Below are 57671 nucleotides of genomic sequence, written 5' to 3' on the forward strand. Positions count from 1 at the left end.
GTCGCTATATCAAAAGAAGGGGGGGGGTTTTTCCCCCGCCGCTTTTTATATGATCAACGTCCGCGCACGACAATTTTTACCTTCTGTCCTGCCTGAATCTGATCGCTCGAGCCGAGCGCGTTCAGCACGCGGAAGCGCTCTTCTTGCATATCGGTATAGGCCATCTTCGCCGCGAGCGAGCGAATCGTATCGCCACGCTGCACAGTCACCACGTCCACCACGCGCGGAATGACATTGGCCGCTTCCTGCTGCGACAGCCGCCGCATCGATCCGAACATTTGATTGAACACACCAGCGCGACCCTGCGGCGTAATAGCAAGGAAGTGATAGGCTTGGTTGTTTGCGAACTCATACGCAAATACCGTCACATCGACGGCACCACTGTTCGAATTGACAGTGGCACTTCCATAGGCCGCCGGAATGCCATTCACCGTCGTCGTCTGAACAGCTTGCGGTGTAATCCGCTGCTGCTGGCTTAACCCAGCAAACACATTGCCAACATAGGTCCGCAGATCGCCATTATACTGGCCGACAGTCAGCTGCGCCTGCCCGCCCTGCCCCTGAACCGTTACGGCACGTGTGCCATTCACCATGTAAAAGCCCTGCGGCGCCGTGAAGGACAAGCGAAGGTTCGGATGGATGAACTGCCGCCCTTCGATCACACCTTGTGCCGGATCGTCGCCATAGAGCAGGCCGTCGATCCGGGTCAGGAAGGTATCGCGGTTTATCGTTCCCGTCATACCCTGCGCCAATTGCAGGGCATTCTGCACGCGGCTTGCCGGATCCGGATGGGTTGATGCCCATTCGGGCAAGCGCGCATCATCGCGTCCCATCAACCGTGCATCGAGCGAGTTCTGCGCCGCGAGGCTTGCAAGAACGGTACCCATTGCACGCGGATCGTAGCCGGCGCGCTGGAGGTATTCGACACCAAGTCGATCAGCTTCGAGTTCCTGACTACGTGAGTACGACAGGGTCAAAAGCTGCGAACCTTGCAAGGCAGCCTGGCCAAGCTGCTGTCCGAGCCCGGAATTGCCCAGTAAGACGCCTGAGAGGATCGCACCCGCCGCACCAAGCAGCGAATTGCGCTGCGCCGCCTGCTGCCGCCGTTGCGAATGCCGCGCCGCCACGTGTCCGACCTCATGTCCGAGTACAGCCGCGAGTTCCGCTTCATTGTTCATGAGGGAAACCAGCTGGCGCGTCGTGTACACGTAGCCACCGGGGATCGCGAAGGCGTTATTCACCGAACTGTTGAGCAAGGCGACGGTAAAACTGTCGCGCGCGCCGCCGAGGCCCGATTGTACGGCAATATTCTGCCCCACTTGCTGGACATACTGCGCCTGCGAACCGCTCATCGCACCGCCGAATTCCGCGAGAATTTGCGGATTCGCCTCGGCGCCCTGCTGCGCTTCCGTTTGCGTAATCGGGGCCGATGCATCGGGAATCGGTCCGCCAAGGCTGGCGCACCCGCCGAGGGACAAGGCAAGCGCCGCAGTCGTCGATACGGCAAGGGTTTTGAAATCGGCGAAAGTCTTACGCGGCATTTGGAAGCTCCCCATCAGGCATGATGCGCTCGCGCGGTTTCCACCGACCGCACGCACGCTTATCGTTACGCCTTGCTAACCGGAAACCCGCTTCCTTGGTTCCCGACGTCCCAAGCGAGACTAGCTCGCCATTTGGAGGAAGCGCTCCTCGCGCATCCGCCGAAGATCGCCGGAACCCTTGCCTGCCAGCATCGCCAGTTCTTCGGCCAGCGCATCGCCGAGCGCCTTCGCTGCGCCGGCAGGATCGCGATGCGCGCCGCCCGTCGGTTCGGGAACGATACGGTCGATTACGCCGAGTTGTTTCAAATCCTGCGCGGTCACCTTCATCGCTTCCGCCGCGTCGGGCGCCTTTTCCGCCGTGCGCCAGAGAATCGAGGCACAGCCTTCCGGCGAGATCACCGAGTAGACGGCATGTTCCAGCATCAGCACGCGCTCCGCGCTCGCCAAGGCAACCGCGCCGCCCGAACCGCCCTCACCCACGATGGCCGACACCATGGGGACGGGCAGCGCGAGGCAGGCTTCGGTCGAGCGGGCGATAGCTTCCGCCTGTCCGCGTTCTTCCGCCTCGACACCGGGAAAAGCGCCCGACGTATCGACTAGCGTGACGACCGGCAGTCCGAACCGTCCCGCCATTTCCATCAGGCGGATGGCCTTGCGGTATCCCTCCGGTTTTCCCATCCCGAAATTGTGGCGCAGCCTGCTCGCCGTATCGTTGCCCTTCTCGTGCCCGATCAGCATAATCTTGCGGCCCTGCAATGTCGCAAAGCCACCCAGGATCGCTTCGTCGTCTCCGTAATTGCGGTCTCCGCCGAGCGGCATGAAATCTTCGAACGCATGCTCGACGTAGTCGCGAAAATGGGGGCGCGAAGGATGCCGTGCCACCTGCGTTTTCTGCCACGGCGTCAGCGACTGGTAAGCGGAAGCAAGTAACTGCGCACTTTTGAGCTCAAGCCGTTGTAGCTCGTTCGAGATGTCGACATCGTCGCCCTCGCTGGCTTGCCGCAATTCGGCGATCTGCTTTTCGAGTTGCGCGACCGGTTTTTCGAAATCGAGATAGGAAATCATGCGAGCGCGCTAGTCCGACGATGCCTGCCCGGCAAGAGGATGCCGCTCATTGACCAGTGCAACCAGCCGCTTCGCATCGACATGCGTGTAGATTTGCGTAGTCGAAATATCGGCATGGCCAAGGAAGGTCTGGAGTACGCGCAAATCCGCCCCGCCCTCCAGAAGATGGGTGGCGAAGGCATGGCGAAGAACGTGCGGACTGAGCTTTTCGGGCGGCAAATCCGCCCGCACCGCCAGTGCCTTGAGCATTTGATATAGCCGGATGCGGGTAATATGGCTTTTGCGCGAGGGGAACAGCCATGCGGACTTGCCCTCCCGCGCGTCCAGCCAATTTTGCAGCGCACCCTTCGCTCGCCGACTAATTGGCACCATGCGCGTAACGCCGCCCTTCCCCTTTAGCGTGATGAAAGGCGCATCACGCGGCATGGCGGAGATGGGGAGCGATACGAGCTCGCTTGCGCGCAGGCCCGAGCCATAGAGCAATTCCAGCATGCACAGCAGCCGCAAAGCCGCAGCCTCGCCCGTGCGGGCCTCCATTTCCGCACGTTCGAACAGCCGTGCGACCTGTTCGTGATCGAGGATCTTGGGCAGAGGGCGGCGGGGCACCGGGCGGGCCAATGCCGCCGTCGGATCGTCCCCTCGCTCACCCTCGTCGATCAGGAAGCCGAAGAACTGGCGAAGCGACGATATTTTCCGCGCTTGTGTCGACGGAGCAAGCTTACCCCAGACCGCGTTCAGTTTCGCGATCTGCACCCGGTCAGCGTCTTCAAGGGCAATCGGCAACAGTTCTTCGGCTTGAGCGAGATCGCGCCCGTAGGCGAGGATCGTGTTGCGCGCAGCGCCGCGCTCGACGGCGAGCATGTCGAGAAACCGGGCGACGGAATTCATCGGAACTCAGGCGCGAAAGACCGCTTCGGCGGCGATCATGCGTGCTTCGGCATTAAGGCCGACCCGGTTCAGCGCGGCGACGATATGATAGAGCTGGCGCGCGGTCATGCGGTCCCAGCTTTCGCCCTGCATTCCGAGACCCGCCAGTAGCGCGACCAGCGCCTTGTTGTTTACCGCCGCAGCCCGGTCGATGACGTTGGTGAAGCGGGTTTGCGAAGTCAGGTTCAGCCCCAGCCGGTCGGAATATTCCGCAATATTGCCGTCGTCGATCCGGCCCAATCCAGCCAGGCCCGCGACAAGCATTTTCGCCTTGCGCTGTCCGCTCGACATATCGGCATCAGCGAAGCTGTCGAGCTCGCCATCGGATACCGCATTGGCCGGGTTCGGGACGGCGACGGAAAGCAGGGCCCAGCCGATCGTGCCTTCCGCCACGACGTTCTGCCACCGCAGCGCATTGCGATCGAGTCCGGCGGTCAGCATCGAGCCTATCAGCGTGCCGGCGTCGTCGGCAAAGGCTTCGGACGGTGTGACCCGCGCCGCTGCATAGGCCGTCAGCACCTGCTCTCCATAGCTCTCGCTGCCATCCCAGATCGCGCGGATGGCTGCCACACGTTCGGACGGGGCGGCTGCGACGTAGGCGTCGCGCAGGCGGAGGCTGGTCGCATTTCGATCCTCCTCGCCCGTTTGCTGCGCGTAAAGCTGTGAATACAGGTCCACGAATGCCTGGGACGACAGAATGCCGCGCGATGCCGCAAGGTTCGCACCCCTGACGCGCTGTAGTGGCGTAAGCATCGGAAGCGTCGCCGAAGATTGCAGATAATAATCGCCCATGTTCTCGGACAAACCATCCGGGATCGGCTCTCCCACCGCATGCGCCAAGGCGAACCGCCACGGCGTCAGCGCATCGACGCCATCCCATTCGATCGTGACAGCACGCCTTCCGCGGCCTGCGGCTCCGGCAAATCGTTGCGCCAGAAACACGTCGATCCGGTCCTCGCTGGTGCGGGACAGCAAGCGGCGAAGATCGTTCTGCGCCCGCGTTTCCTCGCCGGCATACGCGTTGCAGATTGCGCGGAGCGCGTTCCATTGCGTATCGTCCCGGTCCATCCCATCGCGCCGCACGACCGGGCAAGCACCGACGATATCCGCCGTTCCCATATACGACGCCAGCGCGGCATCGACCAAAGCGGGCGTGTAATCGGCATTATCTACGCTTTGCACGAGCGCGCGGGCGGCATCGTGCTCGCCCAAGCGGTTGAGTAAGTTCGCGCGCATTGCTGCAAAGGCTGCAGGATCCAAACCCTGCGGTGCGGCGAGCCGGCTGGCCAGCGTCCGGCGCAGCAGGATGTGCCCCCATCGCGAAACGAGCGGACCTTCGATGCCAACGATCGCCGCCTGAACCAATGCTGCGGGCTGTCGAGCCAGCCCGCCGCCGGGTAGCCCGCCTTCCGCCGTACCGATAATGCCCACCCGATCGAGCGTTCGCTGGGCGGCGGGGGGAATATCGACCTTCGGCTTAAGTCCGAGAAGCTCGTCGAGCTCATCGGTATTCATCAGTTCCAGTTCGCGGGCCGAGGGCAGGCTAGCGAGGTCTTCCTCTACCTGCGAACGAGGCGGCGGCGTCGGCGCGCTGGACGAAGGTGTGCTCGGCAAAGGCTGCACCACTTCGCCGCCAGATGGCGAAGGGGATGGCGCAGGCGCACTGGCGGGCGATGGTGCGGGCGTCGGCGACGGTGTGGGCGCAGGCTGCTCGAAGCCGGGCGGCAGAATGCTTTCGGGCGCCCGCTGGGCCAGAACCACGCTGGACGTCAGCACGAGGCCGGCGCCGGCAAGCAGCCAACCGCGCGTCATGCTCCGACACCCGGCAGGGTCACGGGCTGGCTGATCCGGCGCAGCGGCTCTTCGCCGCCATCGATCCATGCCACGACCAGCACGGCGATGACCGCCACGGCCGCGATCCAGACTACACGCGAGGATTTCAGTCGCAAGTTTTTCACGTCCCGTCCAAACCATCCGATAGCTTGCCCGCGCTCTAGCCCATCTATAGGCGAGGCGGCAATGTCGGAGACGTTTTCCCCAGACCTTGCCCGCCAGGCCGGATCGATAGCACCCCGGATCAACCGACCGGTCGTGCTGGTAGGGCTGATGGGGGTAGGCAAATCGACCATCGGGCGCAGGCTTGCCAATCTCCTGCGCCGCGATTTCGTCGACGTGGACGAAGAGATCGAGCATGCGGCGGCCCGGACGATCTCGGAAATCTTCGAAGAACATGGCGAACCCTATTTTCGTGACGGCGAACGGCGCGTCATCAAGCGCCTGATGGACGAAGATCACGGCGTGATCGCGACCGGCGGCGGCGCCTTCGTCGATCCTCAGACGCGCGCGCTGATCCTCGAACAGGGCATAGCGGTATGGCTGGATTGCGAGATCGAGACCTTGGTGAAACGCACGGCCCGCCGCGACAGCCGCCCGCTGCTGCGCAATGGCGATCCGAAGCAAATTCTTAGCGATCTGAAAGCCAAGCGCGCGCCCGCCTATGCCGAAGCGCCGCTGCACATTCTTACCGACGATACCCCGCACGAGGCGACAGTCGCCCGAATAATCGAAAGGCTCGAAGCATGGCTGTAATTCCAGTCGATCTGGCGGGGCGCAGCTACGAAGTCCGAGTGGGGCACGGTTTGCTGGACGATACAATCGTTCAGGCTCGCGAATTCATCGAGCCTTACCATTCGGGCGGCCCCAGCAACCGGCGGAAGGTTCCGGTGGTCGCCGATCGCAATGCGCGGCGATTGCATGGCGACCGGCTGTCGCAGTCGTTGACGAGCGGCGGCTATGAAATCGCATGGTACGACGTCGAACCGGGCGAAGGTTCGAAAAGCTGGGAAAGCCTCGCGCGGTTGACGGACTGGCTACTCGCGCACGGCATAGAGAGAGGCGACCATGTCTTTGCTCTTGGCGGCGGGGTAGTGGGCGATCTTACCGGTTTTGCATGCGCGATTCTGAAACGCGGCTGCGGCTTCGTGCAATTGCCGACCACTTTTCTTGCGCAAGTCGATAGCTCGGTCGGCGGTAAGACGGCAATCAATACGTCGGCAGGCAAGAACCTCGTCGGCGCGTTCCATCAACCATCGCTGGTGCTGGCCGATCTCGACGCCCTTGCGACCTTGCCGGAACGCGAGTTGCGCGCTGGCTATGCCGAAGTGCTCAAATACGGCGTGCTCGGCGACAGTGCGTTTTTCGAATGGCTGGAACAGCAGGGCGGGCAGATTATCTTGCTCGAACCGAAGGCGCTGGAATATGCGGTGGCGACCAGCGTGGCGGCAAAGGCGCGCATCGTCGCTGAAGACGAGCGCGAGATGAGCGGACAGCGCGCGCTCCTCAACCTCGGCCATACCTTCGGCCACGCCCTCGAAGCGGAAACAGGTTTTTCTGAGCGCTTGCTGCATGGCGAGGCGGTTGCGCTCGGCATGGTGCTGGCGGCCCGCTACTCCGAACGTCGCGGACATCTTAGCATCGACGAAGCCGAGCGCGTGACCCGCTGCGTCGATGCCGCAGGCATGATGTCCGATATCTCCGCGCTTGGCCTTTCCTGCGATGGCCGAACTTTGGTGGACCATATGCGCCACGACAAGAAGATGGCGGGCGGCACCCTGCCCTTCGTTTTGCTGCGCAGCATCGGCGCAGCATTTCTTGCAAAGGACGTCATACTGGACGACGTTGCCGCGTTCCTCGACGAACAGCTTCAGGCCCATTAATTGGCGGGGACGCGTGTATCGAGCAGCGGCGTCATGACGCTGCCGTTGCCGAGCAATTCCTCCGATACGACCGACAGGGAGCCATCGGCTTCCAGCACGACATAGGCGATCATCGAACGGTCGCCGAAGCCGCGCATCCGGATCGCGATATCGACTTCGCTTTCGGTTACGCGCTCCGACAGCATGGCCTCGGCGTCGATCTCGCCATGGCGCAGAAGTACTTTCGGGTCGGAGCGAATGAACTTTCGCCACGGTTCGGACGATACCGCCAGCTTGGCCACGAACCACTGCATCCCGATCAGCATGACGACCGCTACCAGTCCCTCGGCCAGCGCCACATTCTCGGTCAGCAGGATGCTCGCCAAGGTCGAGCCCAAGGCGACCGTTACGACGTAATCGAACACATGCAGCTTCGACAAGGCGTGCTTGCCGGCGACTCGCAGCACCATAATCATGCTGGCGTAGGCGAAGACGGCAGCGACCATCGTGCGCAGGAGGCCGGGTGCCCCGTTAAAGAACACCTGCATCCAATTCATCGCGCATCTCCGGATCGCCTCAGCCCGCCATCAACGGACGATCGCCAGCTCCGGTTTCCGCGCTATTCTAGTTCGAGGATGACCTCGTCCACCGCCAGGCTGTCGCCCTCCCCCGCGTTGATCTTGGCAATCGTGCTTTCCTTTTCGGCGCGCAGGATGTTCTCCATCTTCATTGCCTCGACCGTCGCCAGAGGCTGGCCCGGCTGAACCGCCTCGCCTTCGCCGACATGCAACTTCACCAGGAGGCCAGGCATGGGGCACAGCAGCATCTTGGAAAGGTCCGGCGGCTCCTTCTCGATCATGTGATCGGCAACATGCGCAATCCGGGTCTGGAGAATGCGAAGATGATGCTTCGCGCCTCGCGTAGTGATCGCATAGCCGGTGCGAGTAGGTTCGAGCTGGAGGGTGTAGGTCTCGCCTTCGCCCTCGTCCGCGCCGCGCCATACCGTCAGCGCACGGTCGCCGGGCGTGTATTCCAGCTCGAGCGAGATCGTTTCGCCATTTACGAGGATGGCATCCTCGGTCAGTTCGACCTGATAACTGTGCGAGTCCCCCTCGCGTGTTCCGATGCGGATGGTCCAGTCGCCCGGCGCATAGAATTCGTTGTGCAGCTTCTGATCGATCCGCCGCGCCCGATCGGCATCGGCGGTAGCGATCACGCCGCCGACCGCCGCGAGCATTTCCAGCACGTCGTCGCCCGTAGCGGCGCCTTCAAATCCTTCCGGGTACTCTTCAGCGATAAAGCCGGTGGTGAGGTCGCCGCTGCGAAAGCGGGGGTGCTGCATGATGGCGCTGAGGAAATCGACATTGTGCCCCAACCCCTCGATCTCGAACGCATCAAGCGCCTCTATCTGCAGATCGGCCGCGGCATCGCGGGTCGGCCCCCAGGTCACGAGCTTGGCGATCATCGGGTCGTAGAACATCGACACTTCGCCGCCTTCGAACACGCCATCGTCGATCCGTACGCCGTCAACGCCGCGCCGCCCATTGGCTTCGCCGTCGTCCACCCACGGCTCTTCCGGCGGACGATAGCGCACCAATCGCCCGGTGCTGGGCAGGAAGCCGCGATAAGGGTCTTCGGCATAGACTCGGTTTTCGATCGCCCAGCCGTCGATCCTGATATCGTCCTGCGCGAACGGCAGTTTCTCGCCATAGGCCACGCGGATCATGTGCTCGACGATGTCGATCCCGGTGATGGCCTCGGTCACCGGATGTTCGACCTGCAGGCGGGTGTTCATTTCGAGGAAGTAAAAACTCTCCCCCGTCTTGTCCGCGCCGGAAACGATCAGTTCGACCGTCCCCGCGCTATGGTAGCCGACCGCCTGCGACAAGGCGACGCACTGCTCGCCCATCGCCTTGCGCATCTGCGGGGTCACGAAGGGCGACGGCGCTTCCTCGACCACCTTCTGATGACGCCGCTGGATCGAGCATTCGCGCTCGTTCAAATAGACGATGTTGCCGTGCTTATCGCCAAGGATCTGGATCTCGATGTGGCGCGGATCCTCGATGAACTTCTCAATGAACACCCGGTCGTCGCCGAAGGAATTGAGGCCCTCGCGCTTGGTCGCTTCGAACCCTTCCTCCACGTCCGTGTCGTTCCAGGCGAGGCGCATACCCTTGCCGCCGCCGCCCGCGCTGGCTTTCATCATCACCGGATAACCGATCTCGTTCGAGACCTTCAGCGCCTCTTCGGTCGTGTCGATTGCGTCCTCGGACCCCGGCACCGTGTTCACGCCAGCGTCCCTGGCGATCTTCTTCGATTCGATCTTGTCGCCCATCGCAGCGATGGCCTTGGCGGGCGGGCCGATGAAGGCGATCCCGGCTTCGTCCAGCGCCTCGACGAAGCTCGCGCGTTCGGACAGGAAACCGTAACCCGGATGCACCGCTTCGGCGCCCGTCTGCTTGCAAGCATCGATGATCTTGTCCGCGACGAGGTAGCTCTCGGACGCCTGCGCCGGACCGATATGCACCGCCTCGTCCGCCATCTTCACGAACGGCGCGCGAGCATCGGCATCGGAATAGACCGCCACGGTGGCGATGCCCATGCGGCGCGCCGTCTTGATGACCCGGCACGCGATTTCGCCGCGATTGGCGATGAGGATTTTCTTGAACATACCGTGTTATACTCTCAATCCGTTCGGGCTGAGTTCGTCGAAGCCCTGCACATCATTTACTTGGGCGGTCATAAGGAAAAGCGGCCTTTCGACAAGCTCAGGGCGAAGGGCTGGGCCGTTATCGCTCATTCCGCCGGCTCCGCTACCTTGCACGCCCGCATCGGTTCTTCGCCCTGGAGCGCGGTCATGCCGAGCTTGGCCAGCAGCGCGCCGTCGCTGTCATCGCCGGCATTAGGCGCGGTCAGCAGCTTGTCGCCGGTGAAGATCGAGTTCGCGCCCGCGAGGAAGCACATCGCCTGTGTCGCCTCGCTCATGCTTTCGCGGCCGGCGGACAGGCGCACCATGCTCATCGGCATGGTAATGCGTGCGACCGCAACGGTGCGGACGAATTCGATATCGTCGATTTTGGCGAGCGGCGTATCGGCTAGCATGTCGCCCAGCACCGTGCCCTTGACCGGCACCAGCGCGTTGACCGGCACGCTTTCGGGGTGGCGTTCGAGGGTGGCTAGCGTGTGGACGAAGCCCACTCGGTCCTCACGCGTCTCACCCATGCCGACGATGCCGCCGCTGCACACGTTGATGCCCGCATCGCGCACGTTCTGCAGCGTGTCGAGCCGGTCCTGGTAATTGCGGGTCGAGATCACACGCTCGTAATATTCCGGCCCGGTGTCGATATTGTGGTTGTAGTAATCCAGGCCCGCGTCCTTCAGCATATCCGCCTGTTTCGGGGTCAGCATGCCGAGCGTCATGCAGGTCTCCAGCCCCATGGCGCGCACGCCCTTCACGATCTCGATAATCGCGGGCATGTCGCGGTCCTTGGGGTTGCGCCACGCTGCGCCCATGCAGAACCGCTGGCTGCCCGCATCCTTGGCCTGCGCCGCGCGCTGGAGGACCGATTGCACCTCCATCAGCTTGGTCGCCTCGACCCCGCTGTCGGCTTTCACCGACTGCGAGCAATAGCCGCAATCCTCCGGACACCCGCCGGTCTTGATGCTGAGCAGCGTGCAGAGCTGCACCTGTTCGGGCGGGTGGTTATCGCGGTGAACACTGGCCGCGCGGAAGAGCAACTCGGTGAAGGGAAGGTCGAAGAGCTCCGAGATTTGCTCTCGAGTCCAGTCGGTGCGGATTTGGGTCAATTCTCGTCTTCCTGCGAAATTTCTCGGATTCTTTTGGCCGTAGCGAGCAGAAGAATGAGCGGTACGACTATGTTTCCAGCCCAGTACCACCATGGTGCTGGACAATCTGGATTTGGCTTACTGAGTTCTGCGGCATTGTCACAGAAGCCGAGTTGGGAAAACATCAGCATCGGGAGGTTGAAGATTATCAGCCAGCAAATGCTACCAAGGACTGCCAGCAACAGCAGTAAACCAAGACGGACAAGCTTCACTCCGCCGCCTCGTCCAAATCCTCGCCCGCAGGCGGCATATTGTGGCCGAGCAGGCGCAGCACGTCCGCTGCGCATTCGACCACATTGCTGCCCGGGCCGTAGATGCCCTGCACGCCGGCATCGCGCAGGAAGTCATAGTCCTTCTGCGGGATCACGCCGCCGGCGATCACCTTGATGTCGCTGCGGCCCGAATCCTTTAGCAGGCCGATCAGTTCGGGGATGAGGGTTTTATGGCCCGCCGCCAAGCTGCTCGCGCCGATGGCATCCACCCCTTCGGCCAGTGCCATGTCGCGAGTCTCTTCGGGCGTCTGGAACAGCGGACCGGACAAGACCTCGAAACCCATATCGGCGAAGGCGCTGGCGATGACGTTGGCGCCGCGGTCGTGCCCGTCCTGCCCCATCTTGGCGACCATCAGCTTCGGCTTGTGGCCCAGCCGCCGCTCGACCGCCTTCACGCCTTCGACCACCTGCGCATAGCGATCGTCGTCGCCATAGGCTTCGGCGAATACGCCCCGAACCGGCGTCGGCAGGGTGTCGTAGCGGCCATAAGCATCTTCCATCGCCTGGCTGATTTCGCCCAGCGTCGCATCGTGGCGTGCCGCTTCGACCGCCAGAGCAAGGAGATTGCCCTCGCGCTGCGCCGCCCCGCGCGACAGGGCATCGAGCGCGGCGCGGCAGGCGAATTCGTCCCGCCCCGCCCGCACTTCCTGAAGCCGCGCGATCTGGCTGCGGCGCACGGCGTGGTTGTCGACATCGAGCGTGTCGATCTCGTCTTCCTTGTCGCGGCGATACTTGTTCACACCCACAATCACGGTTTCGCCCCGGTCGACGCTGGCCTGCTTGGCGGCAGCCGCCTTTTCAATCTGGGCCTTAGGTTTGCCGCTGGCGACATATTCGGTCATGCCGCCTGCCGCCTCGACCTCGGCGAGCATCGCCTTCGCCTCTTCAACCAGTGCGGCGGTAAGGCTTTCGACGTAGTAGCTGCCGCCCAGGGGATCGGCGACATTGGTCAGCCCCGCCTCTTCCTGAAGCACGAGCTGCGTGTTGCGCGCGATGCGGGCGGAGAAGTCGGTCGGCAGCGCGATCGCCTCGTCCAGCGCGTTGGTGTGAAGCGACTGCGTTCCGCCCAGCACCGCCGCCAGCGCCTCGATCGTGGTGCGGATGACGTTGTTGTACGGGTCCTGCTCCTGCAGCGAAACGCCGCTCGTCTGGCAATGCGTGCGCAGCATTTTCGACTTTTCGTTTTGCGCGCCGAGATCGGTCATCACGTCGTGCCACAGCTTGCGCGCGGCGCGCATCTTGGCGATCTCCATGAAGAAGTTCATGCCGATGCCCCAGAAGAAGGACAGCCGTGGCGCAAAAGCGTCGATGTCGAGACCCGCTTCCATCGCGCGCTTGGCGTATTCCTTGCCGTCGGCGATGGTGAAGGCGAGTTCCTGCACCGCCGTCGCCCCGGCCTCGTGCATGTGATAGCCGCTGATCGAGATCGAGTTGAAGCGCGGCATGTGCTCGCTGGTATAGGCGATGATGTCGCTCACGATCCGCATGCTCGGTTCGGGCGGGTAGATATAGGTGTTGCGGACCATGAACTCCTTGAGGATATCGTTCTGGATGGTCCCAGAAAGATTCTTCTGTTCGATCCCCTGCCGTTCGCCCGCAACGATGTAGAACGCCATCACCGGAATGACCGCGCCGTTCATCGTCATCGAGACGGACATTTCGTTGAGGGGGATCTGGTCGAACAGGATTTCCATGTCGCGCACGGTGTCGATCGCGACACCCGCCTTGCCGACATCGCCAACGACGCGCGGATGATCGCTGTCGTAACCGCGGTGAGTGGCGAGGTCGAAGGCGACGCTCAGCCCCTTCTGGCCCGCCGCGAGGTTGCGGCGGTAGAAGGCATTCGATTCCTCGGCAGTGGAAAAGCCCGCATATTGCCGGATCGTCCACGGGCGGCCGGTATACATCGAAGCATAGGGCCCGCGCGTAAAGGGCGCGATGCCGGGGACGCCGGGGTCGAGGCCTTCGGTATCTTCGCGGGTGTATAGCGGTTTGACGTCGATCCCTTCCGGCGTATGCCAGGTAAGATCACGGCCCTTCACCTCCTTGTCGGCGCGGGCTTTCCAGTCGTCGTAGGTGGGGGTCTTTTGGGTCATAAAAGAACTCAGGCTTGTGCGCTCGGACGGGCGGAAACGCTGCCGTGCCATGCGCGAAGGCTCTCGCAATCGGCGGGCATACCGCAGCCGACGAATTCCGCGAAGTCGGCTGTGGTTTGCAACAGGATGTCGGCCACACTGTAATCGGGTCCGGCCAGAAAGTCTCGGTCTGCAAAGGATTCGTCGAAGAATCGGAACGCCGCCTCGACCCGCGGGCGGTTGGCTTCACCCCACTCCTGGTTACGACCGGGAAGCGCGGCGGTGAATGCATGAGTGTGGACCCAGACCTGCGATAGCGGGATCATCAGGATCATTTCGACCCGGCGGTTCCACATCTCGACCTGCGCAATTTCGAGCGGCGCCTTGCCGAACAACGCCGGTTCGGGATGCAGCGCCTCGAGGTAGCGCATGATCGCGACGCTTTCGGCAATTACCGTGCCGTCATCCAGTTCGAGGATCGGCGTCTGCCCGCGCGGGTTCTTGGCGAGGTAGCCGGGCGCCTTCTGCTCGCGCTGCGGGATCGAGACTTCCTTAGAGGGAAGGTCGATGCCCTTCTCCGCCGCGAAGATACGGACGCGGCGCGGATTGGGCGCGGGGTTCGGGCTGTCGTAGAATAGCATTAGTGCGCACCGTCCTTCGGCGTTTCCATGATCTCGGTCAGCTGACCCATCATGTCCTTGGGGTGGAGGAAGAAGATCGGCGTGCCGTGGGCGCCTATGCGGGTGGGGCCGAGAATGCGTTTGCCCAGCCCCTCGAAATGCGCGCGGGCCTGTTCGATGTCCTCGACCTCGTGGCAGACATGGTGCTGCCCGCCGGCGGGGTTTTTGGCGAGGAAGCCGTTGATCGGGCTGCTCTCGTCAAAGGGCTCGATCAGCTCGATCTGCGTTCCGTTCATCCCACTGTCCGTGGGTGTGTTGACGAAGCAGACCTTCACCCCCTGTTCGGGCAGATCGAATGGCTCGGTAATGTCGCTCGCCCCCATGACCTCGCGGTAATAGGTGATGGAGTCCGAGATCGAGGGCGTCGCGACGCCGATGTGGTTGAGACGGCCGAGTTTCATTTGAGATTCTCCTGCACGGACTGAATGATCGCCGGCCCTTGCTTCGCGATGTAGGATATCGGTGCGATCACCCCAAACATCACGCAAAGTACGACTGTCGCCCAGAAAAAGAATGGGTTCTTTTTCCGATTGCACGTGTCGCCTCGGTAATAAATTTCGTCAGTTCTATAGGCCGCTATCAAAGCCCACCAGCAAATCGCCGCGGCGATCAGAAAAACTGAAAGAAGAGCCAGCGGGTCACTCACAACGGAATATTGTCATGCTTCTTCCAAGGGTTCTCGAGCTGTTTGCCGCGCAGCTTGCGTAGCCCCAGCGCAATCCGCCGCCGCGTAGAGTGCGGGTAGATCACCTCGTCGATATACCCGCGTGACGCAGCTACGAACGGGTTGGCAAAACGGTCTTCGTATTCCTTCGTTTTCTCGGCGATCTTGTCCGGGTCGTCGCGATCCTGGCGGAAAATGATCTCTACCGCACCTTTCGCGCCCATCACGGCGATTTCGGCGGTGGGCCAAGCGTAATTCAGATCGCCGCGCAGGTGCTTGGACGCCATGACGTCGTACGCTCCGCCATAGGCCTTGCGGGTGATGACGGTGATCTTGGGCACGGTCGCCTCGGCATAGGCGAACAGCAGCTTCGCGCCGTGCTTGATGATGCCGTTATGCTCCTGCGCAGTGCCGGGGAGGAAGCCGGGAACGTCGACGAAGGTGACGATCGGAATCTCGAAGGCATCGCAGAAGCGCACGAAACGCGCGGCCTTCTTCGAGGAATTGATGTCGAGCACGCCCGCCAGCACCATCGGCTGGTTCGCCACCACGCCCACGGTGCGCCCGTCGACCCGTCCGAACCCGGTAATGATATTGCCCGCATGCGCCGGCTGGACCTCGAAGAAATCGCCTTCGTCCAGCGTCTTCCGTATGACCTCGTGCATGTCGTAAGGCTGGTTGGCATTGTCGGGGATCAGCGTATCGAGGCTCGGCTCCTCGCGATCCCACGGATCGTCGGTCGGCCGTTCGGGCACTTCCTCGCGGTTCGAAAGCGGCAGGTAATCGAAGAAATTTCGCGTTTGCAGCAGAGTTTCGATATCGTTCTCGAACGCGACGTCGGCCACGCTGGTTTTGGTGGTATGGGTGACGGCGCCGCCCAGTTCCTCCTGAGTGACGACCTCATTGGTCACCGTTTTCACCACGTCCGGCCCGGTGACGAACATATAGCTGGAATCCTTCACCATGAAGATGAAGTCGGTCATTGCCGGGGAATAGACCGCCCCGCCCGCGCACGGCCCCATGATGAGGCTGATCTGCGGGATAACGCCGCTGGCGAGCACGTTGCGCTGGAAGACCTCGGCATAGCCGCCAAGCGAAGCGACGCCTTCCTGGATGCGCGCACCACCTGAATCGTTGAGGCCGATCAGGGGCGCGCCGACCTTCATCGCCATATCCATCACCTTGCAGATCTTCTCCGCATGGCGTTTGGAGAGGCTGCCGCCGAAGACGGTGAAGTCCTGGCTGAAGACGAAGACCAGCCGCCCGTTGATTGTGCCGCTTCCGGTGACCACCCCGTCGCCGGTGATCTTCTGGTCTTCCATGCCGAAATCGGTGCAATCATGCTCGACATAGGTGTCGAGCTCCTCGAAGCTGCCTTCGTCGAGCAGCACATCGAGCCGTTCGCGCGCAGTCAGCTTGCCCTTGGCATGCTGCGCGTCGATCCGCTTCTGTCCGCCGCCCAGCTTGGCGGCTTCGCGGCGGCGTTCCATTTCGGCGATATTGGCGGACATTCCGGCTCCCGTGAATAGGTTTGCATCGCGGTTAGACAGAGCGACGCCGCAGCGTCAATCGCGGTGGGCCGAAATCAGGAACTCCACATTGCCTTCCGGACCGGTGATCGGGCTTTCCACGATGCCCTGAACCATGAAGCCTTGCCCCTCCACCCATTCGCGGACCTCGTTGCAAACGCGGGCGTGGAGCAGGGGATCGGAGACGACGCCCTTCTTCCCCACTTCCTCGCGCCCAACCTCGAATTGCGGCTTGATAAGCGCGACGAGGCGGCAATGCCGCACCGCCAGTTCGAGCGGGCGCTCGAGCACCTTGGCAAGGCCGATGAAGCTTGCATCGCAGACTACCCAATCGCAGGGCCGATCGATCATCTGCGAAGTGAGAATGCGGGCGCTGGTCTGTTCGAGTACGGTGACCCGCTCGTCCTGTCGCAGCTTCCAAGCGAGCTGATTGGTCCCACTGTCGACCGCGAAGACATGGCCTGCCCCTCCTTGCAGCAGGACGTCGGTAAAACCGCCGGTGGAACTGCCGATATCCATCGCCACCACGCCCGCCGGATCAAGTCTGAAATGTTCGATGGCATGAGCCAGCTTGATGCCGCCCCGGCTGACCCAGGGGTGGTCGCGTCCACGCACTTCCAGCGGCGCATCGTCGGGAAGGCTCTGACCCGGTTTCGCCAGCTTTTGTTCGCCCGAAAACACCAGCCCTGCCATCACCAGCGCCTGCGCCCGCGTGCGACTTTCCACGAGGCCGCGGTCTACCAGCATCTGATCGAGACGGCGTTTTGTCGCCACGCGGCACCTTGTCTTTTGAAATCGCTTGAAACCGGTGCGGCGTAGCGCGCATTGGAGGGGCATGAAAGCCATCTACGCTCACTTTGCCGGCGCGCTCGGCCTGACCTTCGCGCTTGCCGCTTGCATTCCGCCATCGCCGGAACCCTCACCGGCGCCGGAACGCACGCCCGCCGCGCAGGAACCGGTGCCGCAGATATCTCTGCCCGCTGCCGGCCCCGATCCGGTTTATGCCAACTGGATGGATGCACCGCGCACGCCGGGCGACTGGAGTTACAACGATTTCGGCTTCGGCACCCAAGCTTTCTATTCAGACGAATCCAGCATGCGATTTGTCATGCAATGTCTAGTGGAAGACCCGGCTTCGCGCACAAAGCGCATCGCCATCGGTCGTCCCGGCAATTTTCCCGAAACTACCCAGTTTCGTATCAAAACAGAAACGGCCGAGAGAGCCTTCACGGCCCGCCCCTTCAGTTTTGGACCCACTTCTGGTGCCGCGGTATTCTTAAACGCAAACGACCCTGTGTTCGATGCGATGGCGCTTACAAAAGGCGGTTTTGCTGTAGAGACGCCGGGCTTGCCCACACTTTACCTCCCGGCATGGGCCGAAGTGACACGCGTGATCGAGGATTGCCGCTGACGGTTCGCGCGCTATTTGCGAACAGGGGAAGGCGGGTAAGTCTGACGTTGGAAAACTTTTTTTCAAGCCTTGTTTTCGCGCGGCTTCTGACTCAAATATGCTCGCAAGATCGGCGGCGAACGCGGGTCTTGGGCCCCGATGAAACGCGGGCTCTTAGCTCACTAGCGCGAAAGGAGGTGATCCGATGTCTCATGGTTCAGTAGCGAGGTCGGTGAAGATCCCTACGGAGCATACTCGGTAATCGACTTGCCAAGTAAGGCTACGTGAGCGGCTCTTCCGGCCGCTGACCATGCGAAGGGCAGCACACCGCCATGGTGTCGCTGCCCTTCTCATTTTCGGGGTCCGTACTTGCCCTCCGCAATGCTGCCGATTAGGCGCGAGGGATGGATTTCGAACACCTCCCCCACCCCGCCCCGGTTCCCGGCGAAACCCGCCAGCAGGCCATCGCCGATCCCGGTTTCGGCAAGCTCTTCACCGACCACATGGTCGTGGTCGATTACGATGCGGATGAGGGCGGCTGGCACAAGGCGACCCTCGGCCCACGTGAGCCGATCGCGCTCGATCCCGCCGCATCGGTGCTGCATTACGCTCAGGAAATCTTCGAAGGCATGAAGGCCTACAAGCAAGACGACGGCGCCCTCGCCCTGTTCCGGCCCGAACAGAATGCGCGCCGCTTCAATGCGAGCGCGCGCCGCATGGCGATGCCGGAACTGCCGGAAGATGTTTTTCTCGATGCGATCCGGCAGCTCGTTACGAAGGATCGCGAATGGGTGCCAACGGTCGATGGAGGCGCGCTCTATCTTCGGCCCTTCATGTTCGCGACCGAGGCGTTTCTGGGCGTGCGCCCTGCGCGACAATACACATTCGTCGTCATCGCCTCGCCTGTCGGCGCCTATTTCAAAGGTGGGGCGAAGCCCGTGAAGATCTGGGTCAGCCGCAATTACACCCGAGCCGCGCCCGGCGGCACCGGGGCAGCGAAGACCGGCGGCAACTACGCCGCCAGCCTCGTTCCCCAGGCGGAGGGAATCGAGAACGGTTGCGATCAGGTGGTCTTCCTCGACGCGGTCGATAAGAAATGGATCGAGGAACTGGGCGGCATGAACCTGTTTTTCGTGATGGATGACGGCAGCGTGGTCACCCCACCGCTGACCGGCACGATCCTGCCCGGCATCACGCGCGACAGCTTGGTTACCCTGTTACGCGACGAGGGCCTGACCGTGCGCGAAGAGCCTTATAGCATCGACCAATGGCGCGCCGATGCGACGACCGGCAAGCTGCTGGAGACGATGGCCTGCGGCACGGCGGCAGTGGTCACGCCTGTCGGCACGGTGCTCGGGCCCGACGGCGAGTTCACCATTGGCTCGGGCGGAACCGGCCAGATGACGACGAAGATCCGCGAAAAACTGCTCGGCATCCAGAACGGTTCGGTCGAGGACCGGCACGGCTGGGTTCAAGCGATCTAGATACGGCTCAATCGCATGGCGAGCCGGGCAAGCGCGGGCAGGCGCCCTGCCAGCGCGGCTATTGCTGGTCCTCCGCGCCTGGTTTCCGACACCCGCCACAGCGCTTCCGCCGTTCGAACGGGACGGGCGGCGCGACGGGCGAAGGCAGCTTGATAGTCCTGTGCGGATGTTCCCGAGCAGTATGCAGCGACGGCATCCTTGGCACTGGCAAGCGCGATCGACATGCCCTCTCCCGCCAGCGAAGGGATGACCGCCGCCTGGTCCCCCAACCGGTAGACGCCCGCCTCGGTCGCGCGGGCGATCCAGCCATAAGGGACGGAGCCGATCGTATCGACCGCCTCGTCGCCTTCAAGGTCGCCCAATCGTTCTGCGAACGCGGGCGCACGCTCGGCATAGGCGCGCAGCAGGTCGTGTGGCTTGCCCCCCGCGTCCGCCATCGCCGACTTTCGCAAGGCGAGGCAGACATTCGCGCTGCCGTCTTCCTGCAGGACGATGCCAGCATAGCCGCCTTCGAAGAGATGCAATTCGATTGCATCTCCGATCAGCTTCGTGCGTTCGGGCGAAGGCGGCATGCGAATGCGCAGGCCCAGCGCGGGATCATGCGATGAGCGAGGACGTGCCTCGCCGCGCACATCGTGCTTGCCGGTGGCGAGGAACAGCGCTTCGGTCCGCCATTCACAGGCATCGGTGACTATGCGGCCCGGTCCGACTTCGCGGGCACGCTCGATGACCAACTCCGCCCCGGCAGCGACGGCAGCATCCCGCAATGCGGTATCGAGCGCGCGGCGCGATAGACCGAAGCCCTGTTCGGGCAGGACCGCTTCGCTCATCTTGTCGCTTGCGAAAAGCCGCAGCCGGTTTGCTCGATGCGCGCCGAGGGCGGCTGGATCGCATCCGAGTGCGCGCAGCGCTGCCGCGGTCTTCCAGCTGAGGAACCCGCCGCAGATCGCATCGCCGACCTGTGCATCGCGATCGAGGAGGATGGGCAGCTTGCCCGCTCTTGCCAGCAGCGAGGCAGCGACGCTTCCCGCCGGGCCAGCGCCCAGCACAATGGGCCGCGTCACTGCAGTTTCTCAACGCACAGGCGGAAGGGGAAGACCCGCTCGACCTTTGCGCTTCGCACCCCCGCCTCGGCAAGCAACGGCGGCCATTCCTCGGGTCGGTAAGAACGCGCGATGCTCATCCGCCCGTCATGCCGCACGATGGGATGCCAGCCTGCGATCCGGCTTAACAGCGGGTAGCCATAGTAAGCGAAGCCGTGCCGGTGGAGGTCGTTGACGAACCAGCCAGCCTTCGCTTCGGCATCCATGAAGCGCAGAAAGACGACCAGCTGTGCGCGGGTCATGTGATGCGCGACGAGGCTGGAGACGACGCAATCGAACCCTTCGCCTGCCAGATCGGCATAATCGCCAGTGCGATATTCGATGGGCGTATCGGCAGGCGTTCGGGCGGCGGCGGCGTCCTTGCTGCGCGGATTGAGATCGATGCCCACCAACCGTACGACTTTCCCATGCTTGTCTGCCCAGCGCGCGATGGAGCGCAGCATGTCGCCATCGCCAAAACCGACATCGAGCAGTGAGAATGCTTCCCGGTCGCCGACCGCGCGTTCGAGGAAGCCGAGCGTGGGCAAACGCGCCAGGGTGACCGTGTTGACCTTTGCCAGATCGTGCAAAACGGCATGATACGTTTCCGGATCCAGCGCCGGATCGTCCATCAGTTCCTCGGCGATCAGTCGTTCGTCGAGCATCGTCTCACGCGCTCCAGCCGAAGCGGAAGCCCTCCATCGCAAGGCCCGGACCGAATGCCAGCGCGACACCGCTTTCGGGCTTTTCCCGCATGGTCCGCTCGAGCGCAAACATGAGGGTGGAAGACGACATGTTGCCGAAATCGCGCAATACGGCGCGCGAATGATCGAGCGCATCGGGTGCAAGGTCCAGCCCCCGCTCGACGGCATCGAGAATAGATCGCCCGCCGGCGTGGACGGCATAAGCTTGCGGCTTCGCCCCGTCACCAAGCACGCGCTCGCGCACCTCGTCCCGTGTCAAGGCCGATCCGATGCGGCCCGGCACTTCACCCGACAGGTGCATACGGAAACCGGTGTCGCCAATCTGCCAGGTAATGAGTTCGTCGCTTTCCTCGAGCGCGGCCGAGATGCCCTGCCCGAGATTCAGTCCCTCGCCCGAACCGCTGACGATCGCGGCCGCCGCGCCGTCGCCGAACTGCGCCCCGGCGAGAAGCGGTTCCAAGTCGACGTTCTGCTGGTGGTGCAGCGTCGACAATTCCACGGTCACTACCAGCACCCGCGCATCCTCCTCAGAGCGCACAATATGACGCGCAGTGCGCAGCGCGGTGACCGCGGCATAGCAGCCCATGAACCCGATCAGAACCCGCTCGACATCGTCGGCGAGGCCGAGGCGGCGGGCAATGATCTGGTCGATACCCGGCGCGACGAAACCGGTGCAGCTTGCCACGACGATATGCGTGATGCGTCCGAGGTCCGGCAGTTTCTCGATCGCAGCAAGGGCGAGGCGCGGCGCTTCCTCGGCATAGATTGCCATGCGCCGGTCCGTCCCGGGGGCGGCGGCGGAATAAAAACCGTCGCCTGCATCCAGTTTCGCGTCTTCTTCGCTCAACACCGACCAGCGATGTTCGATGCCGGAGCGTTCGGCCATCCGCTGATACAGTTTCGCCTGCCGCGGTTCGGCCAATTGGCGCACCGCCCACGCGCGATAATCCCGCTCGAAATCGATGGCGGGTACGGCGGTGGCGATGGCATTGATGCGTGCGGTCATGGGCGATCCGGAGGGTGGGCGATAGAGCGCCCTTTGCAGGAAACCCGCACTCTAGTCCGGCACGGTGCCCGGCGGAAGGGCGTTTCGCAATTCCGCCAGCCAAACGTCCGCCACGGCATCGCTGGGCGCGCGCCAGTCCCCACGCGGCGAGAGTGCCCCGCCTGCGCTTACCTTCGGCCCGTTCGGCAAGGCGCTGCGCTTGAACTGGCTAAATGCGAAGAAGCGCTTGAGGAACTTCTCGAGCCATTTGGCGATCGTCTGCAGGTCGTATTCGTTCTTCGCTTCCTCGGGGAAATCGATCGGCCATTTCCCATTTTCGATATCCTTCCACGCGTGCCATGCGAGGAATGCGACGTGCGACGGGCTTTGTCCGTACCGCACGATGTGGTGCAGGAAGAAGTCGTTCAGTTCGTAAGGCCCAATGATCGACTGGGTGGACTGGATCTCGCCATCCTCGCCTGCCGGCACCAGTTCTGGGCTGATCTCGGTGCCGACGATATCGAGCAGAATGTCATTCGTGCTCTCGTCGAACTGACCATTCTTCGCGCTCCAGCGGATCAGGTACTGAATCAGCGTTTTCGGAACGCCGGCGTTAACGGCATAATGGCTCATTTGGTCGCCGACGCCGTAGGTGCACCATCCGAGCGCCAGTTCGCTGAGGTCGCCCGTCCCGAGGACGAAGCCGCCATGCTGTCCGGCGAGACGGAACAGGTAATCGGTACGCAGCCCCGCCTGCACGTTCTCGAACGTCGTATCGTAAACCGGATGGCCGTCGGAGAAGGCGTGCCCCATATCCTTCAGCATCAGCTCGGCGGCGGGCTTGATGTCGATTTCCTCCGCCGTGATGCCGGTCGCTTTCATCAGCTTCCAAGCGTTCGATTTCGTGCCTTCCGAGGTTGCGAAGCCCGGCATGGTGTAGCCGCGTATATCGGTACGCGGGCGTCCCAGCCGGTCCATCGCCTTTGCGCCAACGATCAGTGCATGGGTGCTGTCGAGGCCGCCGGAGATGCCGATGGTCAGGCACTTCGCTTGTGTCGCTTCAACCCGGCGGATCAGGGCATCGACCTGAATGTTGAACGCTTCATAGCAGTCGGCGTCGAGGTGGTCGGTCCGGTTCGGCACGAAAGGGAAACGGCGGATCGGGCGTCGAAGGCCGCTATCGGCGCTCGGCGCGTGAAGATTGAAGCTCATCCGGCGATAGGTGTTTTCGGGATGGCCGGCCGCGTCGCAGGCATCGTCCCACGTCTGCATCCTCATCCGCTCGTTTGCGATCCGCTGCGTGTCGATATCGCACACGCAAAGTTCCGGCTCGTGGTCGAAGCGGACGCTTTCGATCATCATATCGCCAAGCTCGTAGATCATGCCCTGTCCGTCCCACGAAAGGTCGGTCGTGCTTTCGCCATAGCCCGAGGCCGAGTAGGCATAGGCGCAGACATTGCGGCTCGAGCTAGCCTTGGTCAGCATGTGCCGTTCGTCGGACTTTCCGATAGTGATGTTCGAGGCGGAGAGATTGAGAACGATGGTCGCGCCCGCCATCGCGGCGCGCGTGCCGGGCTGCAGTGGCGACCAGAAGTCTTCGCAGATTTCCATGCCGAAGGTGAAGCCCGGCATATCTTTCGCATCGAAGACAAGATCGGTCCCGAACGGCACTGTCTTTCCTGCAACGTCGATCTCCAGCCCGATGCAATCGCGCCCGTGCGAGAACCACCGCTTTTCGTAGAACTCACGATAGTTCGGCAGGTAACTTTTGGGCACGACACCGAGAATTTCGCCGTTTGCGATTGCTAGGGCGCAATTGTAGATCCGGCTGTTCCGGCGCAGCGGGGCACCGATCACGAGGACGGGCCGCACCTCTCGCGATACCTCTAGTATCTCGGCCAGATGCAGTTCCACTGCATCGAGCAGAGCGGATTGCAAGTGCAGGTCGTCGAGCGCGTAGGACGAGAGGCACAGTTCGGGATAGAGGAGCAGGTCGACATCCTGCGCGTGCGCCATGCGCGCCTGCTCGATTATGCCTTGCGCATTGTACGCGACATCCGCCGTGCGCACTTTCGGCGTGCTCGTCGCCAAACGGACGAAGCCGTGCGCGTGGCGGTCGTAAAAGGAATGGGTCCGCTCGTCGGCCATCGGTAATCAGCTTCCCTTGCTTGGATAACGCACCATGATGGTTCGCCATCGCTGCGGCAAGAAAAGGTTCTCAGGCGGCCTGCAGCAATTCGAGCGAGTTCGGGCATTCCTGCAGCATCTCGATCACCGCACGTTCCTCGCGCGTCTGCCAACGCGTCGCCCGCGGTAGCTTGAGCGAGGCACGCCATTCCTCCTGCCCATCGACCAGATCGAGCACGGCGGGGTGGATGTAACTCTTGCGGGTGACGGCGGGCGTGTTCCCAAGATGCTCGGCGACGCATTCCAGCAAAGCCTTCATCGGCATCTTGCCATCGCCTTCGCGCAGACACTCGAAGCCCAGAACAGTGGCATGCCAAGTGCGGAAGTTCTTTGCGGTAAATCGCTCACCCATCGCTTCTTCCAGATACTCGTTCACATCGCCGCTATCGACCGCATGGACCGTGCCATCCTCGTCGACGTACTTGAACACGTTCTGGCCTGCCAAATCCTGCATTTTTCGTACCGCCTTGGCGAGGCTCTTGTCCGACAATTTCACATCCTGCATCTTTCCGGACTTGCCCTTGTATCGCAGGCGCAAAGTCTTTCCGGTCACTTCCGCGTGGCGGCGGCGCAAAGTCGTCGCTCCGAAGCTCTTGTTGCGCTCGGCGTACCCTTCGTTCCCCACACGGATCGCGCCGAGATCGAGCAAACGCACCACGCTCGCGACGGCGCGCTCCCACGTCATTTCCTTCCCGCCGTCGAGGTCCTCTTCCACCCGCTTGCGGACCAGCGGCAGCAAATTTCCGAATGCGAGGCACTTGTCGAACTTCTCGCTTTCGCGGGCGGCCCTGAAATCGGGGTGATAGCGATATTGCTTGCGCCCCTTGGCATCGATGCCAGTCGCGAGAATATGGCCGTTCGGCGCGGGGCAGAACCACTCGTCGGTATATGCCGGCGGAAGCGCGATCGCATTTAGCCGCTTCTTCTCGGCCCGATCCTTAATCAGCGCGCCTTCCGGATCGTAATACGCCCAACCCTTGCCCGCGCCTTTGCGAGTGATGCCGGGCAATTCGTCGTCGACGTAAATGAGGTTGTTCATAGCCGGGATGAAACCGCCGATGCGCGAAGCCGGTTCCGCGCCTTGCGACGAACCGCCTGCGCGCCTAGCGCCCTTTGTCAAAGGAGAGTTCGATGTCCGATACCTATACCCCCCCTAAGGTCTGGTCGCACGATAGCGAGAATGGCGGCCGCTTCGCCAATATCAATCGGCCGACCGCCGGCGCGCGCGAGGACAAGGCGTTGCCGCGCGGCAACCATCCTTTCCAGCTTTATTCATTGGCGACGCCCAACGGCGTGAAGGCCAGCATCATGCTGGAAGAACTGCTGGAAGCCGGGCATTCGGGCGCGGAATACGATGCCTACACCATAAATATCGGCGAAGGCGAACAGTTCGGGTCAGATTTCGTCGACATCAATCCGAATTCGAAGATTCCCGCCCTGCTCGACCTGAGCGGCGACGAACCCGTGCGCGTGTTCGAAAGCGGCGCAATCCTTCTGCATCTGGCGCAAAAGTTCGGCGCTTTCCTGCCTACCGGACCGGCGCGTGCCGAAACCTATAGCTGGCTGTTCTGGCAGATCGGCAGCGCACCGTTCATTGGCGGCGGCTTCGGCCACTTCTATGCCTATGCGCCGGAGAAATTCGAATATCCGATCAACCGTTACGCCATGGAAACGAAGCGTCTGTTCGACGTGGCGGACCAGCGGCTCGCGAACAGCGAATATCTTGGCGGTGCGGACTACAATATAGCTGACATCGCGGCTTTCCCGTGGATGGCACCCTTCGTCGAGGGTAAAATCTACGAAGATGCGCGCACCTTTCTCTCCATCCACGAATACACGAATGTTGAGCGGTGGGCGAAGCGGATCGCGCAACGGCCGGGGGTAAAGCGCGGCAGGATAGTCGCAAAGACGTGGGGGGACGAGGACGCGCAACTCCGCGAACGCCATTCGGCCGCCGATTTCGACGGTAAGAGACTCTGACGACCGCGGGTAAGATGGCTGGGGTGGCAGGATTCGAACCTGCGCATGCCGGTACCAAAAACCGGTGCCTTACCGCTTGGCTACACCCCAGCAGCGAGCGCTCCTATAGCGGACCGCGAGCCAATGTGAAGGGGTTGCGATGACAGATAGGACCGATCCGGAACGGACGCCCGTCCTTGTCGGCGTTGGCCAGATCAACGACCGGCCAGCCGATCCCGCCGACGGACTAAACCCTGTCGAGCTAATGGCAGAGGCCTTGCGCGGAGCCGATAGGGATGCAGGCGGCGGACTGCTTGCCGATTGCGATTCGCTCTCCGTCGTCGCGCAGCTCGCCTGGCCGCAATTGTCGCCGGTGCATGAAAAGGTCGCCCGCGCTCTGGGCATCGCTCCGGCGCATTGCGAACAGACCGACAAGCCAAACGGCGACAGCCCCACTCGCCTCCTGCACGAAGGCGCCAACCGCATTGGACGCGGCGAAGCGCGAATCTGCGCAATCACCGGAGGGGAGGCGCTGCGCACCGCAGGCCAGCTTGCCGCGATAAAGCAGACGAAGGGCGACCCGAAACACGACGCGCTACGCGATGCGAGCCACAGGGTGCACAAGGGGTACGCGCAAAGTTACGGCCTCGTCGTCCCCACCGACGTATATCCGCTTTACGAGAACGCCCTGCGTGCGTCGCTCGGGCAAACGCTCGCCGAGGGGCAGGCGGAAAGTGGCATCCTATGGGCCGGAATGAGCGAGGTAGCCGCGAAGAGCGAGGGAGCGTGGTTGCGCGACCCCGTCGCGGCGGAAACCGTCATCACGCCAAGCGCGAAAAACCGTCCCATCGCCTTTCCGTACACCAAGCTCCAGGTCGCCAATGCGTCCGTGAATCAGGGCGCGGGCTTCATTCTCGCAAGCCTTGCAGAGGCGCGGCGGCGGGGCATTGCGGAGGATCAGCTCGTCTATATCGGCCACGGCGCGGCGGCCAGTGAGAACGAGAACTTCCTTTTGCGCGCGGATTACGCCGGGTCGGCGAGCCTGCGTTTCGTCATCGAACGGACACTGACGCTCAACGACCTGAAGCCAACCGATCTCGCCGAAGTCGAACTCTATTCCTGCTTTCCCTGCGTCCCCAAGATGGCGCGACGTGAGCTCGACTGGCCGATAGATCGACCAATCACCGTGCACGGCGGACTCACGTTCGGCGGCGGGCCGATCGGAAACTACATGAGCCACGCGGTCGCCGCGATGGCCGCTAAACTTCGCGGTACGCAGGATAAGGGGCTGCTTTTTGCCAATGGCGGCTATGCGACGCACAACCACGCGATCGTCCTGTCGGGCGCGCCGACCGGAGCGGAATTCCCGCGGCAGTTCGATATGCAAGAAGAGGCGGACAGGCGCCGCAGCGCGATCCCGCCCCTCGTGAGAAACTATGAAGGCGAAGGCGCGATCGAGACTTACACCGTCTTTTACGATGACGTCGGCCGACCGTCGGGCGGCGTCATCGTGGCACTGACGCCGGAAGGCTCGCGCACCCTCGCCCGCGTTCCCGGCACCGATACCTCGTTGATTTCATGGCTGACGTCGGGCGAGGTCGAACCGGTCGGCCAAACGGGATTGCTAAAGCGCGACGAGGCGGGCATGGCCATGTGGAGCCGCACTTAACCATGCTGGACCCCGCCCCCTCCTTTGCCCGGAACGCGTCCGACTTCCCGATGGCCGATCCTTGGAAACCGATCCGCCACGTGCGCGTGGGCGACCAGTTCGTTGCCGTGATCGATCGGCAGGGGCTGGTTAGTGCTGCGCATGAGGATGCGGCTACCGCCGATGAGCAAGGGCGTGTGCGGACCCGGCTGGTGTTCGATTCCAACGGTCAGGGCATCGCCATGGCCAAGACCGATCCGGTCTTTCGTAAAAGTTTCGCCGAGGCGGACCTTGTCCACGCTGATGGGCAATTCATCGTTGCCGTGTCGCATCGCTATTGCGAGCAACCGATACCCGAGCGCGCGCCGACGACCGATATGATACACGATTTCGCCAAGGCCTGCGAAGCCAGCGGACGCAGCTTCTATCTCCTCGGCGCGCGGGAACACACGAATGCCGGGGCCGCCGCGAAACTCAAGGAACTCTACCCCAAGCTGAATATCATCGGGCGGCATCACGGGTTCTTTCAAGGCCGCGAAGAGGAAATCCTCGCCGATATCGATCGCTGTGCGCCCGATTTTCTATGGGTCGGGCTCGGCAAGCCGCTCGAGCAGGAGTTCTGTGCGCAATACAAGCATCGCCTCAACGCGGTGTGGACGATTACCTGCGGCGGATGCTTCAATTTCGTCACCGGGGAATACCAGCGTGCTCCGCTGTGGATGCAGGATGCGGGCATCGAATGGATGCACCGCATGATGACTCAACCACGCCATCTCGCCCTGCGTTATATTAAAACCAACCCGCGCGCCTTTGCCGTCGCGCTCACCCAATCCGGGCGGCAAACGAAGACGATGCGTTTCGCCGATTGATCGGGTTTGAATGTTTCGACCACCAGTCGTTTGCTGATGCGCCGAGTTCAATCAAGAAGGCCGAGCGATGAATGCCATCAACCATCCCGGATCGAAAAAAGCCGTCGTCTATCGCATGGTGATGCCGGGGCACGTCTGCCCTTATGGCCTCAAGACGGTCGATTTGCTCAAGCGCGAAGGTTACGAGACCGAGGACCACCACCTCAAGACGCGCGCGGAGACCGACGCGTTCAAGGCAAAGCACGACGTCAGGACCACGCCGCAGACCTTTATCGGTGGAAAGCGCATTGGCGGTTACGACGATCTGCGCGAACATTTCGGCAAGTCCATCCAGAAGGATGGCGAAACCAGCTATCAGCCGGTGATCGCGATCTTCGCAGTCGCCGCACTGCTGGCATTCGCCTTCAGCTGGTATGCCGAAGGCGCGCTCTTTACCATTCTCGCTTTGGAATGGTTCGTAAGTTTATCGATGAGCTTCCTTGCCGTGCAGAAACTGCAGGATGTGCACAGTTTCTCGACCATGTTCCTGAACTACGACCTGTTGGCCCGCCGCTGGGTGCCTTACGGCTTCGTCTATCCTTTCGGCGAGGCACTGGCGGGTATCCTGATGACGGCGAAGGCGTTGCCGATCGTTTCGGTGCCGGTCGCGCTATTCATCGGGACGATCGGCGCGGTCAGCGTGTTCAAGGCGGTCTATATCGACAAGCGCGAATTGAAATGCGCCTGCGTAGGCGGCAGTTCGAACGTGCCCCTCGGCTTCGTGTCGCTGACGGAAAACCTTTTCATGATCGGCATGGGTCTCTGGATGGGCGCCAAGGCCTTTGGCTGGATCACAATTTAAAGCCGTATGTCGACCCCCGCCCATACGGTGCGCGGCACGCCCAGATCGATCGAACCGCCGCTGTTCCGTGTGACAATTGTATCGTCCGTAAGGTTTTCACCTCGCAGCACCAAAGCCAGCGTTTCAGTTACGGGCAGCCGAACATATGCGCCAAGGGTTGTGAAGGCCGGTAAACGGTCGGTCTCGATATCGTCTTCGAATTGCGCGCCGACATGTTGCACGGTCACGGCGATTAACGAGCGTTCTCCCGCCTGCCATGCAGCGCGGGCAGTCGCCACGAAGCGAGGGGTTTGGGAGGGACGGTTGCCGTCGAGGCCCGGACCACGCGCTTCCGCGTCCGTAAGGGCAAGGGAACTGTCGAACGAAAGCGCGCCGAACTGCAAGCCCCCGCTTGCCTCAATTCCCCGTGCGACGATCGCATCGATATTACGCCGCTGGCGCAGGTTCTCGCCGATGGTAACGTTGGCGATGGCATCGTCGAGCCGGTTGACGAAGCCCGTCACCGATACGCGCACCGAGCCGGTATCGTAATCCGCGCCGATCTCCGCGCCTTTCAACGTCTCGTTGCGCAGATCGGCATTCGCCTGCGTAACGACGGGAAAGACGACGAAGGGGCGATAAAGCTCGTTGAGAGTTGGCAGACGGAGGCCGGAATAGGCGGCTGCGCGAAGGCTGATGTGCGGTCCCGCACGGTATAGCGCGCCGCCGCGAAAGGACGTCTCCCATCCGCTGCGAGCAGGATAGACGATATCGTCCAACACCACCCCATCCGGAGAACGAGTACGGAAGAAGCCGCCACGAATGGTGTAGCGATCTGCGCGAGCCCCCGCAGTCAGGGTCAGATCGCCCAGCATCCAGTCGTCTTCGGCGAAAAGGCCGAAATCGGTATTCGTGCCGCCCGCATTGCGTCGTTCCGTGACGAGGCCGCTCAACGCGCTGATCGCGTCCTCGAATAATTCGCCGTCCGATCGCCGGTAATCGGCACCGACACGCAGGACGTGGTGCCCGCCTATCGGAGGACGAAGCTCGAACTTGCCGCCAAGGCCAGTCGAGGGGGTTTTGCGCTGATCGAGGACTGGCGTGAACCGCGTCGAGCTGATCACGATATTGGCGAAATTCCGCTGCTGGAGATACGCGATCGCATCGAATTCCCAAACGCCGCGTCCTACCAAGCGTACGCTCGCATCCTGCGCTTCGGACAAGCTTCGTGCGCCCTCGAAGCGCAATTCGCGCTCGTCGCGATATAGCAACATTCGCGCCTGCAATTCGATGTCGGGTGCGACCGGCACGACACCGCGCGCATGCAGCGACCAATCGTCGAAGGATGCTCGGGCCGATGCCGGTACGCGCTGATCGACCGGCGTCGTGAAAAAGCCCCGCCCCCGGTCCCAACGGCCCGAAACGACCGCATATCCAGTCCCGAGCTTCGTCGAGGCGGTCGCGCTCGCTTCGGTCTCGGCGCGATTGTCAATCAAACCTCGCGCTTCAAAAGTGGGATGAAGATCGGGAGAGGCGCTGTCCAATTCGATCGTACCGGACAGAGCGCCTGCCCCGAACGGACCCGAACCGCCACCACGCGTCACCCTGATCTCGCCGAGCCGTTCCGGCGCAATGGCATTGAACGGTACATAGCCGAAAAACGGATCGGTCATGGGGACGCCATCGAGCAGGACAAGGGCCCGGGTCGTCGCATTGCCGCCGAGCGCGCGCAGCGTCACGCCCTGCGCGGAAGGATTGGCCGAACGACTATCCGATCGCCGAAACTGCTGAACACCAGCAACCAGCGCAAGCGCGTTCTCGACCCGCCCCGAGGGCTCGCTAACCAGTTCCTCGCGCGTGATCGTCTGCGTATCGTAGGCCGGAGCGGCTGGCGTTTCGCCGAGCCCCCGACCGGTCACTACAATGGTATCGGACGGAGGCGGCTCCGCACTACCATCGGACTGCGCAAATGCTAGCGACGGACACAGCGCAAGGATCGGAAAACAGCAACTTCTGATGAACATGCCGCCCGCCTAGCAATCTCTTTCCGACGCGGCGACTGCCTTCCGGCATCGCCGCAAACCAAATGAATTACGATGCCGAGAGATAGTCTGCCACATTGGCAGCGAAGCGGCGCCATTGCTCCGTGCCGATCGGACGATCCGGGCTATCGAAATTCAATTTGGCAAGACTTGTGCCCTGACGACCGCGTAGATCGACGGACGCGGCGAACGCCGTCAGCATGCTGATCTCAATGGCCTGCACGTCACTCGCTGCAGGCGTCGAGCCCAGCGTCCCGACGAAGATCGCGCAGATAGCCGCCGGGTCGACATCGCCAGCCGCTTTTCTGGAGACAGCGCATTCCATGGGGTTCGGCCTCGAAAATTCGCTCGGTGATGCATTCGCACAAGCCGCGGATAATGCGAATGACACCAAAGCGCATACCGCTTTCTTCAACGGCATTCGGGTTAAGCGAACAGCATATTGTCGAAGTCGCCGACTACCGAGGATGCGGGCGCTTCACCTGCTATCGAACGAAAATCTGTAGCGGAAAGATTGGTACCCGGATCGACGGTGGCAAAGAGTTGCGCCTGGGATGATCCAGATCCATCCGCATCGTAGAAGAGGTTACCGGAACCTCGATCATAGATGATCCGATCTTCCGCATCCGCCGCTTCAGTACCGATATGGAATTCGTTCGCGCTCAGCACGCCGAAACTACGCAAACCTCCGAAATCTCCCGATCGAACGAGAAAGATACGGTCGGAACCCGCTTCGAAATCCGTAATCCTATCCGCGTTAGTGTCGCCGGAATACTGCATGACGAAAATATCAGAGCCGGAACCTCCGCTCAGGGTATCGTTACCGGATCCGCCAATCAGGCGATCGTTCCCCGCCCCTCCTTCAAGCGTGTCACTTCCGCTGTCGCCGACCAATCGGTCCCAGCCCGCTCCACCGAGAATTACGTCGTCGCCGTCCTGTCCATAGAGCAGGTCGTTTGCATTGCCGCCATCGATCAGATCATTGCCCGGCCCGCCGTAGGCCGTGTCCTCGTCGTCGTGACCGTAAATACGGTCATTTCCGGCTCCCCCAATCAGCGTGTCCTTACCAGCATCTCCGCGCAGAACGTCCCAGCCATCGCCACCGCGAAGGGTGTCGTTGCCATCTCCTCCACGCAAGATGTCGCTACCGAAATTGCCATCGAGCGTATCGTCACCGGCATCTCCGTTCAGCGTATCGTTGCCGTTGCCGCCGGCGAGAGTATCTGCTCCGTCTCCGCCGTGTATTTCATCGAAGCCGTTGGAGCCCGATATCGTATCGTTTCCAGCGTCTCCGAACAGAATGTCGTTGTTTAGTCCGCCACGAATGCGGTCATTGCCGTCTCCGCCGTAGATCGTGTCGGAGCCAGTACCACCGAGCAAATCGTCGTCGCCCAAATCGCCATAAATTGTATCCGGCCCTGCCATCCCACTAATGCGGTCGTTACCTGCGTTTCCGCGCAACGAATTGCTGCGATCATTGCCGAAAATCTGATCGTTCCCCGATCCGCCAATTGCCGCTTCGATGATGGTGCCGCGGGCGATCGAAATATTGCCGCGTTCGGCTCCGACCGAGGAAAAGGTTTCCTGACCAAGATCGATGACCTGATCAGTCCCGTATCCGCTGTAATCGAGCGTGTCGTAACCGCCGCTATCGACAATAGTGAATGCAACGTCCGAGAACTTGGTCGCGTCGAAAATATCACGGTCGGCATTCGAATTGAAACCGTAGGTGGTATTACCCAGCCGCGTGTCGGTCGCGATGCCATACAGACGGCCGATTGCCACGATATCCGCGCCCATCGGCGTCACCAGCGGTGCGCGGGTAAACCCTTCAGCCGCGAAATACGAGTTCTCGCGCTGATCGAAATACGACATCACCGTCGTCGACCACGAATCGTTCAAAAACAGGGCATCGGCCCCGTAGCTGGCATTCCCGTTATAATTACCCGCATGGCCGAGCCCCAGCGCATGGCCGATCTCGTGCACGTAGGTCTGGAAGGAATAGCTATCGAGACCGGTTCCGTACTGGGCGACCCAATCGCTTGACACATTGACCGTCGAAGACGTGATGGTCGAGCCGATCCGTGTGGAATCGGCAAAGGCACCATCGCCTGTGTTCTGAAAGACGATCTGGCCGCCACCGCTGATTTCGGTGAACTGAATGCCGGTGATATCGTGCCAGACTGCCAACGCCTCGCGCGCCAAGGTACGTTCCGGAGCGGACAACGCGGTAATGTTTACCGTAAGCCCTGCACCGTTAACGGAGAACGAGCGGCTCGACCCACCCCAGTATCCATTCGTCAACTGATCGGCGATCTGATCGTTGGTGTACAGCTGCAGCGGTACACTTTCATTCACCGAAACAGTATATTGCCCGGTATACTGACTGGCGAAGGAATCAGCTTCAATGTAATACGTGCCCGATCGCGCTGCCGTGAAACGCAGAAGCGAGTTGAGGCCTCCCCCGCCATCATCGTTTTCCGTTAGTAGAGATCCGTTTGCGTCGAACACGCGCAAATAGGGATCGTACAACGGATCACTGCCCGAACCATGCAGCGAGATATCGATCGTATCCCCGCCGGTCAGTTCGACCCGGATCCAATCCCTGTCGCCAACGAAGCCAAGCTCGCTGGTCAGACTTCCTCCGACGGCGATCGAGGCAGTTGTCGATGTATTGGCTGCGATGTCGGGGCCGGTTGCGTGGACCGGACCAATTTCCTGGCTGACGGCGTCGTGCGCATTCGAGAACCCGGAGCCGACATCGAAAAGAAGTTCCTCATGGGCATAGTCGGTGATCAAAGTGGCCGCGGCGAAGCCGCCTGGCGCCGCTTGCCACCCGGCCGCCGATTTCGCCACTGCGAGCGAGGACAGCGAAGCATTGCAAACCGAACACATATGAAGAACCCTCAATCCCGAATCGGCAGTTGCTTTATCCGCAACGTCCTTACCTGATCCTGAATCCGGCGCGTTATTCGCGGAACGCTGTCTCGCTCAGGCGGGTAATCGGGGTCAGGATATATTGAAGAACCGTTCGCTTGTCGCCCAGTAGGCTGACATCCGCGACCATCCCGGTTCCGATCTCCAGTTCGCGTCCGCTCGGTCCGGTCAGCGCGCTGTCGTTGGTGGCTACGCGGACGAGGTAATAGATCTCGCCTGAGTTCGGATCGACGATCGAGTCGGGCGAGATCGTCTGCACCTCCCCTTCCAGCGTACCGTACACCGCCTGATCATAGGCCGAGATGCCGACTTTGGCACGCTGGCCTAGCCGAACGGAGCCAATATCTTGCGGACTGATGCGGGCCTCAATCAGCAGGGTGTCGTCGTCGGAGACGAGTTCGACCACCGGCTCACCGGGGGAAACGGCGCTGCCTTTGGTCGTCACCAACACGCGGCTCACCTGCCCCGTCGTCGGCGCGCGCAGAGTCGTGCGTGCGACCCGCTCCTGCAGCGCCGGCAAGGTGCTCGCGCGTGCTTCGTAATCGGCCTGCGCAACGGCGAGTTCGCCGGCCGCCTGCTCGCGCCAATCCTGGCGGATGCGGGCAAGGTTGGCGCTGGCTTCGGCGACCTGCGAACTCGCTTGCGACAAGGTCGCACGCGCCGCCGCGAGATCGCTCTGGGCGGTCGCCTGCTGCGATTCCGCACGGGTCAGCGTCATGCGCGGTTCGATGCCGTTCTCAACCAGGGGGCGCACGGCATTCACCTCGTTCTGCGCCTGCGACAAAGCCGATTGTCGAGCCTGCACGGAAGCACGGGCTTGCTCTACGCCCTGGCGCGCATTTTCGATCTGCGCCTGTCCTGCAGATAGAGCGCTGCGCAATGCTGCCTGCCGAGAGGAATAGAGCGACCTTTCGACCTGCAATTGCTGCGCGGCCTCCATGTTCGCCGGTTGCGGATAGGCAGGCGCACGACCCGCAATCTCGGCCCGCAACCGCGCGATCTTCATATCGAGGGCAGCGGCGGTGGCGGACGAACTGCCGAGTTCCGCGCCGCTTTGCGTCGGATCGAGCCGCACGAGAGCCTCGCCTTCCTGTACCCGTTTGCCGGGCTGGACCAGAATATCCTCCAGCACCCCGCCTTCGAGGCTGGTGACGACCTGTAATTGCGAGCTCGAGATCACCCGCCCCTGCCCGCGCACCGTCCGGTCGATTTCGGCGAAGGCGGCCCAAATGAAGATCACCACAAAGAAGATCGTGATGCCCCAGAAGAGAATGCGCGAAGCCTTGCCCGGATCGAGATCGGCGATCCGATCTTCGACATGGCGCGGTTCGTCGTTGTCTGGAACCTGCCGGACCTGGTTGTCGAGCGGGAATTCGTTGGGGGCGTTCATGCCTGGCGCCTTATCGGTTGGGTGCCTTGGTTGAGCTTTGCGAGCACTTCGTCGCGCGGACCGTCGGCGACGACCTTGCCGCGGTCCATGATTATGATCCGGTCGACCAGCCTGAGCAGGGGCTGCCGATGGGTAACGACGACCAGCGTGCGACCGGCGAGCTCGTCGTCGAGCCGCACGATCAGATCTCCCTCGGACTGCGCATCCATCGCGCTCGAAGGTTCGTCCATCACCATGATCGGCGGCTTACCGGCCAGTGCACGGGCAATCGCGACCGACTGCCGCTGTCCGCCAGATAGGCCTTCACCCCGATCGACCAGTTTGAGATCGTATCCGTTGGCAATGTTGGACACAAACAAATCCGTTCCCGAAACGCGCGCGGCGCGCAGCATCTCGTCGTCGTCGATATAGGGGCGCTCGAGCACAATGTTCTCGCGAATGGATCCGGAGAACAGCGCCGGCTCCTGCAAAACCGAACCGATGCGCGCGCGGACGGAATAGGGATCGAACTGGGAAATATCGATGCCGTCGATCAGCACCATGCCTTCCTGCGGCGGATAAAGACCAAGGATCATGCGCGCGATGGTCGACTTGCCAGACCCGACCCTGCCGAGCAGGGCAACATGTTGGCCGGGCTCGATCTTCAGGCTGACATTGTCGAGCGCCGGAGCGCTCGCGCCGGGATACGAGAAGGTAACGTTGCGCAGTTCAATCGCGCCTGCGGTATTGCCGAGCCGGATCGGCTCTTTCGCAGGACCTTCGACCGGCTGTTCCATCAGAGTGCGAACCTGGCGATAGGCGGTGCGCGTCGCGGTGATGCGCCCGACAAGCTGCGAAATCTGCGCCAGCGGGGCGATGGCGCGGCCCGCCAGGATCGAACATGCGATGAGACCGCCGAGCGTCAGGTTGTTGTTCGCCACGGCAAACACGCCGACGACAACCACGCCGGCATAACTCAGAATGCCCGCCGTCGTGGCGAAGGTCGTCCCGACGGACGAGATCAGCCGCTGGCGCATATTGCTGCGCGCATGCTCGCGGACCGCTCCGGCCCAGCGCCGCTTGAGCATAGCATCCGCGCCGGACACCTTCACATGCTCGATGCTGCCTACGGTTTCGATAAGGACGGACTGCTTCAAGAGCCCTTGCCCCAAAGTGGTCGCCGCGATGCGCTGCAGCGCCGGTTGCGCCGCCAGCCCCACACCGATCACCAGCGGCACCATCAGGGCCGGTACGAGAACGACCCAGCCACCGATGATCGCGACGACAATCAGCGTGATAACGATGAACGGCACATCGACAACCGCGACCAGCGTAGCCGAGGCGAAGAAATCGCGGATCGTTTCCAGCTCGCGCATCATGCCGGTGAGGTGTCCGGTCGATCCCTTGCGCAGTTCCAGCCGCATGGCGAGCAGGCGGGAAAACACATCCTCCCCGACTTCCTCATCGATCTTGGCGCCGGCATGGTCGACGAAATAAGCGCGCAGCAGCTTGAGGATGAAATCGAAGATGATGATGACACCGAGGCCGATGGAGAGCGCCAGCAGCGATTCGTACGCCGCATTGGGCACGACCCGGTCGTATACCGTCATGGTGAAGAGCGCGCTGGCGAGTCCGAACAGGTTGATCAGCACGGCGGCGATGGCAACCTTGCTGTAAGTCCGCCAGTTGCGCCGAATGGGCACCATGAGCCACTCGGCAAGGCGCTTGTTCGGGACGGCAACGAGGTCTTGGTCGCTCACAGCGGGATCTCCGTTTCCTCGATTTCGAGCAGTTCGCTCATCCGACCGGTGCGCAGGATGAGGATGTAGCGCGCCGCATCGAGCTCGGCGAGCGCACGAATGTATGATCCGGCGGCATTGAGGTAGATGCTTTGGGAGTCTGCGACGTCGAACAAGGTGCCGCGAAGTGCGCCGAAGCGCGCGACCACGATATCGCGGGATTGCCGGGCGGCGCGATAGGCTTCCTCCAGCGCCGCGACCTGCGCTTCCAGCGCCTGCACATCGGACCAAGCGATTGCCGCGTCGCGCGCTGCTTCCTCACGAACGCGGTCCGCTACGGCAATGGCGGCGTCGGCATCGGCATCGGCCGCACGGGCTCGCGCCCAGACGCCGCCGCCGAAGAAGCGCCAGCCGAGATTGATGGTGCCGCGAAGGTCGTAATCGATCCGGTCTTCGAGAAATCCGTAGCGCCCGTAATCCACCCGCCCGGTGACATTGGGCAATCTGCGTGCCTTCGCCGCGCGCGCGTCCTGTTCGCGCGCCTTGGCAAGTTCCTCGTAAGTTCTGACTTCGGGGATGTCCTGCGAAGCGGCTTGTGCCCAATCGAGCGAAATGTCCCCCTCGCCTAGCATTGGAGGTCGCATCAGACGGGCGGGTGGCTCGAACCCGCTGAGCAGCCGGAAGCGTGCCTCCGCGCCTGAAAGCTGGCGCCGTGCCTGCGCCAACTGCACGGCGCCCTGCGCACGAAGCGACGCGACCCGCGAGCGATCTCCTTCCGCTGAGACGCCGAGTGCAATTCGCCGGTCGATGGCATCGTCCAGCCCGTCCTGCGCCGAAAGGAAACCTTCGTACAATCGTTCCAGCGCCTGGTAACCGAACACCTGCGTCCACGCGATGACCATCTCGCCCGCGACTTCACCGACCCGCGCCTCGCGCTGAAAGCCGGCTGCCCGCAAACGCGCCGACGCCGCTCTCGTACTGGCCAGCGCGCCGCCGAAGTCCCAGACTGGCTGGACCAACTGCAGCGTGAAGTCGGTCCGCCTGCGCGGGCGCGACCTTTCGATGAGGTTTTGCGGATCGTCGGTGAACTGGCGATCGAATGTGCGGAAGCTCGCCACATTCATATCGATGACCGGCAACAGCCCGCTCCGCGCTTCGGTCACGCGCGCTTCGGCGGCATCCTCGAGCGCCAAGGCCTCGCGCGTCGTCGGGCTGTCTTCAAGGGCCGCTACCACGATCGCGCGGAACGTATCCGCGTCGGCCGACGAATCAGCGAGAGCGAGAACCGGATCGCCGGCAAAGTCGATATCGAGCGGCGCGGCGACCGGCTCGGGAAGATCGGTGACCCCCTGTGCCTGCAAATCGGGGTCGAGATCGGGCCCCTGCATCGGAGCGGGACTTTCGACAGGACCGGTCGCCGACATGGGATCGGCCGGAACGGGATCCAACACCGGCTCTGGATCGCTAACCGATGCGGACGGCGTCGAGGGCGCGGCGGTGACCGGCTCGGGCGCCGTATTCGGCCGGTCCAGCGGTGATTGGGGAGGCGGTGCGGTGTCGACAGGGTCGGCGGGCGGTGCGTCCTGCGTAAGGATCGACGCATCGGGCGCGATGGTTTGCGCCGCCACCGGACATGCGAAGGCCGACGCAGCCGCGCCCGACAATATTGCTGCAAAGCGCCATGTGCGCGTCATGCGTCCCCAATCGTCCCGTAACGGCACAAGCCGATAGCAGGCGATAATGGCGCAGTAACCTTAAATTCCGCTTAAAAATGGGTCAGGCGGGTTGTGTCACCAGTCTCACGGGAATGCCCTTGCTGGCCGGGGTCTGCGACAGCTTATCGTGATACCAGAGCGGCACCAGCGGATTGAGCTCCGGGAAGTAACCCGCCAACGTCCCGGACGGCAAATCGTATGGCTTGACCTTCAGGCCAGACACGGCGCGGCGCCGGTCGTCCTTGCCGTCAGGGGCATCGGCAAGATCGGTGACGAGGGCTACTTCATCATCCTCACGCAATCCCTGTGCCTGCATGTCCTCCGGCCGCATCATGACGATTTTGCGGCTTCCCGAAAGGCCGCGCAGGCGATCGTTGTGGCCGTAGATCGTCGTGTTGAACTGATCGTTCGACCGCAGGGTCACGAGATGGAACCGCCCCTCCGCATCGCCGATTCCGCAAGCGTTGAGGACGCTCGGATCGGTAAATTCCGCTTTTCCGCTATCCGTCTTCCAGATGCGTTCGCGTGCCGGATTGCCGCGGAAAAAGCCGCCGGGCTCGTTCATGCGCTCGTTCATGCCGTGAAAGTCGTCGGGATAGGTCGCGGCAATGCAGTCGCGAATCTTGGAATAGTCCTGCGTCCATTCATCCCACGCGAGCTTGGGGTGGCTGCCCTGAAGGGTTGCTTCCGCCATCCCCGCGACGATTGCCGTTTCACTTTTCAGGTGCGGGCTGGCGGGCGTGCGATTGCCCCTGCTGCCGTAAATATGGCTGAAGCTGTCCTCAATGCTCACGAACTGATTGCGATCGCCTTGGAAATCCTCTTCCGAGCGGACGAGGCATGGCAATATCCAGCTTGCCTTGCCGGGCCGGCAATGTGTGGAATTAAGCTTTGTGGCGATATGGACGGTCAGGTCCATTTTCGGCCACGCCTCATGCACGCGCTCGTGATCGGGCACAGCATTGGAGAGATTGCCGCCGAGGCCGATATAGCCCTTGTTCGATCCGTCGATCACCGCTTCGAGGAACGGCACCGTAGCATGCCCATCCCGTTCAGGCGTTTCGAGATCGAACAGTTCGCGATACTTGTCGACCGGCGCGAGGGCCGTCTTCTCGGTAATGCCGACCGTGCGTTGGCCCTGTACGTTCGAGTGCCCGCGGATCGGCGAGCATCCGGCGCCCTGTCGACCGATATTACCCTTCAACAATAGCAGGTTGACCAGCAATCCGATGCCTTGCGAACCGTGCACGTGCTGGGTGATGCCCATGCCGTAAATGCCCATGACATTGTCGGCTTCGGCATAGTAATCGCCGGCCACTTCCATTTCCGCACGCGACAGCCCGCTTTCGCGTTCGAGGTCTTTCCAGTCCGTCGCTTCGATCTTGGTGACGAAATCTTCAAAGCCCGTTGTATGCTGAGCGATGAACTCCGTATCCAGCACACGCGCACGCCCTGCCGCCTGCGCTTCCTTGTCGGCATCGAGCACGCGCTTGCACACGCCCATGAGGGCGGCGATGTCCCCGCCCGGACGGACCTGGCAATACATATGATCGAGCTTGGTCGATTTGCCGACCGTCATCTGGATCGGACTCTGCGGATCGACGAATTCGCGCAGGCCTTTTTCCTTGAGCGGATTGAAAACGATGATCTTGCAGCCGCGCTGTACCGCCTTCTGCAAGGTGCGAAGGATGCGGGGGCTGTTCGTGCCGGGATTCTGACCGAGATAGAAGATCACGTCGACGTGATCGAAATCGTCCATCTGGCAGGTGCCGACCGGCGAGCCGATCACCTTCTTCATGCCGACCGAGGTCGTCTCATGGCACATGTTTGAACTGTCGGGCAGGTTGTTGTGGCCATAGGCGCGAGCGAACAGCGCGTAGAGATAGGACGGCTCAAGCGCGGCCTTTCCGCTGGCATAGAACGTAACCGCCTTGGGGTCGAGCTTGCGCAATTCCGCGCCGATCTCTTCGAAAGCCGTCTGCCAATCTGTTCGCTCGTACTTGTCCGTTTGGGGATTGTATTTGAGCGGTTCGGTTAGGCGGCCTTCCTTCTCGAGCTTGTAATCGCCCCATGTCAGCAATTCCGAAACGGTATGCTGGGCGAAAAATTCCGGCTCGCACCGCTGCATCGTCAAATCCCAAAAGGTCGCCTTCGCGCCGTTCTCGCAGAATTCGAGCGCATGCGGATCTTCCGGTTTCGTCCACGCGCACGAAGTGCACATCATTCCGCCGGGCTTGTTCAAGTCCTTCAGCGTCAGCAACGCGCCGGGCGAAGCCCGCGACGACAATTCCGACTTGGTGACCCCTTCCAGTGACCCCCAGCCCCCGGCGGCCTGTTTGTATTCCTTGGGCTTTGGTAGGTCGTTTGCCATGATCGGTCCTTACGTAGTTCGCCGGAAAAAGCGGCTATTTAGCAAAAGGTTTTGCGCTAGCGCCGTTCCCTTCGCCCTCGTAGCTTTCGAGATCTTCGCGGGTGTTGATATTTCCGAGTTTGCGCGAAAGTTCGACCCGCCGCGCCCCGCAGGCATTGGCGAACGCGATCAGCGAATGCTGCTGTTCGCTCGCCAGAAGCGCATCGAGCACTGCGATATCCGCCACTCGCCACAGCCCGACTACGGGCTGCGCAGCGACGCAAGCTGGCGCCGGTGTCAATTGGCGAACCAGATCGACTGGGAGCTTGGGGATATCGACAGCACAGGTAAGAACATAGGGCAAGCCGAGATCGCGGGCATGGCGAAGTGCGCCCGAAATACCGCCCAGCGGCCCCAAACCGGGGCGCGGCCAATCGGCCACGGTCTGGACCGGCGCGCTTCGCCGGCCGACGACGCACACGGCGTTACACTGGTCTTTCAGCACCGCCACAGCGCGGTCGAGAAGTGTTTCGCCGCCGATCTTCGCAAGCGCCTTGTCGCTGCCGAAGCGCGAAGCTTCCCCGCCGGCCAACACTGCGCCGAGCACTCGCATCAAGCGAAGCACCCGTACGGATCGTTCATGACCAGCGCCGCATCGCTACGCGCGAGCGAGACCAGCGTCAGGCGCGCAGCCGCAGCCCGTTCGACGGCGAGATCGCTGGCGGCGGAAATCGTCACCAGCGCCGGGCACCGCGCCCTTACCGTCTTCTCAACCAGCTCGTACGAACATCGTGCAGACAGCAGAATGAAACCGGTCGCCGGATCGCCGGCTTCACGCGCAAGATGGCCGACCAGTTTGTCGAGCGCATTGTGGCGCCCGATATCCTCGCGGGCGGCCACGATACGCCCTGTCCCATCGCAGAATGCGGCGGCGTGCATCGCGCCGGTTTCGCGGCCCGCAGGCTGATGGTCGCGCAGGTTGGCAAGCGCGATGGCAATCGCCTCGCGCGAGATGGCCGGAGTATGGGCAAGCGGCTGGAGCGGCCGAAGCACTTCCTCGATACTTTCCAGGCCGCACAGACCGCAACTTCCCTCGACCAGTCGAAGCCGCAGCCGCTCCTGCAACATATTGCCACGTTCCGCAGGCAAGGCGATCCGCACGATGGTCCCGCGCGCGACCTCTGCCACCTCGATGGTTTCAATCTCGCCCGCATTCGTGGCCAACCCTTCGGCCAGGGTGAAGCCGACTGCATAATCGATCAGGTCCTGCGGCGATGCCATCATCACCGCGTAACCCAACCCGTTATACTCGAACGCGACCGGAGCTTCCTGCGCGAGCGACCGCGCGCACGGTGCGCTCGTCCGCTTTTGGAAATCGATACGCAAAATCGGGTTGGCGGCGGGCCGGTTCATCGCAGGCCATAGTAGAGGGAGCGTTTTGCAAGCCAAGTCATTTCGCAACCATGCTATCCTTCGATGAAGTGACCGCCCTGTTGCGCAATGCCGCACAGCCTTTGGAAAAAACCGGTATCGATCTGGCCGACGCGGACGGGCTCGTGCTGGGCGAAGATGTAACCGCCCGCCTCGATTCCCCGCGAGCAGACGTTTCCGCGATGGATGGATATGCCGTTCGGGAGGCAGATCTGCCCGGTCCGTTCCGAATTGTTGGAACATCGAGTGCCGGAAGCCCGAGCACGACCTCGCTCGCTTCAGGCGAGGCCATGCGCATCTTCACCGGCGCGCATCTGCCAAAGGGTGCGGACCGCGTGCTGGTGCAGGAAATCGTCGAGAGCGAAGGACCGGACGCGAGGATCGTCGGAGAATATGGCGACAATCTGCACGTCCGCCGACGCGGATCGGACTATCGCGAGGGCCAGATACTACTGCGCGAAGGCACATGCGTTGATTATCGCAACGTCGTCCTCTTGGCGGGAGCCGATCGGGCAAAAGTGACGGCATGGCGTCGCCCCCGCATCGCCATCCTTTCCACCGGCGACGAATTAGCACGGCTGGGTACGGCGCACCAGACGCCTGGAACCCTGCCGGAAAGCGTTAGCTTCGGGATTGCGGCCCTTGCTCGGCAATGGGGAGCTGAACTTTCCGACCGCCGAAGCATAAGAGACGACCCTTCGGCGATTGCCTGCGCTGCAGAGAACTGTTTTGAAAGGAGCGATGTCCTCGTGACCATCGGCGGAGCGTCGGTCGGCGAGCGGGACTTCGCGCAATCCAGCATCGCAGGCGGTGGCTTCGAGCTTCTCTTCGCCAAAGCCGCTATTCGGCCCGGCAAGCCGATTTGGGCAGCGAAAAACGCGGGCTCGAAATACGTCATTGGCTTGCCGGGCAATCCGACGTCGGCAATGGTCACCGCGCGCCTCTTTCTCGCCCCCCTCCTTACGGCTCTCGGCGGCGGAAGATACGACGATGCCCTGCACTGGTTCGACCTGCCGCTCGGCGCCGCGCTTCCCGCACCCGGAGAGCGCGAACACTTCGCGCGTGGCTACCGCCACGACAACGAGGCGATACCACTGACGAACCAGCAATCGAGTTCGCAAGCGACCCTCGCGAAATCCGATTTACTCATCCGGCAAACCGCACGATCCGAAGCCATACCCCAAGGCGGATCGGCCCGTTGTCTGAGCTTTTGAGGATCACGCCATTGTGCCTCCGGCTCGCAAGGCCTAGCTGACAGACAATGGCTTCTTCCGATCGTCAGCAAAACCTCGTCGATACCTTCGGGCGCCGGATCGACTACGTCCGATTGTCCGTCACTGATCGCTGCAATCTGCGCTGTCGCTATTGCATGGCGGAAGACATGACCTTCCTGCCACGGCGCGACCTGCTGACACTGGAAGAGCTGGCCGAACTTGGCGAGCATCTCGTCCGTCGCGGCGTCACGCGTATTCGCATTACGGGCGGTGAGCCCCTCGTTCGGCGCGGCATTCTTGGCTTGTTCCGCGATCTCGGATCGATGATCGGCCGCGGGCTCGATGAGGTCACGGTGACGACCAACGGCACCGAACTGCCGAAGATGGCAGCCGAACTACATTCCGCAGGCGTCCGCCGTATCAATGTCAGCCTCGATACGCTCGATGCAGAGAAGTTTGCACACATTACCCGACGCGGCAACTTGTCGCAGGTTCTCAAAGGGATCGACGCGGCACGCACTGCCGGACTGAAGATCAAGCTCAACATGGTCGCCATGAAGGGCGTGAACGACGATGAATTCGCCGAAATGGCCGCGTGGTGCGCCGCAAACGGGCTCGATCTGTCGATCATCGAAACCATGCCGCTCGGCGAAGTGGAAGGCGATCGATCCGATACCTATCTACCCGTCGCTGCGGCCCGCGATGCGATCGAGGAACGGTTCGATCTCGTCCCCTCGCTCCACCGGACGGGCGGACCTTCGCGCTATTTCGAACTTTCGGATACAGGCAGCCGCGTGGGATTCATCTCGCCGTTGAGCAACAACTTCTGTGCCGGCTGCAACCGTATCCGCATTGCCGCGACTGGAACGATCTACGGCTGCTTAGGCCACGACCAGAAGGTGGAATTGCGCGACATCATGCGCGAAGGCGGGACGGTAGCTTTGGACGAAGCCCTCGACCGCCTGATCGCCGGCAAGCCCGAACGACACGACTTCGATATCAACCGCGTACAGCCCGCAGTAGCGCGGCATATGAGCGTGACCGGCGGTTAAGAGGAAAGTGGTGCCGCTTAGGTGACTCGAACACCTGACCCCATCATTACGAATGATGTGCTCTACCAACTGAGCTAAAGCGGCAACAGGGCGCGCCTGTAGCGGAGCCCGTCGCCCTCCGCAATGTCGAAAACGCCTTCCCGACGATGGCAGGACGCGAATGCGAGAATGGTAGCGGAGGAGGAACATATAGGGAACATGTAAGTAGCTGAAAGAGTTCGATAATTCCTTTCGGCGTTTTGAAAATACCCCCGGCGATACCCCCACCTAATCGACTTTGCGCTAAGTCGTTTGGCTGGTGCGGTCAACCGCCTCGACGCCCGTAATGTGATCGACGGCGGATCATATAAGCGGCAAAAACTGGGCCGGAAGCCGTCGGTCCGGTTGTGGGGAAGCAGTCGTGAAAAACTGCCGTTCGGCTAGCGACCCGGATCCGGTCGTTCCGGTTTGTGCTCCCGGACTAAGGCGTGCGAGCATGCGTGGGAATTGGTGCTCTGCGGTCGCGCAGATCAGGCAAAGCTGTATTGCTTGCTGCCCGTGGCGCGATCGACCTTGCCCACGTAGCGGAGGACGCGCCGAGCGGCGCTGTCGTCGACCGTGAATTCCCGACCAATCATGCGCACGAGCGACCGCGACAACGGCGGATCATCCGTTTTGCCCATCAAGCGCGCGAAGATTTCCATCGCGCGTCCGATCTGGAAGGCAACGCGATAGGGAATCGATCGAACGCCTTCGACAGACGCGCCTTGCGCTGTGGCGATCATCGACACGAATTCGCGGAAGGTCTCGGTTTCGCGATCCGCCACGAAGTAGGCTTGGCCGCCCTCGCCATGCGCCAGCGCGCATTCGATCGCCTCAATGAGGTTCTCCACGTGGCACGTCGAAAAGGGGTAGTCGCCGCGGTCGATGAAGGCGAACCGGCCTTTTTCGAGCGCTTTTGGCAGCTCGGCGCTGAACTTGTCCCCCGGTCCCCATAGAGCCGGAGGACGGAGCGCGATCGTCCGAAACCCAAGGCGATCAGCAGCAAGGACGAGTTCTTCGGAGCGAGCCTTGCTCGCCACATAGCCGGAAAAGCTGTCGGTATGGAGGCGCGCGCTCTCGTTGGCGCCTCTGGTCGGCGAGCCCTGGTTGTCCATGATGACCCCAGCTGCGCTCACATGCACGAACCTCTTCGCGCCGGCTTCGCGCGAAGCCGACAGGAGAGCCGCGGTGCCATCCACATTGGCCTTGAAATACGGACCTCGCCGCCCGGCGAAGCGGAAACAGGCGGCGGCATGAATGACCGCATCGACCTTCGGCAGGACGATCGGGTCGTCATCTTCCAGATCGGCGATGACAGGCGTTGTGCCGAGTCGGCGCAACTCTGCGGCACTGCGCTCCGAGCGCGTCAGGGGGAAAACTTCGTGCCCCGACCAGAGAAGGTGCGGCACAAGATGGCTACCGAGGAAGCCGGTGGCGCCAGTGACAAGTACCTTCATAGCTTCAATCCTTCTGTTGCCGCAGAATGGCGTTGAGCGAACCATCGCGGAGACTTTTCAGGACGTTGTTCGTCGGGGTCTTGCTACCCCTTAGATGGGCGGTGACGAAAAGCAGGGATGCGCTGTTCACGGAGGCCCACATCCAGTCGGCAGCCGATTCGACGTCGGTCGCGAGCTGGCCATCGACCTCAATCCTCCGGAGCTGAATTCGCAGCAGATCAAACGCCTGCCGCGCAGCCGGAATCTCTCCCCCGGCGAGTACGCGGCTGAGCATCGCGGCGTAGAGACGCGGTCTTTCAGCGGCGAAGAGGACATAATCGTCCCACCCATTGGTGAGCGCTGCGCTGGCGTCGTCGCCCTGCTCAGCAGCGTATTTGCGATTTAAAAACTGCTCGAACGCCACGGTCGTTGCGGCGCTGAGCAACCCATCGGCATTGCCGAAATGATGGTACAGGGTCGGTGCCGAAAGGCCGGCGATCGAAAGCACGGATCGCGTCGAAAACGTCGCCTCGCCGCCTTCTTCGAGCACCTTCAGTGCCGCCAGTATCAAGGTGTCTCGTGCGTTCATAGGAACCATATAGCGGCGCTATAGAAGGCTGTTTATAGCAGTGCTATAGAAACTTTACGAATAAGCCGCATTCGGCCAAACGCGCGCTAGGCGGTATTGGGCGCTCGCAGTGAGCATAAGCTCGGTCGCATCGTAGGTCGCGCTCGTCACCGGCGCTAGTTCAGGTATCAAAACGGCCATCGCGCAACGACTTCAGGATTCCAGCTCGACCGTCATCGTGACCGGCCGGAACCGGGATACGATTACTGCCGCGGCCGAAGGCGTTGGCGAAGTGCTTACCGCTGAACGGTTCTGGACGGACGCTTACATCGCTACGAACGTCGGGTTTCCACCCTATTCTGTTGAAGAAGTCGCAGGCGGAGCACGGTCGGGCTCGCGTCTGAACCGGGCGAGCGGGTTTACCGCGCCGCTCAGGCGGGTGCGAGCCCTGCGACCGGCCGCATCTTGGCCAGCTTACGAAGGTTCTGGGCTGCAGCGGCGAGATCGAACTCGTGTTTGGCTCCATTCGGACCGCGCAGGCGCAAGCGGTCCAGTTTGAGGATGCGTTTCAGGTGCGCGAACAGCATCTCGACCTTCTTGCGCTGGCGCCGTGAGACGAGGTAGGCATCGCTGGTCGCAATATCGCGGGCCATATCGCGGGCGCCTTCATGGACCGAGCGCATGATCTTGCGCGCCGCCAGCTTCGGCGTGCAACGTTGCTTGAGCCCGCAGGCGCCGCAGTCCTTCTCGCGGGCCCGGTAGCGGATGAAGCCATCGGCATTGGCGCGCGGACGCGGGGTGCTGAAGTTGCGGTTGGATGGACGAAGGCGATTGCCGCCGGGGCAGGTAGAGCTGTCGTCTTCATGGTCGAAGGTGAAGGCCGACCGCTCGAAGGTATCATCGCACCGCGCGGACTTGTCGAACACCGGGATATGCGACTCGATGCCGCGGTCCTCGACCAGCCAGGCCAAGTTCGGCGCGGAGCCGTAAGCCGTGTCGGCTACCAGCTTCTCGGGCCACAGGCCGAAGCGCTCCTGCGTGCGCTCGATCATCCGGCGCTGGGCGGTGACCTCGGCCTGGCGGATCGCGGTCGTCGCCTCTATATCGACGATCACCGCATGGTCGAGATCGATCAGATAGTTCGTGCTGTAAGCGTAGAAGGCCGATCCGCGCGTCGCCGCGGTCCAGCGCGATGCCGGGTCGGTGAGATTGATGCGCTTGGGCGTCACCGGGGTCGATCCGCCGAAGGCGGCATCGTCGAGCACGTCGAGATACTCGGCCACCGCGCGGCCCGCCACATCGGGAGGCAACCCTTCCTCGCCCGTCACCGAACGCTGGCGATGCACATCGGCCCGGATCAGGCTGGCATCGACGGCGAAGCCCTCGGCGCCTACTAGACCCTCGGTCATACAGCGCTCAACGGTCGTCTCGAACAGCTTGCGCAGCAGGTCGCTGTCGCGGAACCGGCCGTGACGGTTTTTCGAGAAGGTCGAGTGGTCTAGCACCGCGCCGTCGAGATCGAGCCGGCAGAACCAGCGATAGGCGAGATCCAGATGAACCTCCTCGCACAGACGCCGCTCCGAGCGGATGCCCATGCAGTAGCCCACGATCAGCATCCGGATCATCAACTTTGGATCGATCGATGGCCGACCCATCGCGCTGTAGAACGGCTTCAGGTGCTCGCGGATACCCGTCAGATCGACGAACCGGTCGATCGCGCGCAGAAGGTGATCGTCAGGCACGTGATCCTCGATGCGGAAGCTATAGAACAGCGCCTCCTGCATCACCGTCCGCTCGCCCATCATCGTCAAGTCTCCGCCTGCCTGCGAAAACTGAATCAGGACTTCACGCCAACCGCAAGCGGGAGTTTTTCAACAGAATACACCCCAATCTCGGCCGTCCGACCGCGCGTCGCAAATGCCTCGAAGCGGTCGACCGAGGTTTGACGGTCGACCGCCCGACAAGTCAGATTTCGGTTCGTTCTGCTAGAAGCAAAGCATCTTCGACATCAACGCCGAGATAGCGGACTGTGTTCTCGATCTTCGTGTGACCTAGCAAGATCTGGATAGCTCGAATGTTGCTGGTGGCCCGATAGATGATCGCGGCTTTTGTTCTCCGGAGAGAGTGTGTTCCGTATTCGGCTTTTCGCAAGCCGATCGCGGTCACCCACTCATCGACCAAGCGTGCATACTGGCGTGTGCTCATATGGCCATCTGGATCGACACGGCTTGGAAATAGGTAATCGTTTGTGGAGCCGCCTCGGCGTTCCAGCCACGCTAGCAATGTGGCTCGAACGTCGGCGGTGAGTTCAAACTGCACCGGGTGATTTGTTTTCTCCTGGATGACGGTAGCCCGATTGCGAATGTCGGCACCTGCAACCACGTCACCGATCTTAATCTTCACGAGATCGCAGCCGCGGAGTTTGCTGTCGATTGCAAGGTCGAAAAGCGTTCTGTTCCTTAGTCGTCCTTCGCGATCGAGATGAAAGCGAATCGCCCTAATCTGCTTCGTATCAGTGGACGCTTCGTTCCGACATTCTTGCCAGCGTTCCAATCCGGACGGTGACGCGTTGCCGCATCAAAACGTGAGTATCCCATTGCGTTTCTCCTCGGCCCGAATGGCCAAAGAGGTAACGTCTTGGATGTCGCGGCTTGGGTTGGTTTCGGACTGTCCGGTATTGGTAGCCTGGTTGCGTGAATCCGACAGTCGGCTAAAGCCCCCCTTACCAGTTATCAGACAGCCCGCCGGAAGGCGTCAACACCAAGGGTTCGTCAAGGCAAGCCAAAGATCGGGAAGCCGAGAGGGCCCGTCAGGTGCTTCGTATGGTATCGCTATGGCAAATTACAATCGACGATGTCACTACAGCGATCGATCGCGGAATAGAGTGTCCGATCATGATTGGTTTCGCCGATCAAGTACTGCCCACCGCGTAAAGCAGTGAGCGCGCACACGTGATCACTCCTCTCGATTCGCACCTTGCGTTCTCGCCAAATCAATTAAGACACCCGTCGCGGCATTGATGTCTAAAATGTGCGGCCCCCAGCCTGGAACGATTGCGAAGATTGAATCTTGACCCTAGTCATCACGATATGAAGCCCCCCCTTCTTGACTTGCGCATGTTCGTGGCTGTCGCGAAGTCGGGGAGTTTCGTCAAAACTGCGGCCAATTTTAATGTCTCTCCCTCGGTGGTGAGCCGTACCATTGCGGCACTAGAAGATCGTTTGTCCGTACGGCTGATCACTCGCACCACTCGCAATATTTTCCTTACCCCGGAAGGGGAGGATTACCTTCGCAGCAGTGACGATATCATCGCGCGTCTGGACGAAGCCGAAAGCAACATTTGTTCGTCAGCCAGCCCACGGGGGGAACTGCGATTGTCGGTTCCAATCAGCTTTGCCCGGCGTCAGGTTGCCCCGATATGCTCACGGTTCCGAAAGCGTTATCCGGATGTCACGATACGCTTGCTGGTGTCCGACGAATCCAATGATCTCATGTCGGCAGGCACGGATGTCGCTTTGCGCGTGGGCCTGCCGCAAGAAGGAGAATTTGTCACCAAGCGAGTGTTGAGGGCCCGGCGAGCAATCTGCGCATCGCCACAATACCTGGAAACGGTCGACAAACCCCGGACCACATCACAGCTCGTCAGCCTTGATGGTCTCATCATCGTTCGCGATGGCAAGCCACTCAACAACTGGATGTTCGAAATCGACGGCAGCATGGAAACCGTCCGAATGCCCGTGACCATGGCGAGCAATAGCGGAGAGGTTATCCACGAATGGGCTCTGGCGGGAAATGGCATCGCGCTGAAATCCCTGTGGGATGTCGAAGCTGACCTTGCAGAAGGTCGCCTGGTTGAACTGCTACGAAGCACCAGTCGTGAGAGCGCCGACATGTTTTTGATTTATCCGGAACGCCGCGGAATGGCTTCGCGAACGCGTGCATTCATCGACTTTCTTTCCGTGGAACTGGGTGAACTGGATGCACGCCTCGCATCCATCTGAAGAAGCGCAATACACCATTGTCCAAATCGCAATAAACCCGTTGCTGTCACGAGCATTGATACCCTGAGACAACCGAAGGAGATCATACGTGACCAAACCAATCTGCAATGCCTTTCTCGCGACCACTGCGAGCCTAGCGATCATCGCTTGCTCAACCCAGTCGGCCGAAACCAATGCGATGGAATCCGATACCGGAACCGAAAGTGCCGCGATGGCCGAACCGATGGGGATGCCTGTCACGGTGACGATCAACGGCGTACAGCCCGGCGGCGGCCAGGTTTTCGTAGCATTGCAAAGCGAAGGCGAATTTTTGCAAGCGGCAGGTACGTACAAGACCAAAGTGGATGCGAGTTCAGCATCGGTAACCGCCACATTCGAGGACGTTGCACCGGGGTCGTATGTTGCAGCCGCTGTCCATGACGAGAATGCGGATGGCGAGATCGAACTGGGCGGTCGTGGCCCTACCGAAGCCTGGGGGATCAGCGGCGCTGCGCAGAACGGTAAACCCGCATGGATGCCAGCGATGTTCGACGTCAGCGAAAGCGGTGGGTCCGCGATCGTTACGCTGAGCTACGACTGATAAACCTTTCCTCCTGAAAGGCTGGCCGGCTCCCCTCCGGCCAGCCTTTTACATTTTCAGAAGTCAGTATTTACTTTTTCAAAGCATCTTCGCACTTACGTTTCCGGGATACGCTTTACATCTGGGAATGAGCCTGATTTCGGAGATACCTAAATGACACATTCTCTTTCCCGTGGTATCGAACACATCGGAATGACGGTTCCGAACCACGAGACCGCGGTGCGCTTTTTTGGAGATGCGCTGGGTGCAGAAATTCTTTTCTCGCTGGTCACCAAGTCCGACGAGTCGATGGGCGCTGAAGAGCTGGGGCCCAAAAACGGTCTAGCTGCGGGTACCGCCATCGTTGCCGTGACCATGATGCGCCTGCGTAATGGTCCAAATCTCGAGATTTTCGAAATCGACTATCCGAAAGGCCAACCCGTTCGCGGCATAGCAGAGTTCGGCTTGCATCATATCAGCTTGACGGTCGACGATATGGAAGCAGTCACGAAGCGTTTCGAAGATGCCGGGGGAACCTTGCTGGAGGGGCCGTATGACCTTACCGGCCAGGAGGCTGGCGAAGGCAATCGCGGACGCTTCGGCCGGACACCCTGGGGCTTGCTGATCGAATTCGAAAGCTTTGGATCGCCGATCGAATATGATGCCGAAGCGCGCGCGCGCCGATGGTTTCCAGACGAGGGCTGAGCAACTGCCCATTCTGCCCCGCCCCATCGCAATCGAACGCGTCAGCGACCTACGCCTGTTCGCCCGGATTGCGGCCAACGGCAGCCTGTCAGCGGCGGCTCGCGAATTGGGCATGTCGCTGGGCAATGTATCGTCGCGGCTGACGCGGCTCGAACAGGCACTCAACGTTCGCCTGATGCATCGCAGCACGCGTCGCCTCCATCTCACGGCCGAGGGTGAACTGTTCCTGCAGCGTGTCATGGCGATCATTGCAGCGGTCGAAGCGTTGGAAGATTCCATCGCCGGCGGCTTCGACGAGGTCAGCGGCCGCCTGCGGATCACTTGCAGCGCGGCCTTTGCCCGTCGCCATGTGGCCCCGGTCGTCAGACGGTTAGGCGAACTCCATCCTGAAATTACGCTTGATATTTTTGCGACAGACGAAACTGTCGACCTCATCAGCGAAGGCATCGATGTCGCGATCCGGCAGTCTCCACTGCCCGATTCCAACATGATTACACGCAATCTCATTCCGAACGATCGGGTAGCTTGTGCAAGTCCCGATTATCTCAAGAAGCACGGTGCGCCGCAACATCCAGAAGAGCTCGCAGCGCACAGGTGCATAGCGATCGGCATACCGGCGCAGACCGTCTGGCCCTTCACCGGTCCGGACGGATCCGAGGCAAATGTGCAAATAAAGCCATCGCTTTATATCAGTCAGGGCGATGCTGGCCATGAAGCGGCTTTGGAAGGCGCAGGGATAGCGCTGAAATCGCGTATCGATGTGATCGGTGATTTCGCAAACGGGCGCCTCTCCGAGCTATTTCCCGGGTGGACATCCCCCGGATCACCCATCCAGGCCGTTATGCCAAGCAGCGAACAGGTCCCGGTCAAAGTACGGACCTTCCTTTCGCTTTTAAGCGACAGCCTCAAGAGCAAACTCGACGGCTACTGATACCTATTCAAACATCGGGGCGGAGCCGGGCGCTGGAGCCCGACCCCGCGCCGGTCAGATGCTGTCTACTACGCCGCCATCCACGCGCAGCGCTGCACCTGTCGTTGCCGAAGCCTGATTTGAGCAGGCATATACTATCATGTTGGCGACTTCATCGACGCTAGCGACGCGTTCGATGATCGAGGACGGTCGATTTTCCTTCACGAAATCCTTGCCCGCCTCTTCAAGAGACTTGCCGTTCTTTTTGGCATCGTCGCGGAGCATGTCTTTGACCCCGTCGGACATTGTCGGTCCCGGAAGAACAGAATTCACCGTTACGCCTGTTCCCGACAGGCGCTTTGCCAAGCCACGCGCTATGGCCGTGCAGGCGGTCTTGGTCATGCCGTAATGAATCATGTCGGACGGAATGTTGAACGCTGATTCCGAGGAAAGGAAAACGATCCGGCCCCAACCGGCGTCCATCATGGACTTCGCGTAGACACGCGAAAGTCTGACCCCTGATAGCACATTGACTTCGTAGAACCGCATCCATTCGTCGTCAGGTATTTCGAAAAAGTCGTCTGGACCGAAAACTCCGGCATTGTTCACGAGAATGTCGCAGGATGGATGCGCAGTTATCACCGCGTCGCAGCCTTCGGCCGTTCCCAAATCCGCAGTCACACCATCAACTTCGCGGTCGGGATACTTGGTTTGTAGCTTGGCAACGATTTCGTCCACATCGGACTGGCTGCGCCCGTTCACTGTTACGCTCGCTCCTGCAAAAAGCAGGCCTTCTGCCGTGCCCAATCCGATACCCTTGGTCGACCCGGTTACGATCGCGTGCTTTCCCGATAAGTCGATTTGCATGGTTGTTCCTATCGTCCGTTTCCTTTGTGAGCGGTTGATTTAGGACCCATATTCATTTCAACCATCGATCGTTGGGGAAAGGTGTCTTCAGTATTGTCGAGGAATACCGTCCCCGAGCGCGAGAGGATCTGCCTCGCAATACAGTCTTTCAAATTCCGCAATAGCTGATTGCGACTGCCGCCCGTTTGATAGGCAACCCTCGCGGCAGGAAGGCCACAATTAATGCAGTATCTTGCGATACCTTTTATCATACTCGCCGGTATCCTGAATTCCGTTCAAACCGGTGCCAACACGACCGTTGAAAGGACTATCGGGTCCGTCGGCATATCTCTTGCGATCATCGGATTTGTGACATTCCTGACCGGAGCCGTTGCAGCGATTGGCGGCCAGGCGTTGGCAGACGAGCGGATGCCACGAATCGCCGACTTGGCAAGCTTACCATGGTGGGCGTGGTTGGGAGGGGCGATGGGGGCGTTTTACGTCGCGTCGATGCTATTGTTTGCAAGTCAGGTGGGCGCGGCCGTCTTCATGGCGCTCTCCGTCACGGCGGCGGTAATAACCTCGCTTGTCATGGATCATTTCGGCCTTCTTGGATTCGAGGTGAAGCCGGCCAATATCGGCCGCATCGTCGGCGCCACAGCTATGATCGGCGGCGTCGCTCTCATCGCGAAGAGCTGACAGTATGTCGGCTGACAAAATCCCTGCGGCATCGTCACCCATCAGTGCCTATGGCCTGATTGGTGACACGCATACCACTGCCCTCGTCAATCGCTCGGGCTCGATCGACTGGCTGTGCTGGCCCCGACACGACAGTCCCGCGATTTGCACTCGTTTGCTGGATGAAAACGATGGGGGCCGGCTTACAGTTGGCGGTCCGGATTGGACCTTTCGTGATCGACGCTACTTGCCCGGGACCAATATACTCGAGACGCGTTTCACTACCGAAACGGGCGAAGTAACCGTAACCGATTTCATGGTCGTCCATCCGCCAACGACCGACCGAACCCAAGCTTGCGCGAAAACTGTCGACACGCGCCAGCGCCTTCTGCGGATTGTGACGGTCACGAAGGGAACGGTTTCCGGCCAGTTCGAGGTACGACTTCGTGCAGACTACGGGCAAAGACCCTTTGCCTTCGACCGCAAGGGCAAAGATCGACATCTTTCGGCCAAGCTGAACGAGGAACACAAATTGTGGGCCGAAAGCGACCATCCGCTTGTTTCGGGCGAAGATGGAACACTGCAGGTTCCTTTCAACCTGACGAAAAGCCACCGCGCTTTTCTCGCCTTGACCCTCGTTTCGGAGGTTCGCAGCGATAACTTGCTTTGGCTGGACGATGCGCTCGAAGAATTGCGGCACACCCGCCAGTACTGGCAGAAGTGGTCAGGCCTTATCGAATACAAAGGACCGCATCGGGCGATGGTCGAACGGTCTGCCCTCGTCCTCAAGCTTCTCACATATTCTCCTTCCGGCGCGATCATTGCTGCACCTACCACTGGCCTTCCAGAGGCCGTCCCGGGCAACCGCAATTACGATTACCGCTTCAGCTGGATCAGGGATGCCAGCTTCACCATCAATGCATTCTGCAACCTTGGCTATTCCCGCGAGGCGGAAGACTACCTGCGGTTTTTGAGTGACGCAGAGGCTTCGGACGCCAGCAAGCTACGGCTCCTCTACTCCATTTCGGACGAGCAGACAGATGAGAAGGTTCTGGACCATCTTCCGGGTTGGAACGGAATAGGACCGGTTCGCATAGGAAACGCCGCAGCTGACCAGGACCAGCATGATATTTATGGCGAATTCCTTGTGGCCGTTCATGCCTATCTTGAATCGGTCGCTTACGATCCCCCTGATTGGGCCGTCAAACGCATCCCGGCGATCGTACGCAACCTGGCGGAGCATGCGCTCCGCCATCATGGAAAACCGGACCGAGGGATTTGGGAACTGCGGGATGGCTCGGCTAAACTTCAGCACTCTCAGGCGTTGCTGTGGGTTGCCTTGGACAGGGCAGTCAAAACTGCCAGGAAACTTGGCGGCTTCAAGGAAGAGGAGATTGCGGTCTGGCAGGACGCCGCCAACCGGATCCGCCCCCTCTTCGACGACGATTGCTGGAATGCGGAACAGGGTTTTTATGCCAGATCTCCCGGATCGGACGTGCTCGACGCTGCAGTCCTGCGGACAGTCCTGTTCGATGCGCTAGAAGCTGACAGCGACCGGATGCGCAGCACGCTTGATGCGGTCGAGAGGTTGCTGACCGATCCCGAGGATCGCGACCTTGTCTACCGGTATCGTCAAGATGACGGCCTTGAGGGCAAGGAAGCCACCTTCCTGGCCTGCGCGTTCTGGCGGGTCGGCGTGCTCGCCCTGCGGGGAGATGTCGACCGAGCCGAGGCGGTCTTCGAGCGGCTGCTCGACAAGGCCAATGACCTCGGCCTCTTTTCAGAGGAAATCGAAAGCGGAAGCGACGCATTTCGTGGCAACTTTCCGCAGGCCTTCTCCCATATGTGCGTCATAAATCACGCCATTCGCCTTCAGCGATGCAGAAATGCACTGAACGCAGAACAGCGACGTAGATCCGAAAAATCGCCACAGGAAATCTTGGAGACAATAAAATGATGAGCATCACCCATCTTAAAAGACGCAACTTTCTCAAATCATCCGCTATCGGCCTGAGTGCTGGATTGGCAGCACCGGCTCTCGCACAGTCTTCATCATCATTATCATCATCCGGGATCGCCGATCCAGGGACCGGGCCACAGGCAGCGAAATCCATTCCCAATGCTGCGGTGGGTCGTCCTCAACCCGAACTGACCTATGAAAATCCCTTGCCCAAAAGCCAGCAGCTCGGATGGGCCGTGGCCGGCGTCGGCCATTATGCCCAGAACCGGGCTCTGCCCGCCATAGCGCGCGCCCGCCGGGCAAAGCTGACCGCGCTCGTTTCGGGCAACCCGGAAAAGGCTGGACGGGTCGGCGCGGGTTATGGCGTAGATGGCTCCAGTATTTACGATTACGGTGACATGGCGAGCCTGGCGCAGGACGACGCTGTGGACGTGGTTTATGTCATTACGCCGAATTCGATCCACGAACCCATAGTTACCCGCGCCTTCGAAGCGGGTAAGCACGTGATGTGCGAAAAGCCGTTCGCCACCAGTTCCGCCGCGTGCCAGCGGATGATTGATGCCGGCAAGGCCGCCGGCCGTAAACTGATGGTGGCCTATCGCGCGCATTTCGAGCCGCACAATGTCATGGCGAAGAAGTTGATAGACGAGGGGGTGCTGGGCGATGTCTGGTTCGGCACTTCCGACCATCACCGGGTGCTCGATCCGAAAGCCGAA

49 protein-coding genes, 2 tRNA genes and 1 pseudogene (1 of these 52 running past the window's edge) are annotated in these 57671 nt (G+C 61.4%); 17 read left to right on the plus strand and 35 right to left on the minus strand.

All coding sequences use genetic code 11. The features are described 5' to 3' along the window. Positions 1-53: 53 nt before the first annotated feature. The 5 genes from E3U23_RS13660 to E3U23_RS13680 all read right to left on the minus strand — a co-directional run bounded on the left by E3U23_RS13660 (position 54) and on the right by E3U23_RS13680 (position 5491). A complete protein-coding gene (locus tag E3U23_RS13660) occupies positions 54-1541 on the minus strand; it encodes a M48 family metalloprotease (RefSeq protein WP_279351850.1) in 1488 nt (495 codons plus the stop codon). 120 nt (positions 1542-1661) lie between these two features. After that, positions 1662-2606: an acetyl-CoA carboxylase carboxyltransferase subunit alpha gene (locus tag E3U23_RS13665; RefSeq protein ID WP_279351851.1), complete on the minus strand. Its 945-nt coding sequence runs from the start codon at positions 2604-2606 to the stop codon at positions 1662-1664. 9 nt (positions 2607-2615) lie between these two features. After that, a complete protein-coding gene (locus E3U23_RS13670) occupies positions 2616-3494 on the minus strand; it encodes a tyrosine recombinase (RefSeq protein ID WP_279351852.1) in 879 nt (292 codons plus the stop codon). Between the two features lie 6 nt (positions 3495-3500). Further along, entirely contained in the window at positions 3501-5345 is a 1845-nt protein-coding gene (locus E3U23_RS13675; protein WP_279351853.1) for a hypothetical protein, read from the minus strand. Beyond that, positions 5342-5491 (minus strand): hypothetical protein, encoded by a 150-nt coding sequence (locus E3U23_RS13680; protein WP_279351854.1) that lies wholly within the window; start codon positions 5489-5491, stop codon positions 5342-5344. The genes E3U23_RS13675 and E3U23_RS13680 overlap by 4 nt, the downstream gene beginning before the upstream one ends. Positions 5492-5552: 61 nt before the next feature. Between E3U23_RS13680 and E3U23_RS13685 the strand changes: the two genes are divergently transcribed. Further along, the gene (locus tag E3U23_RS13685; protein WP_279351856.1) at positions 5553-6122 is read left to right on the plus strand and encodes a shikimate kinase; all 570 of its coding nucleotides are present in this window, start codon (positions 5553-5555) and stop codon (positions 6120-6122) included. Further along, positions 6113-7249 carry a 3-dehydroquinate synthase gene (gene aroB, locus E3U23_RS13690; protein WP_279351857.1) on the plus strand — a complete coding sequence of 379 codons (1137 nt, stop codon included), beginning with the start codon at positions 6113-6115 and terminating at the stop codon, positions 7247-7249. The genes E3U23_RS13685 and aroB overlap by 10 nt, the downstream gene beginning before the upstream one ends. On the opposite strand, the gene E3U23_RS13695 is transcribed toward aroB, so the two are convergent. The 9 genes from E3U23_RS13695 to E3U23_RS13735 all read right to left on the minus strand — a co-directional run bounded on the left by E3U23_RS13695 (position 7246) and on the right by E3U23_RS13735 (position 17068). Beyond that, positions 7246-7785, minus strand: a complete 540-nt coding sequence (locus tag E3U23_RS13695; RefSeq protein ID WP_279351858.1) for a DUF421 domain-containing protein — start codon at positions 7783-7785, stop codon at positions 7246-7248. The genes aroB and E3U23_RS13695 overlap by 4 nt on opposite strands. 62 nt (positions 7786-7847) lie before the next feature. Continuing rightward, on the minus strand, positions 7848-9899 hold the full coding sequence (locus E3U23_RS13700; RefSeq protein ID WP_279351859.1) for an acetyl/propionyl/methylcrotonyl-CoA carboxylase subunit alpha: 2052 nt from the start codon (positions 9897-9899) through the stop codon (positions 7848-7850). 125 nt (positions 9900-10024) lie between these two features. After that, the gene (gene bioB, locus E3U23_RS13705) at positions 10025-11128 is read right to left on the minus strand and encodes a biotin synthase BioB (RefSeq protein ID WP_431732694.1); all 1104 of its coding nucleotides are present in this window, start codon (positions 11126-11128) and stop codon (positions 10025-10027) included. A 154-nt stretch (positions 11129-11282) separates the two neighbouring features. Beyond that, entirely contained in the window at positions 11283-13442 is a 2160-nt protein-coding gene (scpA, locus tag E3U23_RS13710; protein WP_279351861.1) for a methylmalonyl-CoA mutase, read from the minus strand. 8 nt (positions 13443-13450) lie between these two features. Continuing rightward, the gene (locus tag E3U23_RS13715) at positions 13451-14062 is read right to left on the minus strand and encodes a glutathione S-transferase family protein (protein WP_279351862.1); all 612 of its coding nucleotides are present in this window, start codon (positions 14060-14062) and stop codon (positions 13451-13453) included. Further along, a complete protein-coding gene (gene mce, locus E3U23_RS13720) occupies positions 14062-14502 on the minus strand; it encodes a methylmalonyl-CoA epimerase (protein ID WP_279351863.1) in 441 nt (146 codons plus the stop codon). Before mce ends, E3U23_RS13715 begins: the two co-directional genes overlap by 1 nt. Beyond that, positions 14499-14747 carry a hypothetical protein gene (locus E3U23_RS13725; RefSeq protein ID WP_279351864.1) on the minus strand — a complete coding sequence of 83 codons (249 nt, stop codon included), beginning with the start codon at positions 14745-14747 and terminating at the stop codon, positions 14499-14501. Before E3U23_RS13725 ends, mce begins: the two co-directional genes overlap by 4 nt. Then, positions 14744-16276: an acyl-CoA carboxylase subunit beta gene (locus tag E3U23_RS13730; RefSeq protein ID WP_279351865.1), complete on the minus strand. Its 1533-nt coding sequence runs from the start codon at positions 16274-16276 to the stop codon at positions 14744-14746. The genes E3U23_RS13725 and E3U23_RS13730 overlap by 4 nt, the downstream gene beginning before the upstream one ends. A gap of 54 nt (positions 16277-16330) precedes the next feature. Further along, entirely contained in the window at positions 16331-17068 is a 738-nt protein-coding gene (locus tag E3U23_RS13735) for a TlyA family RNA methyltransferase (RefSeq protein WP_347710024.1), read from the minus strand. A 61-nt stretch (positions 17069-17129) separates the two neighbouring features. Here E3U23_RS13735 and E3U23_RS13740 point away from each other — a divergent pair, with 61 nt between their 5' ends. Both E3U23_RS13740 and E3U23_RS13745 read left to right on the plus strand, forming a co-directional pair. Then, positions 17130-17705: a hypothetical protein gene (locus E3U23_RS13740; protein ID WP_279351866.1), complete on the plus strand. Its 576-nt coding sequence runs from the start codon at positions 17130-17132 to the stop codon at positions 17703-17705. 383 nt (positions 17706-18088) lie between these two features. After that, on the plus strand, positions 18089-19168 hold the full coding sequence (locus E3U23_RS13745; protein ID WP_279351867.1) for a branched-chain amino acid aminotransferase: 1080 nt from the start codon (positions 18089-18091) through the stop codon (positions 19166-19168). Here the strand turns inward: E3U23_RS13745 and E3U23_RS13750 are convergent. The 5 genes from E3U23_RS13750 to E3U23_RS13770 all read right to left on the minus strand — a co-directional run bounded on the left by E3U23_RS13750 (position 19165) and on the right by E3U23_RS13770 (position 25165). Beyond that, positions 19165-20232 (minus strand): NAD(P)/FAD-dependent oxidoreductase, encoded by a 1068-nt coding sequence (locus E3U23_RS13750; RefSeq protein ID WP_279351868.1) that lies wholly within the window; start codon positions 20230-20232, stop codon positions 19165-19167. The two genes, E3U23_RS13745 and E3U23_RS13750, sit on opposite strands and share 4 nt — an antisense overlap. Then, entirely contained in the window at positions 20229-20915 is a 687-nt protein-coding gene (locus E3U23_RS13755; RefSeq protein ID WP_279351869.1) for a methyltransferase domain-containing protein, read from the minus strand. Before E3U23_RS13755 ends, E3U23_RS13750 begins: the two co-directional genes overlap by 4 nt. Before the next feature lie 4 nt (positions 20916-20919). Next, on the minus strand, positions 20920-21960 hold the full coding sequence (locus tag E3U23_RS13760; RefSeq protein ID WP_279351870.1) for a type III polyketide synthase: 1041 nt from the start codon (positions 21958-21960) through the stop codon (positions 20920-20922). A gap of 51 nt (positions 21961-22011) precedes the next feature. Continuing rightward, positions 22012-24087 carry an NAD(+) synthase gene (locus E3U23_RS13765; protein ID WP_279351871.1) on the minus strand — a complete coding sequence of 692 codons (2076 nt, stop codon included), beginning with the start codon at positions 24085-24087 and terminating at the stop codon, positions 22012-22014. A gap of 70 nt (positions 24088-24157) precedes the next feature. After that, complete coding sequence (locus tag E3U23_RS13770; protein WP_279351872.1) at positions 24158-25165, minus strand: DNA topoisomerase IB; 1008 nt, start codon at positions 25163-25165, stop codon at positions 24158-24160. Positions 25166-25257: 92 nt separating this feature from the next. Between E3U23_RS13770 and yghU the strand changes: the two genes are divergently transcribed. Continuing rightward, complete coding sequence (yghU, locus tag E3U23_RS13775) at positions 25258-26106, plus strand: glutathione-dependent disulfide-bond oxidoreductase (protein ID WP_279351873.1); 849 nt, start codon at positions 25258-25260, stop codon at positions 26104-26106. 15 nt (positions 26107-26121) lie between these two features. On the opposite strand, the gene E3U23_RS13780 is transcribed toward yghU, so the two are convergent. Beyond that, positions 26122-26196, minus strand: a tRNA-Gln gene (locus E3U23_RS13780). Positions 26197-26245: 49 nt separating this feature from the next. Between E3U23_RS13780 and E3U23_RS13785 the strand changes: the two genes are divergently transcribed. The 3 genes from E3U23_RS13785 to E3U23_RS13795 all read left to right on the plus strand — a co-directional run bounded on the left by E3U23_RS13785 (position 26246) and on the right by E3U23_RS13795 (position 29443). Continuing rightward, entirely contained in the window at positions 26246-27754 is a 1509-nt protein-coding gene (locus E3U23_RS13785) for an acetyl-CoA acetyltransferase (protein WP_279351874.1), read from the plus strand. Between the two features lie 50 nt (positions 27755-27804). Further along, positions 27805-28602 carry a WecB/TagA/CpsF family glycosyltransferase gene (locus E3U23_RS13790; RefSeq protein WP_279351875.1) on the plus strand — a complete coding sequence of 266 codons (798 nt, stop codon included), beginning with the start codon at positions 27805-27807 and terminating at the stop codon, positions 28600-28602. A gap of 67 nt (positions 28603-28669) precedes the next feature. Beyond that, positions 28670-29443 (plus strand): glutaredoxin, encoded by a 774-nt coding sequence (locus E3U23_RS13795; protein ID WP_279351876.1) that lies wholly within the window; start codon positions 28670-28672, stop codon positions 29441-29443. Here E3U23_RS13795 and E3U23_RS13800 read toward each other — a convergent pair. The 9 genes from E3U23_RS13800 to fdhD form a co-directional block, all read right to left on the minus strand. Then, the gene (locus E3U23_RS13800; protein WP_279351877.1) at positions 29440-31446 is read right to left on the minus strand and encodes a TonB-dependent receptor plug domain-containing protein; all 2007 of its coding nucleotides are present in this window, start codon (positions 31444-31446) and stop codon (positions 29440-29442) included. The genes E3U23_RS13795 and E3U23_RS13800 overlap by 4 nt on opposite strands. A gap of 67 nt (positions 31447-31513) precedes the next feature. Continuing rightward, positions 31514-31789 (minus strand): hypothetical protein, encoded by a 276-nt coding sequence (locus E3U23_RS13805; RefSeq protein WP_279351878.1) that lies wholly within the window; start codon positions 31787-31789, stop codon positions 31514-31516. A 101-nt stretch (positions 31790-31890) separates the two neighbouring features. Continuing rightward, complete coding sequence (locus E3U23_RS13810) at positions 31891-34320, minus strand: M10 family metallopeptidase C-terminal domain-containing protein (protein WP_279351880.1); 2430 nt, start codon at positions 34318-34320, stop codon at positions 31891-31893. A 112-nt stretch (positions 34321-34432) separates the two neighbouring features. Then, a complete protein-coding gene (locus E3U23_RS13815; protein WP_279351881.1) occupies positions 34433-35791 on the minus strand; it encodes an HlyD family type I secretion periplasmic adaptor subunit in 1359 nt (452 codons plus the stop codon). Continuing rightward, the gene (locus E3U23_RS13820; protein WP_279351882.1) at positions 35788-37530 is read right to left on the minus strand and encodes a type I secretion system permease/ATPase; all 1743 of its coding nucleotides are present in this window, start codon (positions 37528-37530) and stop codon (positions 35788-35790) included. The genes E3U23_RS13815 and E3U23_RS13820 overlap by 4 nt, the downstream gene beginning before the upstream one ends. Continuing rightward, complete coding sequence (locus E3U23_RS13825) at positions 37527-39203, minus strand: TolC family protein (RefSeq protein WP_279351883.1); 1677 nt, start codon at positions 39201-39203, stop codon at positions 37527-37529. The genes E3U23_RS13820 and E3U23_RS13825 overlap by 4 nt, the downstream gene beginning before the upstream one ends. An 82-nt stretch (positions 39204-39285) precedes the next feature. Then, positions 39286-41595, minus strand: a complete 2310-nt coding sequence (locus E3U23_RS13830) for an FdhF/YdeP family oxidoreductase (RefSeq protein ID WP_279351884.1) — start codon at positions 41593-41595, stop codon at positions 39286-39288. Positions 41596-41629: 34 nt separating this feature from the next. Beyond that, entirely contained in the window at positions 41630-42199 is a 570-nt protein-coding gene (gene mobA, locus E3U23_RS13835) for a molybdenum cofactor guanylyltransferase (RefSeq protein ID WP_279351885.1), read from the minus strand. Further along, a complete protein-coding gene (gene fdhD, locus E3U23_RS13840; RefSeq protein WP_279351886.1) occupies positions 42187-42987 on the minus strand; it encodes a formate dehydrogenase accessory sulfurtransferase FdhD in 801 nt (266 codons plus the stop codon). The genes mobA and fdhD overlap by 13 nt, the downstream gene beginning before the upstream one ends. 50 nt (positions 42988-43037) lie before the next feature. On the opposite strand from fdhD, the gene E3U23_RS13845 reads away from it, so the two are divergent. Then, a complete protein-coding gene (locus tag E3U23_RS13845; RefSeq protein ID WP_279351887.1) occupies positions 43038-44219 on the plus strand; it encodes a molybdopterin molybdotransferase MoeA in 1182 nt (393 codons plus the stop codon). Between the two features lie 47 nt (positions 44220-44266). Then, positions 44267-45271: a GTP 3',8-cyclase MoaA gene (moaA, locus tag E3U23_RS13850; protein ID WP_279351888.1), complete on the plus strand. Its 1005-nt coding sequence runs from the start codon at positions 44267-44269 to the stop codon at positions 45269-45271. An 8-nt stretch (positions 45272-45279) separates the two neighbouring features. Here the strand turns inward: moaA and E3U23_RS13855 are convergent. The 5 genes and pseudogenes from E3U23_RS13855 to E3U23_RS13875 all read right to left on the minus strand — a co-directional run bounded on the left by E3U23_RS13855 (position 45280) and on the right by E3U23_RS13875 (position 49893). Next, positions 45280-45355: transfer RNA gene (locus E3U23_RS13855), tRNA-Thr, on the minus strand. Between the two features lie 425 nt (positions 45356-45780). Beyond that, on the minus strand, positions 45781-46749 hold the full coding sequence (locus E3U23_RS13860) for an NAD-dependent epimerase/dehydratase family protein (protein WP_279351889.1): 969 nt from the start codon (positions 46747-46749) through the stop codon (positions 45781-45783). Positions 46750-46753: 4 nt separating this feature from the next. Continuing rightward, positions 46754-47317, minus strand: a complete 564-nt coding sequence (locus tag E3U23_RS13865; protein WP_279351890.1) for a TetR/AcrR family transcriptional regulator — start codon at positions 47315-47317, stop codon at positions 46754-46756. Positions 47318-47727: 410 nt separating this feature from the next. Continuing rightward, the gene (locus E3U23_RS13870; RefSeq protein ID WP_279351891.1) at positions 47728-49101 is read right to left on the minus strand and encodes an IS1182 family transposase; all 1374 of its coding nucleotides are present in this window, start codon (positions 49099-49101) and stop codon (positions 47728-47730) included. Positions 49102-49261: 160 nt separating this feature from the next. Then, positions 49262-49893 (minus strand): annotated as a pseudogene (locus E3U23_RS13875) (tyrosine-type recombinase/integrase). A 492-nt stretch (positions 49894-50385) separates the two neighbouring features. Here E3U23_RS13875 and E3U23_RS13880 point away from each other — a divergent pair. The 4 genes from E3U23_RS13880 (at position 50386) to E3U23_RS13895 (ending at position 53492) form a co-directional block, all read left to right on the plus strand. Next, entirely contained in the window at positions 50386-51297 is a 912-nt protein-coding gene (locus E3U23_RS13880) for a LysR family transcriptional regulator (RefSeq protein WP_279351892.1), read from the plus strand. Between the two features lie 88 nt (positions 51298-51385). Further along, on the plus strand, positions 51386-51877 hold the full coding sequence (locus E3U23_RS13885; protein ID WP_279351893.1) for a DUF2141 domain-containing protein: 492 nt from the start codon (positions 51386-51388) through the stop codon (positions 51875-51877). 153 nt (positions 51878-52030) lie between these two features. Beyond that, complete coding sequence (locus E3U23_RS13890) at positions 52031-52561, plus strand: VOC family protein (protein WP_279351894.1); 531 nt, start codon at positions 52031-52033, stop codon at positions 52559-52561. Further along, positions 52515-53492 (plus strand): LysR family transcriptional regulator, encoded by a 978-nt coding sequence (locus tag E3U23_RS13895; protein ID WP_279351895.1) that lies wholly within the window; start codon positions 52515-52517, stop codon positions 53490-53492. The genes E3U23_RS13890 and E3U23_RS13895 overlap by 47 nt, the downstream gene beginning before the upstream one ends. Before the next feature lie 54 nt (positions 53493-53546). Here E3U23_RS13895 and E3U23_RS13900 read toward each other — a convergent pair whose 3' ends face one another. Continuing rightward, positions 53547-54338, minus strand: coding sequence for an SDR family NAD(P)-dependent oxidoreductase (locus tag E3U23_RS13900; protein WP_279351896.1), 792 nt, complete (start codon positions 54336-54338; stop codon positions 53547-53549). Between the two features lie 222 nt (positions 54339-54560). On the opposite strand from E3U23_RS13900, the gene E3U23_RS13905 reads away from it, so the two are divergent. The 3 genes in view from E3U23_RS13905 to E3U23_RS13915 are tightly spaced (at most 4 nt apart) and all read left to right on the plus strand, a layout consistent with a single transcriptional unit that may run on beyond the window. After that, positions 54561-55016, plus strand: a complete 456-nt coding sequence (locus E3U23_RS13905) for a DMT family transporter (RefSeq protein ID WP_279351897.1) — start codon at positions 54561-54563, stop codon at positions 55014-55016. A gap of 4 nt (positions 55017-55020) precedes the next feature. Beyond that, positions 55021-56952, plus strand: a complete 1932-nt coding sequence (locus E3U23_RS13910) for a glycoside hydrolase family 15 protein (RefSeq protein WP_279351898.1) — start codon at positions 55021-55023, stop codon at positions 56950-56952. Then, on the plus strand, positions 56949-57671 hold the 5' portion of the coding sequence (locus tag E3U23_RS13915) for a Gfo/Idh/MocA family protein (protein ID WP_279351899.1). The gene runs 525 nt beyond the window's last position; only the first 723 of its 1248 coding nucleotides appear in the window; its start codon is at positions 56949-56951; the stop codon falls past the right edge of the window. Before E3U23_RS13910 ends, E3U23_RS13915 begins: the two co-directional genes overlap by 4 nt.

The sequence above is a fragment of the Erythrobacter litoralis genome (assembly GCF_029760855.1).
Taxonomy (GTDB): Bacteria; Pseudomonadota; Alphaproteobacteria; order Sphingomonadales; family Sphingomonadaceae; genus Qipengyuania; species Qipengyuania litoralis_A.

Excerpts from the sequence above, each read along its gene's own strand:
- E3U23_RS13660 (WP_279351850.1), bottom strand. The coding sequence starts at position 1,541 with ATGCCGCGTAAGACTTTCGCCGATTTCAAAACCCTTGCCGTATCGACG.
- E3U23_RS13665 (WP_279351851.1), bottom strand. The coding sequence starts at position 2,606 with ATGATTTCCTATCTCGATTTCGAAAAACCGGTCGCGCAACTCGAAAAG.
- E3U23_RS13670 (WP_279351852.1), bottom strand. The coding sequence starts at position 3,494 with ATGAATTCCGTCGCCCGGTTTCTCGACATGCTCGCCGTCGAGCGCGGC.
- E3U23_RS13675 (WP_279351853.1), bottom strand. The coding sequence starts at position 5,345 with ATGACGCGCGGTTGGCTGCTTGCCGGCGCCGGCCTCGTGCTGACGTCC.
- E3U23_RS13685 (WP_279351856.1), top strand. The coding sequence starts at position 5,553 with ATGTCGGAGACGTTTTCCCCAGACCTTGCCCGCCAGGCCGGATCGATA.
- aroB (WP_279351857.1), top strand. The coding sequence starts at position 6,113 with ATGGCTGTAATTCCAGTCGATCTGGCGGGGCGCAGCTACGAAGTCCGA.
- E3U23_RS13695 (WP_279351858.1), bottom strand. The coding sequence starts at position 7,785 with ATGAATTGGATGCAGGTGTTCTTTAACGGGGCACCCGGCCTCCTGCGC.
- E3U23_RS13700 (WP_279351859.1), bottom strand. The coding sequence starts at position 9,899 with ATGTTCAAGAAAATCCTCATCGCCAATCGCGGCGAAATCGCGTGCCGG.
- bioB (WP_431732694.1), bottom strand. The coding sequence starts at position 11,128 with ATGGTGGTACTGGGCTGGAAACATAGTCGTACCGCTCATTCTTCTGCT.
- scpA (WP_279351861.1), bottom strand. The coding sequence starts at position 13,442 with ATGACCCAAAAGACCCCCACCTACGACGACTGGAAAGCCCGCGCCGAC.
- E3U23_RS13715 (WP_279351862.1), bottom strand. The coding sequence starts at position 14,062 with ATGCTATTCTACGACAGCCCGAACCCCGCGCCCAATCCGCGCCGCGTC.
- mce (WP_279351863.1), bottom strand. The coding sequence starts at position 14,502 with ATGAAACTCGGCCGTCTCAACCACATCGGCGTCGCGACGCCCTCGATC.
- E3U23_RS13730 (WP_279351865.1), bottom strand. The coding sequence starts at position 16,276 with ATGTCCGCCAATATCGCCGAAATGGAACGCCGCCGCGAAGCCGCCAAG.
- E3U23_RS13740 (WP_279351866.1), top strand. The coding sequence starts at position 17,130 with ATGAAAGCCATCTACGCTCACTTTGCCGGCGCGCTCGGCCTGACCTTC.
- E3U23_RS13745 (WP_279351867.1), top strand. The coding sequence starts at position 18,089 with ATGGATTTCGAACACCTCCCCCACCCCGCCCCGGTTCCCGGCGAAACC.
- E3U23_RS13755 (WP_279351869.1), bottom strand. The coding sequence starts at position 20,915 with ATGCTCGACGAACGACTGATCGCCGAGGAACTGATGGACGATCCGGCG.
- E3U23_RS13760 (WP_279351870.1), bottom strand. The coding sequence starts at position 21,960 with ATGACCGCACGCATCAATGCCATCGCCACCGCCGTACCCGCCATCGAT.
- E3U23_RS13765 (WP_279351871.1), bottom strand. The coding sequence starts at position 24,087 with ATGGCCGACGAGCGGACCCATTCCTTTTACGACCGCCACGCGCACGGC.
- E3U23_RS13770 (WP_279351872.1), bottom strand. The coding sequence starts at position 25,165 with ATGAACAACCTCATTTACGTCGACGACGAATTGCCCGGCATCACTCGC.
- yghU (WP_279351873.1), top strand. The coding sequence starts at position 25,258 with ATGTCCGATACCTATACCCCCCCTAAGGTCTGGTCGCACGATAGCGAG.
- E3U23_RS13785 (WP_279351874.1), top strand. The coding sequence starts at position 26,246 with ATGACAGATAGGACCGATCCGGAACGGACGCCCGTCCTTGTCGGCGTT.
- E3U23_RS13790 (WP_279351875.1), top strand. The coding sequence starts at position 27,805 with ATGGCCGATCCTTGGAAACCGATCCGCCACGTGCGCGTGGGCGACCAG.
- E3U23_RS13795 (WP_279351876.1), top strand. The coding sequence starts at position 28,670 with ATGAATGCCATCAACCATCCCGGATCGAAAAAAGCCGTCGTCTATCGC.
- E3U23_RS13800 (WP_279351877.1), bottom strand. The coding sequence starts at position 31,446 with ATGTTCATCAGAAGTTGCTGTTTTCCGATCCTTGCGCTGTGTCCGTCG.
- E3U23_RS13805 (WP_279351878.1), bottom strand. The coding sequence starts at position 31,789 with ATGGAATGCGCTGTCTCCAGAAAAGCGGCTGGCGATGTCGACCCGGCG.
- E3U23_RS13815 (WP_279351881.1), bottom strand. The coding sequence starts at position 35,791 with ATGAACGCCCCCAACGAATTCCCGCTCGACAACCAGGTCCGGCAGGTT.
- E3U23_RS13825 (WP_279351883.1), bottom strand. The coding sequence starts at position 39,203 with ATGACGCGCACATGGCGCTTTGCAGCAATATTGTCGGGCGCGGCTGCG.
- E3U23_RS13830 (WP_279351884.1), bottom strand. The coding sequence starts at position 41,595 with ATGGCAAACGACCTACCAAAGCCCAAGGAATACAAACAGGCCGCCGGG.
- fdhD (WP_279351886.1), bottom strand. The coding sequence starts at position 42,987 with ATGAACCGGCCCGCCGCCAACCCGATTTTGCGTATCGATTTCCAAAAG.
- E3U23_RS13845 (WP_279351887.1), top strand. The coding sequence starts at position 43,038 with ATGCTATCCTTCGATGAAGTGACCGCCCTGTTGCGCAATGCCGCACAG.
- moaA (WP_279351888.1), top strand. The coding sequence starts at position 44,267 with ATGGCTTCTTCCGATCGTCAGCAAAACCTCGTCGATACCTTCGGGCGC.
- E3U23_RS13860 (WP_279351889.1), bottom strand. The coding sequence starts at position 46,749 with ATGAAGGTACTTGTCACTGGCGCCACCGGCTTCCTCGGTAGCCATCTT.
- E3U23_RS13865 (WP_279351890.1), bottom strand. The coding sequence starts at position 47,317 with ATGAACGCACGAGACACCTTGATACTGGCGGCACTGAAGGTGCTCGAA.
- E3U23_RS13870 (WP_279351891.1), bottom strand. The coding sequence starts at position 49,101 with ATGATGGGCGAGCGGACGGTGATGCAGGAGGCGCTGTTCTATAGCTTC.
- E3U23_RS13880 (WP_279351892.1), top strand. The coding sequence starts at position 50,386 with ATGAAGCCCCCCCTTCTTGACTTGCGCATGTTCGTGGCTGTCGCGAAG.
- E3U23_RS13890 (WP_279351894.1), top strand. The coding sequence starts at position 52,031 with ATGACACATTCTCTTTCCCGTGGTATCGAACACATCGGAATGACGGTT.
- E3U23_RS13895 (WP_279351895.1), top strand. The coding sequence starts at position 52,515 with ATGATGCCGAAGCGCGCGCGCGCCGATGGTTTCCAGACGAGGGCTGAG.
- E3U23_RS13900 (WP_279351896.1), bottom strand. The coding sequence starts at position 54,338 with ATGCAAATCGACTTATCGGGAAAGCACGCGATCGTAACCGGGTCGACC.
- E3U23_RS13905 (WP_279351897.1), top strand. The coding sequence starts at position 54,561 with ATGCAGTATCTTGCGATACCTTTTATCATACTCGCCGGTATCCTGAAT.
- E3U23_RS13910 (WP_279351898.1), top strand. The coding sequence starts at position 55,021 with ATGTCGGCTGACAAAATCCCTGCGGCATCGTCACCCATCAGTGCCTAT.